The following is a 41,340-nucleotide window of genomic DNA, read 5'->3' on the forward strand; positions in this document are numbered from 1 at the left end:
TAGTCATGGTGAAGCGGATATGCTTACCGCGCTTTTTCTCCTCTTCTCTACCATATTTGACAAGCTGTTTAACCACTTCAAAATTCATAAGCGGCTCACCGCCGAAGAAGTCAAGCTCAAGATTTTTTATATGCAGAGATTTTTCCAGAAGAAAATCTATTGCCTTTTTGCCCACTTCAAGCGACATGAGGGAGCGGTCTCTGCCATAGTCACCTGCCGAAGCAAAGCAATACTCGCAACGCATGTTACAGTCGTGGGATATGTGCAGGCACATGGATTTAATCGGGATTTTTCCATGATACAGGTCTCCCACTTCAATTTTGGGGGCATACAGAAGTCCATTGTTCCAAAGCTCTAAAATATCAGAATAAGCTTCTTCTATTTCCTCTCGGCTGTACGGGAGACCGAAAAGCTCCTCGGGGCAGGCAGACTTCAAAGGCGGGCAAAGCTTGTCTACCATATCATATACCGCATCCCCTACAAGATGGATTCCGTTGGAGTTTGTGTCAATTACAATGTTGTAGCCGTTTAATTTATACTTATGTATCAGCATATTAACCTTTCAAGAAAAAAACGGGGACTCACACAGGAACCCCCGTTAACAAACTGCGTTTTTATTATTTGTTGTCTTTCTTTTCGCACTTCTGGTTTGCAACGGTGCAAGAGGTCTTGCAAGCGGACTGGCAAGAAGCCTGGCATTCGCCGCAGCCGGAGGTCTTAACGTTCTGAGCGTAAGTATTTTTGTTAAGAGTAACGATGTTTTTCATTGTCTATATATCTCCTTTTACAATTATTTTTTACCATTATAGCATAATATGCAAAAAAAATCAATAGAAAAAATAATTTTTGTCAGCATGTTTTTTAAAATACATCAGTTTTTTATTTTGGCGCATAGTATAAGGCAAAAAGGAGAGACGAAAATCGTCTCTCCTTTTTGATAATCAATCATCCGATTTTGTCTTTATTAATCTTTTTCCAGTCGGCAACCAGAATTTTCACGTTCTGTCCGCGAGCGAGCTTTTTATCTTTTTTATGAATGTAGCCGGCGTCTATCATTTCGGACAGTGCCTTTTTAACCTCATCCGGTGAAACATTGTTCTGAACGGAAAGTCTTTCCGCAGTACTCATGAACGTGGGGATTATACGCTTATTTTTTTGTGTACCGATAAATCTGAAATTTTCAACTATCATTTTGTAATACTTGTTTTTTGATTCCGGGAAAGGCAGTTCAACGCTTTTTGAAGCGGCGTCCTTGAGACGTGTGCTGAATGCCCCGCTTACACCGTATACGATTACTTTTTTACGCATTTTATTCTTCAGAAAATTTGCAACCGAAGAAAAATGTCCGTCGCCCGTGAAAATAATATGGGCATCAATATCGCTGTTATCGACGGCATTCTGATAAATGTGGTCCAGCATAATAAAATCGGTGTAGTCCTTTTTGTAATGTCCGTTGTTCTGAGTATCGATTATGGAGTTGGTAATTTTACGGATGTTTGAAATCTCATTTTTTAATTTTACGTTTGAAAAATCGGCAAAAAACACTATACTTCTGACATTGTAATTCTTCATTAAATCATCGTGCCATGCCTTGATGTCGGGACGGCTTTTGTGTATATTTTCCATGGAAATATACCAATGCTCAAAATCCACATAAGCATATGCTTTCGGAAGCGTGGTGCTTTTGTTTCCAAACAGTTTTTTGAGAATACTTATACTTATTCACCCCTTTCTTCGTTTTATATTTTACAATATATTTTTTTATCTGTAAATTCGTATTTGTAAATAAAAAGTAAATTGAGTAAAAAAGCTATTGTAATATGGTGCGTATGGCATTAAAATATGTATGATATACAATACCGTTGCCAAACCCAGAGCCTGTATTTTATATTTTTTGACAAATAAATTATAGATTTATCAACGGTTTTGTTATATAATCATGTTATGGCAAATCAATATATTTTCATTAAAGGAGATTAATCATGGCTGATAACGATATCCTCAACAAATTCAAATCAAACCAAGAAGAAAAGGTTGTTGACACTTCCAAAAAGCTCAAAGTCGGTATAATCGGTACAGGCTGGATTGCGGAAGCTCACATTTCCAGCTACAAAAAATGCCCCGACATTGAAATAGTTGCCGGTGCGGACCTTGTTCCCGGCAAAGCAGAAGCGTTCTTCAAAAAGCACGGTGTTGAAGGCGTACGTTGCTACAACAGTGACGTTGAAATGCTGGATGCCGAAAAGCTTGATGCAGTAAGCATTTGTACCTACAACTGCCAGCATGCTCCCTGTACAATCCACGCGCTGGAAAAGGGCGTTAACGTTCTTCTTGAAAAGCCCATGTGCGTTACACTTGATGAAGCTATCGAAATTATGAAAGCCGAAAAGAAGAGCGGTAAGATTCTCTCTATCGGTTTCCAGCCCCGCCTTGATGCAAACATGAAGAAAATCAAGGAAATTGTTGATTCCGGAGAGCTTGGTCAGATTTACTACATACAGACCGGTGGCGGTCGTCGCAGAGGTATCCCTACTCCTTTCGGTACTACATTTATCGAAAAGAGCACCGGCGGTATCGGTGCGTTGGGTGACATCGGATGCTATTCTCTGGACATGGTACTCAACGCTGTGGGTTATCCCAAGCCTCTCACCGTTTCCGGTTACAAATCTGCATTCTTCGGCACACAGCCCTCTTACTATCCCACTCATCCCGAGTATGCCGAAAAGTTCGGTGTTGACGACTTTGCGGCAGGCTTTGTACGTCTTGAAGGCGGCATAATTCTGGACTTCCGTATTTCCTGGGCGATGAACATGGACACCGCAGGCGACACTCTCATTCTGGGTACCAAGGGCGGTCTGAGAATCCCCTCCACCGAATGCTGGAACGGCTCTGTCGGCGGACCTATGAAGATCTACAAGGAAATTGCAGGCAGCCAGGTTGAAATTACCGTGCCCATCATCAACGATAACACATCTCTCTTTGATAAAAAGATACGTTCTTTCCTTGATGCCGTTAAAGAGGGTTCTCCCGCACCTATTCCTTCCAGCCAAATCGTTATCAACCAGGCAATTCTGGACGGTATCGTTCGTTCTTCCGAGCTGGGCAAGGAAATTGAAATTCAGATTCCCACATTATAATGGTGAAAAATATGAATTACGGTCTTCAGTTGTATTCCATACGTGATATAACTCCCAAAGATTTTGAAGGCGCACTGAAAAAGGTTTCCGAAATCGGATACAAAATGGTAGAGCCCGCGGGATTTTTCGGTCATGATGCAAAGGATGTTGCAGCCTGGCTTACAAAATACGGTCTTACCGTTTGCGGTACTCACACCGGCTGGCAGGCTATTGAAAGCGATTTTGACGCAACTATCGCTTACCACAAAGCCATCGGTGCAAAACGTATAATTGTACCCGGTGCAGACACCTCTACAAAAAAATCTTTGGATGAATTCATCGATTTTGTAAATAAATATCAGCCCCTCGTAACAAAGGAAGGGTTGGAATTATTATACCACAATCACTCCCGTGAATTTCTCCCCAACAACGATGGAATCGTAGCTCATGAAGAACTTGAAAAGCGTACCGAAATTCTTTTTGAGATTGATACATACTGGGCTTTTGTTGCAAAAGCCGACCCCATCGCTCTTCTCGACAGACTCGGTAAGCGTGTCCCCGTTATTCATCTCAAGGACGGACTTGCCGACGGCACCGGAAAGTATCTGGGACAAGGCGAGGCACCTGTTGCAGCGGTACGAAAAAAGGCAATTGAACTCGGCTGTGACATTGTGGTTGAAAGCGAAGGTCTTCTCCCCAACGGTATTGAGGAAGTAACTCAATGCTTTAATTACCTTAAGACACTTGATTAAAAATACTTTGTACCAATACGGGCGCACGCTGTGCGTCCGTTTGGTGCGTTTGGAAAGAAGCTGAAAACATTGGTAAAAAAATACATAAACGATTTAAAAAAGGAATTCAAAGGCTATAATCTTTCAAGCCTTACCAAAGATATAATGGCAGGTCTTACGGTTTGTGCCGTAGCTCTGCCTCTCGCCATAGCATTCGGTGTAGGCTCCGGTGCCGATGCCGCCGCGGGGCTCATTACTGCCATTCTTTCAGGTATAGTAATGAGCCTTTTGTCGGGCGCATCCTTCCAGATATCCGGTCCTACCGGCGCCATGACAGCGGTGCTCATGGTTATAGTTGCAAAGTACGGACTTAACGGTGTATTTGTTGCATCGCTCTTTGCGGGAATCATAATTCTCATTTGCGGAATTTTCAAGCTCGGAAAGCTTGTGGGGCTTATCCCAATGCCGGTCGTTACAGGCTTTACCTCGGGTATCGCAGTTATAATTGCCATGGGGCAGATTGATAACTTTTTCGGAACGACCTCTGTTGGAGAAACTGCACTCGAAAAAATAGGCTCATATTCCGAGTTGGGATTTCCTCCCAACTTACAAGCCGTTATATGCGGTCTTGCGGTAATCGCCATTATGGTGGTTTACCCCAAAAAGTGGAATGCGAAAGTTCCTTCTTCTCTCATTTCCATTATTATTGTGGGAATTCTCAGCTATGTTCTCAAGTTCGACGTTGCAAAGGTTGGCGACATTCCCCGCACACTGCTTCCCGAAAACAGGCTGATACTGGGTTCGCTTGATTTTAGCAGTATTACGGGTCTTATCTCCCCTGCAATCACCATTGCCGCACTGGGAATGATTGAAAGCCTTTTGTGCGGTGCAAGTGCTTCCAGAATGAAAAACGAAGAATTTGATGCCGATCGTGAGCTCATTGCTCAAGGTGTGGGTAATATTATTATTCCTTTCTTCGGAGGTGTCCCCTCCACTGCCGCCATTGCACGTACCAGTGTTGCCATAAAGAGCGGATGTCAGACAAGGCTTTGCGGTGTATTTCATTCCGTAGCATTGCTCGCTTCCATGTTCCTACTCGGTCCCGTTATGGCTCAGCTTCCTCTTTCCGCACTGGCGGGAGTTCTTATGGTAACCGCATGGAGAATGAACGAATGGCACATGATCAAAGAGTTTTTCTCTAAGAAAATGCTGGGTGCTGTTTCAAAATTCCTCATTACCATGATTGCCACTGTTGTTTTCGACCTTACGGTTGCGATTGTTATAGGTATTGTTTATTCTCTTGTTCTCTTTGCGATAAAGGTTTTGAAACACAAAGCAACAAAGCAGTGCAAGCTGGGAACAGACATTCTCGAAGACGGAGAATGTGCAACAATCAAACTTTACGGATGCATGGCATTTGTCAATGTTCCCAAGCTCAAATCGGTTTTTGAGGGTATAAAAGGCAAATACAACCGTATTACGATAGATACTCAGGCGGTTACCGTGTGTGACACATCAGGTGTTTATGCACTTAAGGATATCAAAAATGAACTGGGTGCCGAAATAGTAAACATCAACAAAAGCCAAGAAGCTCTATTTTTGAAATCAGGAGTAACCAAATAATGAAAAATCTGCTCACTACCCGCTTCATAAATCTTGGTTTGGGTCAAAAGTTAAACAGTCTTTTTGTTGAAAAGCTTGCAGACTTCGACATGGACAAGTTGATACCTGCGCAAAAAGCCGAAAATCCCGGGGATTACCTTATGAATCTGGGTGACTGTTTTCTCAATCTGGTATACATCCTTGCGGATATGGACAACGCAATGATAAAATACAAGAAGAAAAACATACCGGACGATATCATACTTGATTCGCTCAACGATGTAGGCGTATGGGTTATGAATCATTACAATTCAACAGGTGAAATAGGTTTTGCAACCATTCCCTGGGAATGTGCGATTCACAATGTAAAAGTCATAAAAATAGGACGGTTGCAATACGCTCATCAGGCTTGTGAAACAGCCTCCCCGGCTCACGGGCTAAAAGTAGGCGACAATGTCATTTACATGCACATTCAGGAGGGTCCCGGACTAACCCCTGAGGCTTGCCGTGAATCGATTGCACGGGCAAAGGAATTTTACAGACAATATTTCCCGGAATTTGAGTACAAGTACATGGTATGCCACAGTTGGATGCTTGACCCGGCATTGCCCGGAATGGTAAAGCCGGATTCAAATCTTGCTATGTTCTACAAAATGTTTGAAGTGGTGGAAACCTCGCCTTCTCAGTCTGCGATGAAGCGCGTATTCGGCCCCGATGCTCAAAAGCCGGTAGAAGAATTACCAGAAAACTCCACACTGCAAAAAAACATGAAAGCCTTTCTTCTGGGCGGCGGAGAGCTTTCCATCGGCTTTGGAGTGCTTAAAGCTTAATTACAGCATATCAAAAAGAGAGATAAATCCTTTTAAGGCTTTGTCTCTCTTTCTTTATGAATTCAATTCTGCTCATTTCCTTTTTTGCTTGTACCGAACAACTTTAAAAGTATTCCGCGCAAAAAACCGGGTGGCTTAAACACCATAATTTTCATGGTAAATATTCCTTTCTATGCTTTAAAAAATATAATGCCTGCTGTAATAATTACAACCGCCTCCAGTACCACAAGCACCGCCTCCGGCAAAAAGAATGCTGTCATTATGCCCACTCCGAAGGTGCACACAGAAATTCCTACGGCCTTTGAAAGATTACACATAAGTTATCCCTCCGTAATTATTACAGGTGTTTTACTGTTATCATATTCAAGCGATACAAATTTGTCACAAAATAATATTGATTTTGTTCTCCGTGTGTGATAGAATGATATATTGAAAGGAACTTTGCCATGTTTGATATAGGAATTTCTACTGCCTGCTTTTATCCTATGTATCTGGAAAAAGCATTAGAACGTATTACAAAATTTGATATATCGGTATGCGAGATATTTTTCAACTGTTTTTCCGAATTGGAAATGTCGTTTGTGAAAGAGTTAAAAAGCATTGCCGACTGTCACGGAGTAAAAGTAGCTTCGGTCCACCCTTTTCTTTCGGGACTGGAATCATTTTTGTTTTTTTCGCCGTACGACAGACGCTTTGGAGACGGATTGGATATTTACAAGAAGATGTTTGAAGCGGCACAGTATCTTGGCACCCGTTATTTTGTGCTCCACGGCGCTTATCCCGCCTCTTTTTGCGGGATGGATGAATATGTCCGGCGTTACAATATGATTTCGGACGCAGCCTTACAGTACGGAATAATCCTTACCCACGAAAACGTTTCACGCACAGTAACCGCCGACGCCGATTTCATAAGCCATATGAACGTTGCCTGCAATAGCAGTATCAACTACACCTTTGATTTAAAGCAGTGTATCCGCGCCGAAAACGACCCTCTACGCATGATTGAAGCGATGGGAAATAAAATCAAAAACGTTCACATAAATGATTTTGATTTTGCAAAAAAAGAATGCCGCCTGCCTTGTGACGGCAACTGCGACATTCTCTCTGTACTGAAAAAACTTAAAGAAACGGGTTACGACGGAAATCTGATAATCGAGGTGTACAGTGATAACTACTCTAGTGACGACGATATTGTCAATTCAATCTCAAAGCTGAGAGAGCTTATAAAATCCTCGCTTTGAGTCCATCGGCAAAGAATTCGTCAGCTTCAAATGCTACACTGCATTTTGCACCATTAAATTCAAAAATATAATACAGTATGTCATCGGACATAAAATTCTGAGTATAGTTATACGAGGTTTTTATATGTCCGATTTCTTTTTTATGCTCTTTCAGCTCGGCTTTATTGTACACCGCCACTGCTGTAGAAAGATCAAGATTGCATAGTATAGTTTCTCGGTTTCCGCTTTTTTGCACAATGCTAAAGTTCTCGTCGGTAATTATGTATCTGTACTCATATATAAAATATCTGGTAACAGTAAGAATGAAAAGAGCAAGGCAAAGAAACATTCCGGCTTGAAACAGCCATTTGAACGGGAAACCATTGATATTAAGCGCCGCAAAAAGAAGCGCTGTCAAAAACAGAAACAAAATATATATTAATGCTTTCCGAGGTTTTCGCTGAGGAGTGTATATCATTTCACGCATGGTAAAGCTTCTTTGTCTGATACTTGGGCTCATATGTTATATTCACACCAAGCTTCTGAAAAACATTCTCATCCACGCGGGAAAGAATAACGGAAGCGTGCGCATCACAGCAACGAAGCTTTGAAAGCTGCTGCATTGCAAGTGCCGCTGCGGGGTCGGTAACAGCACAGATGGACAAGGCAATAAGTATTTCATCGGTGTGCAAACGCGGGTTGTGATTACCCATATGGGTGGTTTTAAGAGCTTGTATAGGCTCTATTATTTCGCGTGCTATAAGCTCCTTTTCGTGGTCAATACCCGCAAGATGCTTAAGTGCATTCAAAAGAACTGCTGCCGATGCACCCAAAAGAGAGGATGTTTTACCGGTCACTATCGTTCCGTCATCAAGTTCAATTGCCACTGCAGGCATTCCCGTGCTTTCAGCAACCGAAACAGCCGCCTCGGCAACCGTACGATCCTTAGTTGTGATGCCCAGCTGGTTCATTATCAAATCAATTTTATAAATCTCGTTTTCATCCGCCGACATACCTTGACGGTGCGAGCAAAGAGCGCTGTAATATCTGCGGAGTATTTCCTGCTTGGAGGCTTCACTAACCGCCTCGTCGTCAAAAATACAGAAGCCCGCCATATTTACGCCCATATCGGTGGGACTGTTGTAAGGAGACTTACCAAGTATTCTTTCAAGCATGGTATTGAGAACGGGGAAGATTTCCACGTCTCTGTTATAATTTACACTTTTTGTGCCGTAAGTATCAAGGTGATATGGGTCTATCATATTCATATCGTTAAGGTCGGCAGTTGCCGCCTCATATGCAAGATTTACCGGATGCTTGAGGGGAAGATTCCATATCGGGAAGGTTTCAAACTTTGCATATCCCGCCTTGATTCCCCTTTTGAACTCATGGTAAAGCTGAGAAAGGCATGTTGCCATCTTACCGCTTCCGGGGCCGGGTGCCGTTATAACAACAAGCTTTCTGGTTGTTTCGATATATTCATTCTTACCAAAACCGTCATCGCTCACGATAAGCTGGATATTAGCGGGATAATCCGGTATGGGGTAATGCTTATAGGACTTCACACCAAGGGCTTCCAGACGGTTGAGAAATGCGGCAGCGGCAGACTGTTCGCGGTAGTGAGTTATTACGACACTTCCTACATAAAGCCCTATTTCTCTGAACGCGTCAATAAGCCGGAGAACATCAGAATCATAGGTAATACCAAGGTCTCCGCGACGTTTATTTTTCTCTATATCATCGGCGCTGATAACAACAACTATTTCGGCATCATCCTTCATTTCGAGAAGCATTCTGACTTTACTGTCGGGTTTGAAGCCGGGAAGCACACGGGAAGCGTGATAGTCATCGAAAAGCTTGCCGCCAAATTCAAGATACAGTTTTCCGCCGAAACGGTCTATCCTTTCTCTGATTTTTTCAGATTGAAGCTTGAGGTACTGGTCGTTATCGAATCCGATTTTATTCATTACTTTTGCAATGCCGCTGCATTGTCCGTCCTTTCAAAAAATACAAAACACCCCGTCACGGGGTGCTTTGCGATGAGCCCTTATAATTATATCATCTATAAGAAAAAATTTCAAGAGCTTTTTTCAAAAAATCAAATAAATTTAAAGTTTGTTTTCTATCGACCAGTCCCGTGCCTGCCTGACGGCGCTTTCAGAAGGTATTGCCGCATTGGTATCGGGGTCGCGTGTGCTGTCATCTGCAAGAGCGTGGGTTTTGTAGGGAGGTTCTCCCTCTTTGAGGTTTCTGTTTTTCTTTTTAAGTTTGGATTCCTTCATTATTCTCTCCTTATCAAAAATAAATGCCCACATATAATGTGAGCATTCAAGAAGAAATTATTCAACGAAATTTTGCTTTTTTGAAGCGATGATACGTCGGGCAAGAATAAGATTTGCAAGTGACATCACTGCAGCTCTTATCGCAACCACCTCGCGCGGAATAGCCTCATCCATCATGCCGTTTGACATATCCTTGCCCGTAAAAGCAACATGAAGTGCATTTTCCAGCTCATCGCAAAACAAATCGTACACCTGCTGTGAATTGTATTTTTTCAGCATTACTTCGATGCTTTCGCATATTTCCGAAATGCTCATAAGTCTTTTTAAAAGACACACCACAAAAAGATACGCAAGCTGAAGTCTGCCGTATCTCTTGTTTACGGGCGGCTTTACAACCTTCTGCTTTACATAGTTGTTTATCATGGTGGAAGTTATTATTTTCTGATCCTTCGATTCCGCAAAAATCTCAAGCTTCTTTTCCAGATAGGATACCACCTGATCCATATAAAGCTCTATTTCAGGAAGCTCATCCCATCTGGGAAGATGAAATTCAAGTATATCATTTTTTTCAATATCCGTGTTTGGCATGAATAACCTCTCGAAAATATAATATTCAAAGTCATATCATAACAATTGAATATAGTATAGCATTATTATGTTCACAAGTCAAGACATTTTTTATAAATTTGTTAAATGATTATGTATGCTATTGACATGATTTCAAAAATCTGATATAATAGTATGCGAAACTAAATGAATGGTTTTTTTAAACCATGGAGGGTTATATGAAAAAGAAAGAGTTTGAGTATCTAAATCCGACAAAATTCAGTTCTATCAAGGAAATGCTTGAAATTGCCGAAAGAGAAGCCGGCGATAAAACCGCCTTTAAATACCGAATAGCAGGCGATGCGATAGAAGCCGTAACTTACCGTGATTTCGTAAGACGCACACGCGCTATCGGCTCACAGTTAAGAAAGATGGGCTTTGGCGACAAGCACATTGCTCTGACCGGTGAAAATTCCTACAAGTGGATAACTGTATTTCTCGCCGTTATCAATTCTCCGGGTGCCTACGTTCCAGTAGACAAAGAGCTTCCTTTTGACGATATAGTGAGAATAGTAAACGACAGTGACAGCCAGATACTGTTTTATTCAAAGAAATTTGAAAAGGAACTGCGTGAAAACACCGACAAGTTTCCCAATATCAAGTATTATATCGCTCTGGACAGCGAACAAGAGGACGGAATGTTCCTTTCCTACGACAAACTGGTTGAACGCGGTGAAGAGCTTCTTGACAGCGGTTACACCGAGTATCTTGATAACGTAAACGACACTTCCGAAATGCGTCTTTTGGTTTATACCTCAGGTACAACAGGCCTTGCGAAGGGCGTTATGCTTTCCGAGGACAACATGGTTTCCTGCATTTATCATGGTCTGCGTGTTGAAACCATATACGAAACCTGCCTTTCCGTGCTTCCTTACCATCACACATACGAAGCCGTAATCGGTCTGCTGGTTTCTCTGCACCATCACTCTACCATATGTATAAATGATTCTTTACGTAATACTCTTAAGAATCTCCAGGAATTCAAGCCGGAGTACATTTTTCTTGTACCTGCGTTCGCCGACAGTTTCTACAACAGAATATGGGCTTCTGCCGAAAAAAGCGGCAAAGATAAGATGCTCAAGGTGCTCATCAAGGTTTCCAACGGCCTTATGAAAGTTGGAATCGACCTGAGAAGAAAGCTGTTCAAGAGTGTTCTTTCTGCGTTCGGTGGCGAGCTCAAACAGATAGTTGCGGGCGGTGCACCCATCCGACCTGAAATAGGCGCTCTGTTCAACTCCATCGGTGTTCCGCTTATAAACGGATATGGTATCACCGAGTGCTCTCCTCTGGTTTCGGTAAACCGTCTTGATGACAACATTCTGGAATCGGTTGGTTACCCGTTGCCATGTGCTCAGGTAAGAATTGATAATCCCGAGGATGGTATCGGTGAAATCTGCGTAAAAAGCCCCACAGTCATGATGGGTTATTACAAGCAGCCCGAAGCCACTGCAGCAGTTATCAAGGATGGTTGGTTCTTCACGGGTGACTACGGCAAAATTGACAGCGAAGGCAGAATTTATATCACTGGACGTAAGAAAAACATTATAGTCCTGACCAACGGAAAGAATATTTATCCCGAGGAAATCGAAGAATATATAATGAACAGTCCTTATGTAAGTGAAGTGGTTGTATTCTCCGAAAAGAACGAAGAAGGCGAAGAAATCGCACTTTGTGCCGAGGTTTTCCCCAACTATGACAAGATAAAAACCGACGGAATAGAAAATGTGCTTGAAACAATTAAGGCAGAGGTTAAAAAAGCATGTGCAGTCCTCCCCTCTTACAAGCATATCAAAAACGTGACAGTGAGAGAAACCGAGTTTGAAAAGACTACTTCCAAAAAGATCAAGAGAAACAGTGTAGGAAAATAATTCATACCAAACCGCAGAGCGTTGGCTCTGCGGTTTTTCTTTTTTTACCACCACAAAATATAGTATGCATCAATACGCACGAACAATTCCCATGCAAAAGCTTCAAAATATGCAAACACCCGTATTTACGTATAATTATTTCTCAAAAACGAATTAACATTTATTATCATTTTGTTAATATTTTCTCCTGTGGTATAACTTTGAAAAAAACTTAAAACCAACTAAAGCAAATCTGTCGTTTTGGTTTTCACCACAAACAAAGACGTTATTTTGCGCCGGTTAATGTGGAAAACTCTGCGGATTGTGTGTATAACTCGATAAATCCACTGCAAAAGTCAAAAGTTTTCCACATTTGCCGTGCGGATTATGTGCAAAACTTTGAAGAAATTAAACCACAATCGTTTTATGTAAATTCTGTGATTATACCGATTTGTTCACATTTTTCACAAAAAACAGGCTTATACTGCGCACTTTACCGCAGGTTGCCTACATATGGTTTTACTTTTCAAAAAAATGCATGTTTGGTAAAACTATGTTTTATACTATATGTTGAAATATTAACTTTTTTATGGTATACTTAATTCAGGTTGAATAAACACTCAAAAATCGGAGTATTTTGTCAGATGAAAAAAACTATATTGCCATTTTTTTGTATATTTACGCTTTTTATTTTAATCGCGTGCACAACCATAGGCCCCGAGCTGATTGAAGGCGATAATGATATACCAAACGAAACAAATGATTTTCATGAGCAGATTACCGGTGATGAACAAAGTTCACCAACCGATGTAATTTATGATTACAACGCAAGAGATTTCACAATAGCAATGTACAATGACAGCTTATTCCTCCCTCAGGCGAATTCTTCGCCAATTTCAAACAAAATTCTGGAGCGCAATGCCAAGGTTGAAAAAGCATACAACATCAATATCAAATCTCTTGAAGGTGTCAACAAAGACAACTTCGTTGCTGAGCTTCACAGCCGATACGCCGCCGGTCTTTTTTGCGGCGACCTTCTGGTTATTCCAAACTATATGTTGCCGTTATTTGTATCGCAAAATCAGCTGATGAGTGTTAAAGCGCTTCCCTACACCGATCTTAGTGCAGATTGCTTTGACAAAGCTGCCATTGACTCTGCCACCATCGGAAATTTCGTGCATGCCGTATATGGTGACCTTACCTATCTGCCCGACAAATCCACCTGCGTGTTTTTCAACAAGGATTTCGTGCAGGAGTACAATCTTCTCAGTCCGTACGAAATGGAGAAAAAAGGCACCTGGACCTGGGACAGTTTTGATGTTCTGGCGAAAGCGGTTATAAAAGATGTTAACAACAACCGTATTGCCGATTTTGATGACATATACGGTTTATGTTCTTCTTATTCCAGATTGGAAATGGTAGACATCATGTGGGCATCATGCGGAGAACCTTTTTTTGAAAACAATCCGCCTTATGCGCCAAAAATGATATTTAATAACGAAAAAACCAAAAATATTATTGACAAAATCCGTCGTTTATTATATAATGAAGTCGACAAAATATATATTTACGGTGTACAAGGACTTTCGGGCTATGAGCTCTTTCTTCAGGGACGCGGTCTTTTCTGCATCGCACCGCTGGACAAAGCAAGCGAAATATCCGCTGCTGGGCTTAATTTTGGCATAATGCCTTTGCCGAGGCTTACAAAAAAAACCGATTTTCGTTCGTACATGGATGATTCCGCAGATGCGGTTTGCGTAATGAACAACATTCCCGATTCGGAGTTCAGTGGCAGAATACTTCAAAAGCTTGCTTCCGAATCCTCCTTCAACAACATAGATTACTACAAAAAGTATTACGTAACCAATTTTCTGACAGACAATTCTTCGGCATTGATGATGGACGAGATATTCAAAAATCCGTATTACGACCTTGCAACCACATTGGGTGCCTGTTATCCCGAGATTGCTGCCGCATCAGACGAAATAATCTTTTCACATCTTGCCACAGGCATTTCCTTCGACACACTTTACGAACAGAATATTCAGCCTTTTGAAAGCTTTGCAAAAACATCATTTACGCATAAAGGAGAGTAATATGAAAAAGTTATCACTAACCGCTACCGTAATCATTATTACAGTATGTGCCGTAGTCGCAGGACTGTTTTCGGCAATGGCAACCGACACCTCGAATGACCCGCTGGTCACCATGAGTTATGTTGAAGAAGTGCTGGCTCCCCGTCTGAAAACTGAGCTCACTACATATATTCAAAATAATTTCAGTTCTTCGGCCGGTGCCTCCTCCGGTACAAACGGCGAAGCTACTGTTATCAATTCGGGATATACCGTTGTTAATATGAAGCTTAATCAGGTGCTGTACCCTCTCTCGCCAACCGAAATAATACTCCGTTCCGGAAAAGCTGTTGTAGTATCTCCTTTCATGGATCAGGGTATAAATGACCTTACAGCCGGTATTGAGCTTTATAACAATGACGAGCTCCCCAGATATCATTATTGCCTCATTCCGAGGGGCGACGACGGACGTATTGTCGTTGCTACAACCGATGAAATATACATTATGGTGAGAGGAGAGTTTGAGATACGTGAACAATAAGAACTTCACAAAAATCATGGCTATTATACTCGCTGCTCTTATGGTGCTTGGCGCCATCGGAATAACTATCGGCAGTATATGGACCGTCGGTGCTCTTGAAATAGATGACACCGCAGAAGCAGCCGACATTGTCACAGTAACCAACGAAGCAGAAGATGTGTCATCTTCTGCTTCGTCATTATCGGACAAAATTGTCCGCGTGGGTCTTTTCTTCCGCAACTCCTCCTATGATCTTCTGCGAATGAATCACTCATTTTCTTCCGAGACAGGGCTTCGTTTTTTCATGACAGATGAAAACGGAAATGAAATCGTTTCATTTTCTTCGCCTGTAAAATCTGTTTCGGTTGTACGTGAGGCTGACGTCGCAAAAAACGAAAAAGGCGTTTACGAATCGGTCAAAAACAAAGATAACGCCGATATACACACTTTTGCATTAAGGGTAACCGACTCTTTTCCCAACGAAATTTCCATCAAAAAAGAAATAGCATATGCAACTTCAAAAAACGGTTTCGACCCATTTTACCCTATATTTGAAAAGGGCAATATGTATGTTGGAATGGGTGACTATTCCACATCAGAAGAAGCGCTCGAAAGATACATTAAGCTTTCCGGTGTGTACAAAAAGGAATTTGCACTCAAATCCGCCTCCGATACATATATTACTGTTATAGATAATGACACAGGGAAAATTATTCTGCGTGCCAACACATCGATGTACGGGCTGAAAATTGAGCCTAACTATAAAAAAGAGCAAAGTAATGACGCCGATGACGGTGCAGATATCATTGATTCTATTGTTCCGTCACTGAGTATTGAAGCCATTGATATAAAAATCGAAGAACCCGTAATAGAGTACGACACACTCCCCTATTTAAAAACCGCCGTAGGGAATATTTACGCAGGCACATTTGAATACAAAGCCACTTCTGACGGACTTACGCTCACAAACATCCTCAAGCTGGACGACTACGTAAAAAGTGTTGTTCCGTTTGAAATATACAACGACTGGCCGAGAGAAGCTATAAAGGCATTTTCCATTGTATCCAGAACGTATGCACTTTCCAGCTTCCACAGCGGTGCAGATTTTGATATGTGCAGTGAAACCCACTGCCAGGCATACCTCGGAAGAGGGCGCTCTACCGAATACTCGGATTCCTGCATTGATGAAACCTCAGGCATGATTCTTACTTATAACGGCGAACCTGCCAAAACTTTTTATCATGCCATTTCAGGCGGTTCAACCGAAAGTGCCGCAAACGTTTGGGGCGGAAGTACAGGAAAATACCCTTATCTCGTTTCTGTTGATACACCCGAAGAAAAGTACGGCTCATATAAAAACGGTCTTTGGAGTACAGCTGTCACCATGAGCCAGCTTTCTGAGTACATACTCGGAAAAGAAGCTTATGCCGACAAATTTACCTCATCCATTACCGATTTAAAAATACTTGAAACCACACCGGCGGGTTATGTTTACAGTGTGCTGCTTACAGATGCCGATGGCAACAAGGTGGAAGTAAAAACAACTGACAAAGTGCGTATTCTGCTTTCAAAATTTGTCAAGAGCGCAAACTTCATCATGACACGCGGTATTCCCATGATTAAAGCTAATTCACTACTTTCTACGCTCCCCACCGACAAAGCATACCCTGTTCTCACAGCAAACGGTGAAGGAACAATATCCGCCTCGGATAGTTTGTATGCCGTTTCCTCCGACCTTACCCCCGGACGCATTGCAAACAATGGTTCATTGCAATTTATCGGAAAGGGTTACGGTCACGGTGTCGGTCTGAGTCAGTACGGAACCCACGATATGGCTGAAATGGGTTATGATTACAAAAAAATACTTTCCATTTATTTTCCGGGTACTGTAATTTCAACTTACGAATAACATAAAAAAACATCTCTTCGTGCAGAAGAGATGTTTTTTACTATTTGCCGTATGTTACCAAACGTTTCAGAATTGCCGCCGTTTCGGCACGTGTCGTTTTTCCCTGAGGGTCCAGTGTATTATCATTTCTGCCGCGTATAATATCCATATCGGCACATATCTGCAGTGCATCAACTGCCCAGCCACTGACATTCACATAATCGGAAAAAGCGGTTATATCAGCCTTTTTTTCGGGAATTGATAACTTTTTATACATCGCATAATTTGCAATTATTTTTGCCGTCTGTTCGCGTGTTATTGGCGATAATGGAGCAAACTCGGCAGAACTTATTCCGCTGACAATACCATTTGCCGCCGCCCAGTTGACTGCCTTTTCATAATATGACCCTCTTTCAACATCGTCAAAAGAAGAAGTCTTTGCCTCGGGTTCGCCTTCCATTCTGTAAAGGACCGTTACAAACATCGCTCTGTTTGTATGAATCAGAGGGCTGAACAAAAGCTCTGGCTCATTTGAGGTACCGGTCATAAGACCTTTTTCATAAACGTACGCCACATCCGAGAAGTACCAGTCAGATTCATTTACATCGGCATATACCTTCTTGGGCTCAAACGGCTTTTCATCCGGTATTTCATCCGGTAAAGTATCAGTCGGCGGCACAAACGTATCACCGGGCACGGTAGGTGTATTATCCGCCTTGCCATCATTCAGATTCAAAACTGCACCCGTGACATCAAAATCTACATTTTTGAGTGCGGAATTCGAAATATTTCCGTTCTTATAGTACAGCGACAGTTCAGTATTTCCCTCTGCGCTGTCATTGATCTTGAATATTACTGTGTATAGTATTCCGTCTGTTTTCACATCCGATGTGCCTATCCAAACCGCGCTGACGGAATCAAGAGCGGATAAGTCCTGCGACAACTGTATGTTGGACGTAATGTTTTTTCCTGAAAACGCTTCACCGGTTTCTATTGCGACCGGTGTAAGCTTTTCTTTATCAAACAGCATATTCAGCGAAAAACCGGCAATGCCGGGGTTATCAAGAAACACAACATGGGCTTTAACGGTTTTTTCAACAATTTCAGCAGAAATTCTGATTTCAGCCGCTTTTGATGCCATAATCAAAACGGAAAGCATTACGGCTGTTGTAATTATCATAACAATTCTTTTCATATGTATCTCTCCTCTGTGAGATTTATTTAATCCACCATTCGGGCGTTATTTCTCCCAGTCTTACTGTTCTGCCCGAAGAATAATCCAGCATTATTTCGACATCATGGTATTTTCCCGCCATAAGCTGTACCATGAATTCACGGCATGCACCACAGGGCGCACCGCTCGATCCGTCCGGCAGTATGCACAGCACCTTATCTATTTCCTGCTCACCATTGGTGATCATATTAAAAATCGCGTTTCTTTCGGCGCACACGCCCAAACCTGAGCACGTATCAATGCACACCCCTGTATATATTTTTCCCGTTTTTGACAGAATTGCGGCAGAAACCTCACCGCAGGTTACATATTCCGAAATCCTGCGCTCGTTCAAAACAGCTTTTGCCGCACAGTACATTTCATTCCAAATCTTTTCCATAAGCATCCCCTTACTGTTACTCTGCAAGATTCATTTTAAGCGGAGAAACACCATACTGCTTTTTGAAAGCTTTGCTGAAGTACAGCGGGTCGGAATAACCCACCGACAGCGCAAGCTGCTTGACAGTCTCCATATAACCTATATCAATGATAACCTTTGCACGCGACATACGCTTTTCAATGACATACTCCTTTGGGCTCATACCGACTTGGGATGTAAATATCCTTCTGAAATATGTATGCGAAAGACCGCACATCCGGTGAAGCTTATCGATTTTCAAATCTGTGTCATACATATGGTTCTTCAGATAAAGCATGGCGGGTTCAATAACCGCCGACTTCTTTTTATCCATATACATCAGGTTCTCATAATTGTAGAGGTAAGAAAGAAGCTCGTAAATCTTTGAAACACACAAATACCTTTCACCCGTATTTCCGAAGTTCCACATATCAGCAAAATTATTGAAGAAGCAATCGTTATGATAAAAATTATCAAGGGAATATATGCGCGGCTCATCTGACTGAAAATCACCTTCGAAGTTTATGATAGTACCGACACAATCCTCCTCCGAAGCAGCCCGGTATCTGTAACTGCAGCCCTTGGGTAAAAATATCATTTCTCCGGGATTCAGAAAAAATGCTGCAGTACCGAAGGTGTACTCCATAGTTCCGCTGATTCTGAAGATAAAGGTATCTGCTTTTCTGGAGTTGACCTCGCCCAGACGCCTGGCCGTTTGTATTATTGCCGATTTTATTTTCAAATTCTTTACTTCACCAAGCATTTTACCCGATATCCTTTCAGAAATATATGCCTTTAATGCACATTGCTTTTATGTTTCAAAAATTCCATAAGGTTTATTTATTCTATTTACAACAATCATTTTTTCCACTATACTTAAAGCAAATTGAAGCAATCGGGAGATTTGTATGATTAAAAATTATTTTAAAGCTTTAAGGTTTGACTATTCGTGGGTAATCATAGGTCTTAGTTTTGTGATAGTGGCGACCAGTCTGGGATTGTGCAGCAGCGGGCGCAACCTGTACCTTACAGCCATAACGGATGCATTGAACATTCCGCGCGGTGCATTTTCACTGACCAACACAATAAGATTTTTCACAACAACGGCAGTTAATTTGTTTTTCGGAAAGCTTGTTTATCGTTTTGGAATTAAAAAGCTTCTTTGTGCAGGGTTTATATCGCTTATCTGCTTTGCGCTTATCAATGCTTTTGCAAGCAATCTGTTTGTTTTCTACATAGGAAGCTTATTTCTTGGAATCGGCATCTCCTGGACCAGCACTACAATGACCAGCACCATTGTAAACAAGTGGTGTAAAACAAACAAGGGTACGGTTACAGGTGCCATTCTTTCGGCGAACGGTATAGGCGGTGCAATAGCCGTGCAGGTTATTACACCCATCATTTTTGAAGAGGGAAAGCCTTTCGGCTACCGAACGTCTTACCTTATGGTTGTCGGTGTTCTGGCGGTTGTATTGCTGTTAGTCATATTGCTATACCGAGAAAATTCCAAAGACACAAACGAAAAAGACATTGTCACAGCCAAAAAGCGCAAAGCGCGCGGAACAGGCTGGGTCGGCATGGATTATGCAACAGCTATCAGAAAACCATACTTTTACCTTGCCGTTCTGAACATGTTTTTCACGGGCATGGCTCTTCAAGGGCTTGGCGGCATCAGCTTTCCACATATATACGATATGGGCATTGATGTCGGCTTTGTAGCAACGATATCCAGTGTAAGTTCAATTCTTTTGACCATATCTAAATTTTCAACAGGTTTTATATACGACAGGATAGGTATGCGGCTTTCCATGAATATCTGCTTCTTTTGCGCGTTCATATCCGTAACGGGACTTGTGCTTGTGAGCAATACGCCGATGGGATATGCAATAGCTTTTATCAGAAGCATATTTTCCTCGTTTGCGCTTCCGCTTGAAACCGTAATGCTTCCTCTTTTTGCAATGGAACTTTTCGGCAACAAGGAATACGAAAAATTCGTCGGTATCTTTGCCGCGGCGAGCACAGCCGGCTTTGCAATCGGCTCACCCTTCGGAAATGTGTGCTATGACCTGCTGGGCAACTACAATCTTGCATTTTATGTCTTCGGAGCCATGTTGATTTTTGCGGCGATATCGATGCAATACGTGCTTTCAGCGGCAAGCCGCGACAGAAAGAACATTGAAAAAGCAGAAAGTATGCAAGTTACTGCTTAGCCATATAAATCCGTACACATAGATTATACCACGAAAACAATGTTATTTCAATACGATAATTCTTGTTTTTTTGTAAAATAATCCTTGGATGCACAAATATAAAGAATGAACGGATGAGTATTTTCATCCGTTCATTTTCATTATGCTTTATTTTTCCTCTGCATCTATGATTTTTGGCGGTTCGTTGGTTCTTGTGAGAGTGAATACGAATTCGCAGTACTTGCCGTACTCAGATGATACTTTTATATCCTCATTGTGCTGATCAATAATTGTTTTTACAATGTAAAGCCCCAAACCCAAACCGCTTTTATCAAGTCCGCGCGAGCGGTCGCTCTTGTAGAACCTGTCGAACACATACGGTAAGTCCTCCGTGGGTATTCCCTTTCCGCTGTTTCTTACAGAGACATTTATTTTCTTATCCTTTTCGGTAATAGAAATTTTCAAGCTACCGCCTTCGTCGGCAAATTTAATGGCATTATCGCACAGATTATACAGCACCTGATGCATGGCATCCACATCCGCCAACGCAAACATTTTATCCTTGGCGCACTCAAACTCAACATCAAGCCTTTTTTGGTCAATTCGTTTTTCCTGAGCTATGAGTATCTGACGTCCCATTTCGCATATATCAAAGGGAATTTTATTAAACTTTCTGTCGCCCGCCTGCATACGAGAAATATCAAGAAGCGAAGCCACAAGACGTGAGAGTCTGCGTACCTCGGACGAAATAATTCCGAGGTAATGCTCGTGCTGCTCCGGCGGAATAGTGCCATCCAGTATGCCGTCTACAAAACCCGAAATAGTAGTCATGGGTGTACGCAAATCGTGTGAAACGTTAGCAAGGAAGCTTTTTCTCAAATCTTCGTTTTTGGCAAGAGAGCTTGCCATATTATTGAACGCCAAAGCCAGTTGGGCAACCTCATCGTGACCGGTAACCTTTACACGCACATCAAATTTACCCTGTGCAAAGGATTTTGCTGCTTTAGACATGCTCTTTAGCGGCTCGGTAATTTTTTCACTTATAAGATATATTGCAATAAGAGCCACAAGGAATATCCACAGCGCAAGTACAACAGTGGTTCTGGTTACATTTTCAACAAGACCCGAAACCTGCATGGAGCTTGTACAGATAAAAATAACACACTCGATGTCATCAGTATTGATTATTTCATTCTGTCCCTCTATACTGCTTTTGTAATCGTCATTGGCGGTCAGAAATGTTATATAATTCATATGGCGACTGCTGAAAACACCACCGAGAGTGCTGTACGAATAATTATCTATTCCCGCTGCCACATTACGTACTATTTCGGGCGGAACATCGCTGAGAACACGGTCGTTAAGCTGATCTCTGCCCTCTGTACTCATAAACAGTATTTCGCCTTCCTTATCGGTAATAAGTATAACGGACTTACTGTTTTTTGCCTGTATGTTGAGATCGCGGGAAATGCGCCCCGAATGTTCCTCAACCAGAGTGTCAAAATCATCCGTGAACTGGAGCATATTATTGACATTTATGATTATATTACGTGCAGTCTGTTCCATAAGGTCGTGCTTGGTGTTTATGGAAAAGTTGGTAACAATCGCGCTGACAATGAGTATAAGTACCGAAAAGCTGACAAAAAGTATTACCATAAATGCTGTGATATATTTTGTAAATACGCTTTTAAACAAAGATTGCTCACCTCTTTTTCAGAAAGAACGGGCGGCAGTTACTGCCGCCCGTCAGTGTGACACATATTGCTAATTAAAGAAGTTCGAACTTATAACCGACGCCCCAAACGGTTTTCAGAGTCCATTTATCGCTGACATTTTCAAGCTTTTCTCTGAGGCGCTTAACGTGAACGTCAACTGTACGGCTGTCGCCCAGATAATCAAATCCCCAAACCTTATCAAGAAGCTGATCACGGGTAAACACACGGTTATAATTGGAAGCAAGGAAGTAAAGAAGCTCCAGCTCCTTAGGAGGAATATCAACCGCTTTTCCATTGAGCTTAAGCTCATACTTCTGCAGGCTGATTTCAATATTTTCGAATTTTATGACTTCATCCTCATCGGAGTTGTCGTGTCCGCTGTAACGGCGGAGAACCGCCTTGGCACGTGCGGAAACCTCCTTCATATCAAAGGGCTTGACAATAAAGTCGTCAGCACCCAACTCAAGACCCAGAACTTTATCAAACACCTCGCCCTTCGCGGTAATCATGATAACAGGCTTGGATGACATTTCACGGATTTCACGGCAAACCTGCCAACCGTCCTTTTTGGGAAGCATAATGTCAAGAAGCACAAGGTCGGGCTCATAAATCTTGAAAGCACTGATAGCCTCAGCACCCTCGTTGGCTATTTTTACCTCATATCCCTCTTTTTCAAAGTAAATTTTCAGCAAGTCGCAAATATTAAGATCGTCATCAACAACAAGTATCTTTGTAGCCATAAATTTTACCTCCGTAAGTAAATGTATAATTTTATTAATAATTTCTTTGTGAACTAAATTTATTTTGTACTCTAATTATAACACACTTTCGATCAGAATTGATGAACTTATTGTTAATTACGAAAACTTTTTCAATGAATTATCTCCGAATTATTGTATTTTTGGTTTTTTTGTGCTATAATTTAATGTAACTAAAATATAACGGATTAAGGTGAACTCAACCAATGGCAGAAAACAGTGCCGCACTTGTAGCCCAGCAAGTAATCATCCTGCTTTTTGTAATGCTGTGCGGAATTTATGCAAGAAAACGCAATTTCATTACAGCCTCTTCTACATCCAACTTTTCCAAAGTCCTTTTAAGCGTTTGCCAGCCATGCCTTATAATCTCATCCTTCCAGGTAGATTACACCGAGGCGCTTTTGTCGACAGGTCTTAAGGTAACGTTGGTTTCTGCAATAATGCACTTTTCGCTTATAGTAGTATGTCTCTTTATTTTCAATTTTATCAAAGACAACTCTCAGCGTAAAATATACCGTTTTTCCACAATATTCGGAAACTGCGGATTTTTGGGTTTTCCCGTGCTCAATGCCATGTATGGCGATGTGGGAATATTTTACGGTGCATTTTTTACGCTTGTTTTCCATGTGGTTGTATGGAGTTACGGCATTTTCATGCTCACTGCGGGAACAGGCAAAAAACGCTTTGATGTGCATCAACTCAAAAATATGATAAACCCCGGAACCGTATCAACACTTGTCGGAGTATTGCTGTTTGCTTTTCAGATAAAAATCCCCTCTCCGCTGATTGATGGCATTGACATGGTGGGTGATGTCACCATTCCGCTTTCCATGTTAGTAGTCGGCGCGCTTATCGCCAACACAAATTTTTCACGCATTTTCAAAAACGTACATATGTACTGCTTCTGTGCAATAAAGCTTTTAATTCTGCCTTTCATTGCCATACTTATTTGCAAGCTTTTCAATGTAGACCCTACGCTTCTCGCACCCATTGCCGTAATCATGACCGGCACACCCGCCGGTACCATTACCGCCTCCCTCGCAGAGCTTTACGGTGAGGATGCCGTACTGGGTTCCGAATCGGTCGGAATATCAACCATTCTTTCCATCGGCTCAATACCTCTTATGATTTATCTGGCAAATCTTATACTTTAACTCTCTGCGGTCAATACTATACCATAGACTCAAACCGGAGGTGTGGTAGGTATGCCGTATGAAATGAGATGCCGTGTCAAAACCATATACAAACACAGCTTCACCCAGCTGTGCGCGTTCTCGTTCATTTTCATCATCTTCACAGTCGGACTGTTGTCCGTGTGCAATGTCGTTGTAGGCAATTCGCAGGGAATGGTCCGTTTACTTCTCGTTTTAACTTCAAGTTTTATTTGTGAAATTGCACTTGCCCCGATAATAACAGGGGCGTACAAGTGGGTACACGGATTACACATGGGTGAAATTCGCCCCATGAAAACAGCTTTTTCCGATTTTTCCGATTTAGTCAGCATTTACGATGCACAAAAAACCGTTCTGAGCCTTCTGTTCTGCTCAAGAATAGCGCTTACACCCATATTGCTGGCGCTTATTGTCGTTCCGTTATCCGACGTTTCGCATACAGATATATTTTTTATAATAGTGGCTGTAACGGTTTCGTTCCGTCTTTTATGCAGTTTATTTCCGTTGCTGCACATTTTACTGAACGCCCCGCATATTCCGCTTTTCAAAGCCGTGAAGCTTTCTTTCAATTGCATGAGAAAAAGAAGCGGTGAATTTTTCAGACTGATGCTTATTTATTTATTTCTCGTAGCGATATCGCTGGCAAGCTTCGGAGTGATTTTCGTTTTCACAATACCATATATATTCTGCTCGATGGCGGTGTACTGTGATGCCGTCTTTGAAGAGCATCAACTTTACAAGCATAATTTATTCTATTAAAGGAGATACAAAAATGGAAAAGGAAAAGTTCTATATAACGACGGCTATTGCTTACACTTCAGGCAAGCCGCATATAGGAAATACGTATGAAATAGTATTTACGGACGCCATCGCACGTTTTATGCGTCTTATCGGAAAGGATGTTTTCTTTCTGACAGGCACAGATGAGCACGGTCTTAAAATTCAGGAGCGTGCGGAAGCGGCAGGAATCACCCCTAAGGAATATGTTGATAACGTTTCTGCACAGGTAAGAGGAATCTGGGATCTTATGAACACCTCTTACGACAAGTTTATACGCACCACCGACGAAGAACACGAAAAGACGGTTTCGGATATTTTTACAAAGCTCTACGAGCAGGGTGACATCTACAAGAGCGAGTATTCCGGATGGTACTGCACCCCCTGCGAAACCTTCTACACCGAAACACAGCTCAAGGACGGCAAATGCCCCGATTGTGGCGCCGAAGTAAAGAAAACCAAAGAAGAAACATATTTCTTTAAAATTTCCAAATATCAAAAACAGCTTGAGGAATACATCGAACAGAATCCTGACTTCATAACTCCCGAAAGCCGTAAAAAAGAGATGATAAACAACTTCATCAAGCCGGGACTTCAGGATCTTTGTGTTTCCAGAACAACATTTAACTGGGGTATACCCGTAAAATTTGATCCAAAGCATGTTATATATGTATGGATAGATGCACTTTCCAACTACATTACCGCACTGGGATACAATGTAAATTCCGAAAGCGGCGAGCTTTACAACAAATACTGGCCATGTGATGTGCACATAATCGGTAAGGATATTCTTCGTTTCCATACCATCTACTGGCCTATTATACTTATGGCTCTCGGTCAGCCTCTTCCCAAGCAGGTATTCGGTCATCCGTGGTTTTTAGCGGGCGAAGACCAAAAAATGTCTAAATCCAAGGGCAATACAATTTATGCAGACGATCTGGTAAATTACTTTGGTGTCGATGCAGTAAGATTCTACCTGCTCAGTGAAATGCCATATGCTAACGATGGTATTATCACCTACTCCAACGTAATGGCGCGTTACAACAGCGAGCTTGCAAACACCCTCGGTAATCTTGTTTCCCGTACTGCAGCAATGTGCAAAAAATATTTTGATGGCGTAATACCCGTTCCGGGTGAACAGCAGGAATTTGACGCCGAGTTGAAAGAATGTGCTGCGCAGGCTGTAAAAGGCGTAGAAAACAAGATGAAAGAATACCGTGTCAGTGAAGCACTGGATGAGTTGTTCTCACTGCTCAGAAGAAGTAATAAGTACATTGACGAAACCATGCCATGGGCTTTGGCAAAGTCCGATGAGGGTAAAGAGCGACTCAAAACAGTTATTTACAATCTGCTTGAGGCGATACGCATTTCCGCAGTTCTGCTTCAGCCGTTCATGACTGAAACTTCCGACAAAATCCTCAATATGCTTTGCACAAAGAACAAGGATTGGCAAAGTGTTCAGCAGTTCGGTATGCTTGAAAGCGGAATCGGTCTCGGTGAAGCGGAAATGCTGTTTGCGCGTATAGACGAAGATAAGATGGCTCAGCGCATTGCGGACGATATTGCCGCAAAAGCCCCTGCGAAGCCCGAGCCTCCAAAGGATATAAAAGAGCAGATAACCATTGACGATTTTGACAAGGTGGAATTAAGGGTTGCGCAGGTACTGGAATGTGAGCCTGTCCCAAAATCCGACAAATTACTCAAGTTACAGCTTGATCTTGGTTATGAAACCCGCCAGGTAGTTTCCGGAATTGCGAAATTTTACAAACCTCAGGAGCTTATCGGCAAAAAGGTGGTAATGATAGCCAACCTTGCTCCCGCAAAGCTCCGCGGCGTGGAAAGCAACGGTATGATACTTGCTTCCGGCGAAGAAGATGTAAGAGTTCTGTTTGTTGATGACAGCGTCCCCAACGGAAGCGGAATAAGATAAAACACAAAGGAGAGGCTCAATGAAATCAAAGATATTAGTTATCGCTTTGATGTCGCTGCTGTTTATAACCGCCGTATTCGCGCAAGAATATGACGGATATATATTCAAGACCACCGAGGAAATACCGATACTTTTCGGAATTTCTTCCTCCGTTGAGCCTCTTGAAGCAATACCTAATGTATACTGTGCAAAATCTATCGAGGATATTTACAAATTTGCAGATGCGCAGTACATTGAATACATTGAGCCAAATTACACCGCCCGGTTGTTCGGAAAGCCAAACGATACATATTACAGTTATCAATGGATGCCTGCACTGTTGGGTCTTGAGTCAGTATGGGACACGTACACCGACCTTAATGAGGTACGCATAGGTGTTATTGACAGTGGTGTGGATTCAGACCATGAAGACCTTGATTATGTAAACACCATCCTTAGAGGATACAACACCATTGCCAACAATACAAACACAGAGGACGATGTCGGCCACGGTACATTTCTTACAGGGCTGATATCAGCTTCACGAAATAACGGGAAGGGTCTTGCGGGGATTGCTTCCAACGTTAAAATAATTCCTTTGAAAGCATTCAACTCCGACAGCGGTACTGCACAAGATATTTGCGAAGCGATCCGACTTGCCGTTGATGAATATGATTGCGATATAATCAACATGAGTTTTGGCTTCACACATTCATTTAAACTGTTGGATGACACCATCGAATATGCACGTCAGAATGGTGTAATCATGTTTGCCGCAGTGGGAAACGACGGTGTTTCGTCTGTTCAGTATCCTGCAGGCTACGATTGTGTGATAGGCGTGGGCTCAACCACCGAGCAAGATGAAGTTGCATATTATTCGCAGTTCAACAACAGTGTTTTTGTGACTTCTCCGGGATATATCCTCAGCGGTCTGGGAATACAGCCGTGCGATAATGAAAACTGGTACCCATACTACGGTACTTACTACACATATAACGCAGGCACCTCATTCTCTACCCCGATAGTTGCCGCTATTGCAGCCATCGCAATGGGAATTGACCCAACACTTAATACCGAGCGTTTCAAAAAACTTATAGCAGAGACCTCCGTCGACAAAGGCGATCCCGGATATGACGTTTACTACGGTCACGGTCGCATTGACCCACCAATGCTGCTGCACCGCCTTACCAATCCGTATATAAGCTTTCCTCGTGAAATAACAGTAAATTCTTCGTGCGGCACTCCGGTTACACAGGGTGAGATTCCCGCCGGCACAAAACTCGTGATAACATGGCAAGCCGAAGATATTACCGTATATGTAAACGGCGTTCAGATTGCCGACGGACACGAACTGACTGTTGGATACGAGGATATAAATATTACCTTGCTTCACAAACCGCTTGCCTTGCAGAAAAACGATGAAGGACCTGTTTTAAGCGGCTATTCCCACATTGCAGCCAACGATCAAAGCATTACAATTATCATTGCTGTTTATGATGCAGAAAACCAAATGACTTCAATCACCTGCCAAACGGCAAAAAGCAACTCTTTGGGTTATGTTTATCTTCCAAGCACCGTTTTACCGAGCGGTTACAGTTGTAATGTATTTTTCTTTTCTGACCTCAAAAACGGTATTACAACAAATGAATTGACTGTAAAAAGCTTTAACTTAAGTTAAAGCTTTTTGTGTTTACGCATTCTTGACTGAAAATTTATAAATAATTAATTATTTATATGGTTTAACCGTAACAACATTTGTTATATAATTTATATGTAACTTAATTAAGGAGCATATATATGTTTAAAGTCACCTCTGAAAAGCGAGTTAAAGCAAATATGAAAACGGCATTGTTTGTGGTTTTGTTTTTATTGCCGTTCATTGTACTTTCGCGTGTAATAATAAATATTAAATATATTGAAGAAGCCACAGGATATTCCACTTCGGCTGTTCCAGTTGTTCACTTCGCCGCAGTGGTGGTGTTAAGTCTGGTCGTCCTTCTGTTGGCAAAGGCTTTTGAGATATTTTATCTTTCTAAATCATTCGACCCTACAAGCGGTGATTATACCCCCAACAATATTTCCCCTTATTCCGAGCTTATTTTCAACAAAACTTCCGTCATAGTGGTATTTATGTCCGCATTTCTGGGCTTTGCCATGATTACATCGTTCTTTTTAATGCTGTTCAATCTGTACAAACCGAGTATTGAAACAGTGCCCAACAAGCTCGTTTTCATAATTATGACGCTATTCATGGCATTAGCGGGTGTGTTCTTTATAATTTCAGCGACCAAGAATCCTTCGCCGTACCGCAAATACTACGCATCACTCTCCTTCGCTCCCGTGCTTTGGAGCGCGTTGCGTATAATGATGTGCTTTATGGACACATCACGATACATCAACACCACTTCAAGACATCTTGAGTTATTCACATCAATAGCTGTCACTCTATTCTTCATGTATCAATCAAGATTTACCCTTCAGAATTACAAGTATCACAAAATGGGGACATATTTTTCCTTCGGATTGATTGCCACCATATTTATTTCATCATCTTCAGTACCTTCTATAATATCCGTGGCGTTCTTCCCCTACACCGTACAGATGGCAAACGAAAACGATGCAATATTTTGGCTTCTTGATATAATAACTCTTTTCTATATTATAGTGAGGCTGATAAGGATCTCCTCTCAAATCAACACAGTGACTCAGGAAGACTTGACCGATTACGCAAGAGGATACACAAAAAGCATTTTGAAGCAATAACTAAACCGCCCTTTTTTGAGGGCGGTTTTTCATTATCTCGCATCGTTATACAACACATATGACACGATTCACTTAAATTAAACAAATTTCTCCGTTTATCTCCCACCTTCTCATCTGACAAAGATAGTTTTTAATATAAAAATCAAAAAAACTATTGACAAATCATAAAGTTTATGATATAATAATCAAGCAGTGGAAATCAGACATGCCGGAGTGGCGGAACTGGCAGACGCCCGGGACTTAAAATCCCGTGGGACTAACATCCCGTACCGGTTCGATCCCGGTTTCCGGCATATATATATCGCGGAGTGGAGCAGCTCGGTAGCTCGTCGGGCTCATAACCCGAAGGTCGTAGGTTCAAATCCTGCCTCCGCAATCTAAACAAAAACCACCTATACGGTGGTTTTTTGTTTTGTTTATGAAGATAGCGCTTTCAAGCTGTGAGCTTCGGAGAAGGTCGTAGATACGAGGCACAACGCGGCTCGTATATTTCAACCATCCTGCTTTGCAATTCAAATATTACAAAAACAGGTTGAGTCAAGAACTCAACCTGTTTTTTACTATTAATCAACAGTTACAAATACACCGTCGCCCTGTTCAAGCTTCACTTCGTATTCGCCGTTTACAGGTGTAAGTACCTGAGGCTCACCGTCATAGTACATGGTAAGCTTGCCGTTTGCCTTGAATTTTACAGTGCAGGTCTTGGGAGTTGCAAAGTCTTGCTGATTTACAAGAGTGAAGGCATGGCCGTTTCCTTCTTTCTTTTCAAAGCATCCCACAAGAAGAGGTGTATCGCACTCAACCTCGGAGATTGCACTGAAGTCCTTATATGGATTATACATTTCAAGATACGGTGTTTTTTCGGGGTCGGAGTTTACGTTAAATGCACCGATGTTTTTATAGCCTACGTACAAATCAGAGATTTTGTGCAAGCCGTTTGCCATTCTTTGAATAGCAAAATAAGTTTTTGTCTTATCACCTCTCACATCAAACGCACCGCCTGTGTGACAGCTTACGGTCGCAAGTATGTAGTAAAGAATGGTCTTTGCGCCAAAGGAAAGCATTGTATATGCTTGCCATCTTATTTCCGCTTCACCCGGATCGCGCATTTCCCTGCTCCAGCTGCAGGTCTGGATATATACCCAGAAATCACGACCGCTGTTACGGCAGGCATCTGCAACAAGCTCGATGTTCTTTACATAATCCTTATAAGAATATGGGATATATTCCGAAGGGAATCTTTCAGGGCGCTGCGGGTCTTCCTTGCGTTTACATGGATAGATATCAACGCAGATATAGGATGTATCTATCTTTTTAACGTACTGATCAAGATAATCTTTGTACGAGGTTTTTGCGGTTTCAAAATATTCGATAGGCGCCATCCATGCACCGCCTGAAAGCTGACGGTCATTGGCATACATGGGGAGCAGATTGATATAAGGCACAATGTCGGGAAAGTGTTTTCTGAAAGCATCCATGCTCTTTCTCAATTCATCATAATGCACGGTACCCGGCTCGTCAACAAACAAGAAATGAGTAAATGCAGGCTCCTCCTTATACCATAATTCATCACGCTTTTCTTCGTCATACATCTGTGCGCCCATATAGCGCTTAACGGCAGCTTCATTATAAGCTATGGCTTCTATGCCGTATTTTGCCATAAGAGCAAAAAACTCCTTGCAGGATGAAATACTATCGGTGCACATTGTGATTATATCCACACCCATATCTGCAAGCGCCTTTACGTGTTCTTCGTCATAAAAAGCAGTAGCAGCCATTGCACCCGTGCGTATGCGGTCCTTTTTTAAAGTTTCAACAAGTGTTTTTTCTGACATTTTACTTTTTCTCCCTCATATTTATTTTATCATCAAAAACTATTATACCGATTTCATCTCACAAGGCTTAAGATTAACTTTAAATTCCTCGCCGTTTCTTATCACAGTGGCAACTATCTCACTGTCAAAATCGGTGTTGAGCAAATACACCTTATCGCCCTCATAAACTGAGAAACGGAGTCTGTCACTGCCGTATACCTTTATCGGGCAGTTTCTGTGACTCGCGGTAACAAGCTCTCTTACAACTGTTCTGTAAACAGAGTAGATGCTTCCGGCGCCCGGATAATCCAAGCTTGTAATAAGTATGGCATATCCGTTTCCAACCTTATTTTCGACCACAACAGGTTGTGGATTGGGGTTTTCTTCTTCGTAATAATACTGAGTTGCATAACAGGCTGTCTTTCCGTTTTCAAGGCATGCGGGCGCATATTTAACATAACCGTTTGAAAGCAACGGGTCAGTACTTGCCGGACAAATCGGATACAGCACATCATCCATTATACTATTGTTAAACTTAAAGCCCGCATTTGACAAATATGCATTTTGGGCATCGAGAGTGCATCCGAAAAGATCTCTCACATCGCCGCCGTGTATCAGTTCAACTTCGCCGTTCCTGGAAGCTGTGGTATTAAGGTGAGCCGCTGTTATAAGAAGTCTGCCGCCTCTTGATACATATTCCTTAAGATTAGCGTATATTTCCTCTGTCATAGTATTCCAGCCTGTAAATATAAGATAATCATAATCGCAAAGAGCCTCAGCAGGACTGCACACGTTAATTACATCATACTGACCGTACGCAGGTGCACCGCTTAAATCGATGTCCCCATAATTGTGAACATCATGCCAGTTTCTGCGCACATTAATCTCGTCCATTATTCTCCAGCTGAATTCAGGTGCACTGTAACCCCATTCCTTTTCGCTGAACCGGTTCCAGAGTGATGAGCCTGCCCTCCAGCTACTCCAGCCGTCACAATTTCCCTGAAGAAAGGCAAGCTTTACCTTGGGTCCGCCGTCAGGTCTTATATCCTTTGTCGTATAATCTGCAAACTCGCGCAATACATCTCTGTAATGCTGGGAAATGGGATTGTTAAACGGAGCGCTCACTCCCTTGGCAAAAAGACAAAGGTCGCCGCTCTCCAGAATGAACACATCGGAGCCGCACATATAACCATAATCATAAATCATTCTCAAGCGCTTGCTTTTAAGAACATCCGCGGGTCTGTTTCCGGCATAACACTCATGAGCTATGTATGTTATCCACTTGGGACATTTATGCGCTTTCGCCGTGGCACGTACCATCGGAATCATTATCTCCGGATTTCCACACATTGCCTCCACCATCGGGAAAGCAAGCTTTGACTCCATGGTATATGGCAAAAGTGATGTAGCTTCAATTATGCTGAGCTTGTTTTTTACATCTTCGGGAAGATTCACGCTGTCAAAGAATTCATTTACATAGCTGATAAACTTATCCTTTGCCTCTTTCATATCCTTGTATGGCTGTTCCTTGTTTCCGTAAACGTCCGGGAATCCCGAACCTTTACATCCGAACATACTGCCAAGCTCGGGAAGGAAGCATCCCACAAAATAATCTCCGCCGATTTCTTGCATTTTAGAAATAAGCTCACCGCTTAAACCAAAATCACCGTCATGTGTTCCCGTGAACGAAAAGTATATCTTGTTTGCTCGCATAAATTCGGCAATTTCCAGAAACTTTTTTTCCCTTGCCTTCTCTTCTTCAGTACCAACGCAACCATAGTCTACATCACCGGCTGCAGAAAATGCAGCATAATTAATTTTGCTTGCAATACAGCGCCACTTAATCTGCTCAATCACAGTATCTATGTTGAACTCAAATTGACCTATTCTTATTCCGTTTATTATTCCCACGACGGTCTCCTCATTAATGTAATTAATCTATATCATTCTAAATATTTAATTATAAATTCCTGTCAAAAAAATCCATAAATACATTCCAATCTTCTCTTGAAATAAAATGCCGTCCCTTGCGAATGTAAAAACCAATTTCACCTTCAATCAAAGGCTCTCCGTGGTTCGGCATTTTTTCATCTGAAACAAGTCCCTCTCCGCCAAGCATCCGGTAAGCACGGCTTACCTCAAACAGAGACAAGTATTCAGACAGCGGATCCATTCCCGCATCATCCGTAGCACCTGTTACAAAAACATACCCGGGTGCCTGACATGCCATCAAAAAGTGCATATCATAGGGCAGATCGGTATGCGGTGTCTCATTGAAGCTCTTAAATTTCTCACAAAAGAAATTATAGCTTCCAATTCTCATAAAGTCCGGAACATCTTCTCCTACGTGGCCACGGATAACACCACACCCTCCATAATTGGTGTTATTTCCGTATGCTATATAAAATCTCGGGTCTTGTGCCCTGCACCAGAGCGCCGTCTTTCCCAGTCTTGAATGTCCCGCAATGGCTATCCTTTCTGTGTTTATATCATCTCTTGTCACAAGATAGTCCATAATGCGGCTTGCACCATACGCCCAAATTCCAACAAGACCCCATTCACTTAATTTTCTTTTTCTGTTGCCGATAAACATTCCTGCAAGTCCGCCCGTAAAATCACCGAATACGGTATCGGGAGTAATATCACCGTAATTGACCGTAACCAAGCCAAAGCCTCTGTCAATTATTTCTTCCTCAGGAACAGGAAAGTTCGGACCAAAGCTCAGATACAGAATAACCGGCGGTTTTTCCGCACTAACGGGAATTGTTATTTCTATCGGGAAGCTATAATCCCCTTTTGGCGTATCGAACACTATTGTACGCATTTCCGTCTTTGTCTTTCCGCCGAACACCTTGTGTCTGTTTGCTTTTCCTTCAATACTATCAACCTTTTTGGGTTTCGCGGGAGTGTATCCGAATAAATTTTCAGACAAAATATCAAGTAATTCTTTTTTTCTTTGTATCCAGTTTTTCTCTGTAACAGCATCACCATTATTCATCAAAAGAATATCCGGCAAATTTCTTTTTTTCAGTTCAGACCTAATGTTCATAGTTTAAATATTCTCCCCGGCAACAGATTTCAGCAGCACATCCGATTTAAAAGTAGTTTTACACTTTGTCTTCGGTACCAATTTAAAGCATTATAGAATTCGTGAACGATTTAGATGCCAAATTTTTGGCGATATACTCACCTCGTTTGTGCGATATATTTTCACTCTGTTCAAATGCGATATAACCTCATTTCATTCGGTTGCGATATGATATAAATTCCAATTCTCGTCCTGAAGGGACATATCGCACCGCATGGTATATCGCATCCATTAGGACATATCGCAAATTCCGACAGGAATTTATATCGCCGAATTCAACTTCGTTGAATGCATTATAGCATACATTATAATCAATTTCAATATATAAACGGAAATTTCCCCTAGATTTATGTACAAAACGAAAAGCCAACCCAAAACGGCAGGGGGAAACATGAATATGAGCCGTAAATGTGAAATGTAACGCGGCTCGTATATTTCAACCATCCTGCCTCCGCAATCTAAAAAAGCATTGAAATCAACCGATTTTCAATGCTTTTTTGCTATTATTTTGCCACTTTTTCTCCCCTATTCCGATTTTCGCCAAAAACTTTGACCCCAATTTGACCCCTACGATTTTTGTTGCATATTGACAAAGCTGTTTCTACATACTTGTGCTATTTATACAGTTGACGTGCGAGAAGCAATTTTACATTTTCTAATCATACAGATTTATTAAGTCTTTGCCAGTTCATTAATCCATTCCTTGCAACTTAAAGGTATTATCTTTTTTAAATCATAAAACCATAAACCTATTCCACTATAACACTTCACCATAAAATACACATTTTTAGCTTTGTTTTCGTTCCCATGCTCAAGAAAAATATAAAATGTATATAGATTGGAGTGGTAGAGGTCGCAAGTTCAAGTCTTGTCACTCAGACCATATCGAGTGTTCATAACAGATTCAAATTATGGACACTCGATATTTTTTGCTTATGCTTACTTTTCGGTTAATATTGAGTTGTTTTGAGCAGGTTCGCCTGCTCTTTTTGTTTTTAGGGGTTATACCGCATTAGATAAGTATTCGATGGCTACGCCCTTGCGCGAGTCAAGGATATATGGCGGTCTGTGTATGATGCCGGGGATGTCAAGCGTGCCAACAAAGCGGTAATGGATGATAACTCTTTGCGTTCTATCCTTGCCCGTTCCCTCAACGGGAAACACCTCAATCTTTTCGATCAGCTCTCGAAGAATAACGGGTGTTAAGGTTCGCATCTCCATAAACTTGCGGATAGTTCTGAGAAAGTCATCCTTTGCCGTCTGCATTCTGTCGATGCTATCGAGCTTTTCTTTCAGTTCAAGTGTCTGCCGCTTCAATTCCTCTTGCTCATTCTCGTACTTCTGAGATAGCCGCATAAACCATTCATCCGTCACCTTGCCCTCCACGTTATCCTCATAAAGCTTTTCAAAGAGTCCGAGAAGCTTTTGACTTCGTGCTCTCGCCGTTGCTAAAGCCCCTTCCGCAGCCGTTCTCTCTCGATGCATATCCTTGTTGGTCTTTTTCTCAAAAAGCTCTGCCAAGGCTTCCTCTGCGCTTTCAAGAAAGTCTGCAAGCATTCGCAGCTCCATCAGTACGATCTGCTCCAAAGCATCCTCACGGATATAATGGGTATTCTCGCAAGTGCCTCTCATTCCCTTGTAGTTTGAGCAACTAAAGAAACGAATGCTTGGGTTCTTCTGATTGAAGTTGAACCAAAGCTTATGCCCGCAATCTCCGCAGTAAAGAAAGCTCGTGAAAATGCTTTTCTTTTGGTTCTTATCCTTGGGAGGTCTGCACTTGGTCTTTTCCACAAGCTTCTGTACCTGCACCCACGTGTCACGGTCAATGATCGGCTCGTGAACGTCCTTGAAGATCGCCCAATTTTCTTTTGGGTTCTCAACTCTTGTTTTGTTTCTGAAAGACTTTGACGTGCTCTTGAAGTTGATGATGTCATCACAGTATTCTTGTTGTGAGAGCATCTTGGCAATCGTAGTCTTACACCACTTATACGGATCGGCTTGTGTTTTCTTACCGCCTCTCGGAAGTCCTTTGCTTTGCCAATACGCCATTGGCACTAACACCTTGTCCTCTTGAAGGGTTCTCGCAATGGTTTCGTTGCCCTTGCCCTCGATACACAATCGGTACACGCGTCTAACTACCTCTGCTGCCTCCGTGTCTATGATCCATCTCTTTTTGTTGTTGGGAGCTTTCATATACCCGTATGGCGGTTGAGATAACGGCTCGCCTGCGTTGCCGCGAATTTTGTGTGCGGAACGAACCTTTCTTGAAATATCCCTTGCCTTCATCTCGTTCATTACGTTACGGAAGGGTGCTAACTCGTCCTCTCCGTTCTCACTGTCGATACAGTCGTTGATAGCAATGAAACGGATGTTGTTTTCGGGGAAGTAATAGTCGGTGTACTGACCTACTTCAAGGTAGTTTCGTCCGAAGCGGGATGAGTCCTTGACGATGACGGTTGAGATATATCCCATATCCGCAAGCATCCTTTGGAAGTCGGGACGGTTGAAGTTTGTGCCCGTGTATCCGTCGTCCACATGGAACCTTGTGTTAGTAAAGCCGTGCTCCTTTGCGTACTTCGCGATGAGCTTTTTCTGATTGGCAATGGAGTTGCTGTCCCCCTCTGTGCCATCATCACGGGAGAGTCGGCAATAGAGTGCCGTGATCCCCATTTTCTCAGTTGGTTTCGCTGTCGTTTTTCCCTGCATTCTTCTCCTTTCTATCCGAGGATTTCTCAATCGGATCGGCAGCCGAAACATATTCCGCCTTTATTGTATCACCGTCCGCATCATCCGTCAAATGTGTGAGATTATTTTTGATTATTCTTTCAAAGCGAGTTTTCACGTTTTGCTCGCCATCGTCAAGATACTTGGGCGTGACGATATAGGTAATACCGTTCACTTGGTATGTGCGCTCTCGTATTCTTTTCACTATCTCCAATTTCTTCGTCATTGTGTTAGCGGGAATCTCTGTTCCTCCTTGCCTTGTAGCGGCTCTCGAGCATTTTCATTATGTCGGCGGCTATGTCCTTGGGTGTTGCGCTTCTTGGATAATACTTTTTGAGGTCGTCCATAAAGAGCGTGACCTTCTCCTTTTGGTTGGCTTTTTCCTCGCTCATAATCTCGGCAAGATCGTGCCACGTTAGCTCTCGTACCTCGTTGATCTTTCTCATACGAACCGTCTGTGAATAAGACGGTGTGCAATCGCAAAGCTCACACTCTCGGTGGAGCATCTTCTGCGTTTCAATTGGTAGCCGTGAGATCTCCACGGCGGGAGTCAAAGCCATCTTGCCCTCGTCCACCATTTGCAGAAATTCGGGAATGAGATTTGTGAGTGCGATATACCTCTGCACTTGCGACTTGCTCTCGTCGCTTTCAAGGGCAATTCGCTCCACCGATGTGAGCGACTTTTGACCACGATGGTCAGAAGTTAGATCGGTGCGTTCGCCTTGTCTTTTGATGGCATCGAGCTTCATCTTGTAGGCGAAAGCTTTCTCGCTCGGCAGCAGACCGTCACGGTGAAGATTTGAGTCAGCCATCACGACGATTGCTTCTTCTCTTGTAAGCTCTCTCACTACGGCAGGCACTTCAAAAATTCCGAGCTTGTTGCAAGCAAAAACTCGGCGGTGTCCTGACACGATTTCGTACTCGCCGTTCTCCATCGGTCGCACGACGATTGGTGTGAGGACTCCTTGTGCCTTGATACTCTCAACGAGGCTTGCTTTTGCAAATAAAGCTTAACAAATTGCATAGATTTAGGGCGATGACCACTGAGGTCACCGCCCTAAACTTATCGTCGCTATACTATTTCCGATTATTTATCAGAGATTTTTCTGATAATAAGCGCTCCATCATCTTCTAAATACGGCGCGGAAATCTCATAATCCTCAGATATAAACGAATTATAAAAATTCCAGAAAAACAGATCTATCGTTCCGCTTGAAAGAGCGAGGAATCTGGATTCAGGATCAATATTAACGAATTCAACATTCTTTCCGAGGAGCTTCGAGATTTCACCAATGAGTGCTACGTTGAATCCACCGGGCTTGCCGTCCGCAGTTGCATAGTCCATAGGAGCAAGAACGCCGCTGATACCAACCTTAATGGTTTCCGCACCGGGAATAGTTTCAATCGTTGCAGGCTGAGGATCCGATTTCATAGCTTCATCGGAGAGCCAAGTCTCTTTGAGATTATCAATCACACCGTTTTCTTTCAGCGTTGCGATTGCCTGATCGATCTCTGCCTTCAAACCGCTACCGTTGCTAAATACCATCGAGGCTGCCATAGGACCGCCAACGATATAATCAAGATCATCGTTGCGCGAACAAATATACTTAGCGTTGTAAACGTGCGTTACACCTGCATCTGCCTGACCGTTTTGAATTAAAAGAGCCATTTCCGCAGGTGTGGGAACGATAACCGCTCCCTCTAATTTAATATCGAGAGCATTGTTCATCATAGTTGCAAATTCATTTTCCGAAATAGCGAAGCCGAAACCGGCAAGCTTCTTACCTTCAAGATCTGTCCACTCCGTAATTGGATCATTGTTGTTTTTACCACACGCCGAAAGAAGCAACGAGAGTACGAGTAACATTGAAAGAACGATAGATAATTTTTTCATTTTATTTTTCTCCTGTCTGTAAATTTAATTTTAAGTAATTACCATTTTCATCATTTGTATAGTCGATTTTACTGCTCTTTGCTCTCAAGAGTATCAATCCGAGATCGTCTTCACAGTCAAATGGATTTCCGGGCGGACCGTCGTAATCCAAGGAAAGTGTCACGGTACCGTTCTTATCGCTATACTCAAGCGACAATTCAATACGGGATGCCAAGTCATTGTTTAACAGATAAAACACGGCTTCCTCCGTACAGAGTTGCATAGAATGGCTTGACTTCGGTGTGATACGGTATTTCTGGCAAAATAGAGAAATCTGAGTATATAACTGAAGAAAATCGAAGTTTTTGGAAGCAATTTCGTAGCGCAAGGTTTTTAGCTTACCGATAAATGCTTTCGTTTTGGGCTTTTGAGGATTATCAAAGATTTGTTCAGGTGTTCCGTCCTCATAAATGCCGTTTTCATCCATATAGAGAACGCGACTTGCCACTTCACGTGCGAATTCCATTTCGTGAGTCACAATAAGCATCGTAACGCCCTTATCCGCGAAGGTACGTATAGCGGCAAGCACCTCGCTCGGGTTCTCTACTCATCAAAACGATTCGTCATAGTATTTTCTTTCTAATGTCTGATATACCATTGATAGAAACATATCAAGTGTCATTACTTCATAGATTTGAGTTTTCGGCTTCTTGAACTTCAAGTAAACAGCTTTGCGAGAGCATTACGAATATCTTTATCTCTTGTAATCCGACCGTATGGCACCATTGAACTCAAGTGATATTTAGCCATTTCGGACAAATACATTCCCGGCGCCGCAGGTCTATATTCCACAACACATTTACGCTGTTCGTTTTCCATATAGCCCTCTTTCATACAATACAGAAAGTCGCATAAAGCGGAACGGATTTGATGTTGTTCTCAAACCCAAAGTTCTTTTGAGAAACACGAATAGAATACGCGGGTTTGTATCGGTCAACATACACGCCGAAACTTCTTGAACGTGTTTTTATTTTGGTTGTTGGCTATCAATCGGCTGCCTTTTTGATTATGAGTGCGCCGTTATCTTCCAAATACGGCTCGGAAACTTCGTAATCCTCGGTGATGAACGAATTATAGAAATTCCAGAAAAACAGATCGATCGTTCCACTGGAGAGAGCGAGGAATTTGGAATCGGGATCAATATTAACGAACTCAATATTCTTTCCGATCAGCTTTGAAATTTCACCGATAAGAGCTACGTTGAAGCCACCGGGCTTGCCGTCCGCAGTTGCATAGTCCATAGGAGCAAGAACGCCGCTGATACCAACCTTAATGGTCTCCGCACCGGGAATAGTTTCAATCGTTGCAGGCTGAGGATCCGATTTCATAGCCTCATCGGAGAGCCAAGTCTCTTTGAGATTGTCAATCACACCGTTTTCTTTCAGCGTTGCGATTGCCTGATCGATCTCTGCCTTCAAACCGCTACCGTTGTTAAATACCATCGAAGCTGCCATAGGACCGCCAACGATATAGTCAAGATCATCGTTGCGCGAACAAATATACTTAGCGTTGTAAACGTGCGTTACGCCCGCATCTGCCTGACCGTTTTGAATCAAAAGAGCCATTTCCGCAGGAGTCGGAACGATAACCGCACTCTCAAGCGTGATGTCGAGAGCACTGTTCATCATATCAGCAAACTCAGTTTCAGAGATTGCAAAACCAAATCCCGCAAGTGTTTTTTCGTCGAGATCTTCCCATTTTGTAATGGGATCCGTGTTGTTTTTTCCGCATGCCGAAAGAAGCAACGAGAGCACGAGTAACATTGAAAGAACGATAGATAATTTTTTCATTTCATTTTTCTCCTGTCTGTAGATTTAATTTTAAGTGATTGCCTTTTTCATCATTTGTATATTCGATTTGACTGCTCTTTGCACGTAACAGTATCAATCCGAGATCTTCTTCACCATCAAATGGATTTCCGGGCGGACCGTCATAATCCAAGGAAAGCGTCACGGTACCGTTCTTATCACTATACTCAAGCGACAATTCAATACGGGATGCCAAGTCGTTGTTTAACAGATAAAATACGGCTTCCTCCGTACAGAGTTGCATAGAATGGCTTGACTTCGGTGTGATACGGTATTTCTGGCAAAATAGAGAAATCTGAGTATATAACTGAAGAAAATCGAAGTTTTTGGAAGCAATTTCGTAGC

36 protein-coding genes, 2 tRNA genes and 1 pseudogene (1 of these 39 cut by a window edge) are annotated in these 41,340 nt (G+C 42.2%); 17 read left to right on the forward strand and 22 right to left on the reverse strand.

Annotated features, from left to right (window positions below):
- The 3 genes from scfB to E7588_07630 form a co-directional block, all read right to left on the reverse strand.
- Positions 1–550, reverse strand: partial view of a thioether cross-link-forming SCIFF peptide maturase gene (gene scfB / locus E7588_07620; GenBank protein MBE6689125.1) — the 5' end (the start) only. 800 nt of this gene lie to the left of the window's left edge; 550 of the gene's 1,350 nt are visible here — the first part of the coding sequence; its start codon is at positions 548–550; its stop codon lies beyond the left edge, outside the window.
- A 67-nt stretch (positions 551–617) separates the two neighbouring features.
- Positions 618–767 (reverse strand): six-cysteine peptide SCIFF, encoded by a 150-nt coding sequence (scfA, locus tag E7588_07625; protein ID MBE6689126.1) that lies wholly within the window; start codon positions 765–767, stop codon positions 618–620.
- Positions 768–945: 178 nt separating this feature from the next.
- Positions 946–1,653 carry an NYN domain-containing protein gene (locus tag E7588_07630; protein MBE6689127.1) on the reverse strand — a complete coding sequence of 236 codons (708 nt, stop codon included), beginning with the start codon at positions 1,651–1,653 and terminating at the stop codon, positions 946–948.
- Between the two features lie 329 nt (positions 1,654–1,982).
- On the opposite strand from E7588_07630, the gene E7588_07635 reads away from it, so the two are divergent.
- From E7588_07635 to E7588_07655, 5 genes are all read left to right on the forward strand, one after another.
- Complete coding sequence (locus E7588_07635; protein ID MBE6689128.1) at positions 1,983–3,137, forward strand: Gfo/Idh/MocA family oxidoreductase; 1,155 nt, start codon at positions 1,983–1,985, stop codon at positions 3,135–3,137.
- The gene (locus tag E7588_07640) at positions 3,137–3,868 is read left to right on the forward strand and encodes a sugar phosphate isomerase/epimerase (GenBank protein ID MBE6689129.1); all 732 of its coding nucleotides are present in this window, start codon (positions 3,137–3,139) and stop codon (positions 3,866–3,868) included. The genes E7588_07635 and E7588_07640 overlap by 1 nt, the downstream gene beginning before the upstream one ends.
- A 69-nt stretch (positions 3,869–3,937) precedes the next feature.
- Positions 3,938–5,470, forward strand: a complete 1,533-nt coding sequence (locus E7588_07645; GenBank protein ID MBE6689130.1) for a SulP family inorganic anion transporter — start codon at positions 3,938–3,940, stop codon at positions 5,468–5,470.
- On the forward strand, positions 5,470–6,279 hold the full coding sequence (locus tag E7588_07650; protein ID MBE6689131.1) for a hypothetical protein: 810 nt from the start codon (positions 5,470–5,472) through the stop codon (positions 6,277–6,279). The genes E7588_07645 and E7588_07650 overlap by 1 nt, the downstream gene beginning before the upstream one ends.
- 446 nt (positions 6,280–6,725) lie before the next feature.
- Positions 6,726–7,520, forward strand: a complete 795-nt coding sequence (locus E7588_07655) for a sugar phosphate isomerase/epimerase (protein MBE6689132.1) — start codon at positions 6,726–6,728, stop codon at positions 7,518–7,520.
- Here the strand turns inward: E7588_07655 and E7588_07660 are convergent.
- The 3 genes from E7588_07660 to E7588_07670 all read right to left on the reverse strand — a co-directional run bounded on the left by E7588_07660 (position 7,501) and on the right by E7588_07670 (position 10,369).
- Positions 7,501–7,986 (reverse strand): hypothetical protein, encoded by a 486-nt coding sequence (locus E7588_07660; protein ID MBE6689133.1) that lies wholly within the window; start codon positions 7,984–7,986, stop codon positions 7,501–7,503. The two genes, E7588_07655 and E7588_07660, sit on opposite strands and share 20 nt — an antisense overlap.
- The gene (locus tag E7588_07665) at positions 7,979–9,466 is read right to left on the reverse strand and encodes a DUF1846 domain-containing protein (GenBank protein ID MBE6689134.1); all 1,488 of its coding nucleotides are present in this window, start codon (positions 9,464–9,466) and stop codon (positions 7,979–7,981) included. The genes E7588_07660 and E7588_07665 overlap by 8 nt, the downstream gene beginning before the upstream one ends.
- A gap of 372 nt (positions 9,467–9,838) precedes the next feature.
- Positions 9,839–10,369 (reverse strand): DUF1836 domain-containing protein, encoded by a 531-nt coding sequence (locus E7588_07670; protein MBE6689135.1) that lies wholly within the window; start codon positions 10,367–10,369, stop codon positions 9,839–9,841.
- Positions 10,370–10,566: 197 nt separating this feature from the next.
- On the opposite strand from E7588_07670, the gene E7588_07675 reads away from it, so the two are divergent.
- The 4 genes from E7588_07675 (at position 10,567) to E7588_07690 (ending at position 16,735) form a co-directional block, all read left to right on the forward strand.
- The gene (locus E7588_07675) at positions 10,567–12,255 is read left to right on the forward strand and encodes an AMP-dependent synthetase (protein ID MBE6689136.1); all 1,689 of its coding nucleotides are present in this window, start codon (positions 10,567–10,569) and stop codon (positions 12,253–12,255) included.
- 623 nt (positions 12,256–12,878) lie between these two features.
- Positions 12,879–14,330 (forward strand): hypothetical protein, encoded by a 1,452-nt coding sequence (locus E7588_07680; protein MBE6689137.1) that lies wholly within the window; start codon positions 12,879–12,881, stop codon positions 14,328–14,330.
- 1 nt (position 14,331) lies between these two features.
- The gene (locus tag E7588_07685) at positions 14,332–14,847 is read left to right on the forward strand and encodes a hypothetical protein (GenBank protein ID MBE6689138.1); all 516 of its coding nucleotides are present in this window, start codon (positions 14,332–14,334) and stop codon (positions 14,845–14,847) included.
- A complete protein-coding gene (locus E7588_07690; GenBank protein ID MBE6689139.1) occupies positions 14,828–16,735 on the forward strand; it encodes a SpoIID/LytB domain-containing protein in 1,908 nt (635 codons plus the stop codon). Before E7588_07685 ends, E7588_07690 begins: the two co-directional genes overlap by 20 nt.
- A gap of 40 nt (positions 16,736–16,775) precedes the next feature.
- Here the strand turns inward: E7588_07690 and E7588_07695 are convergent, their stop codons facing one another.
- From E7588_07695 to E7588_07705, 3 genes are read right to left on the reverse strand one after another with little or no spacing between them, the layout of a single operon-like run.
- Positions 16,776–17,909: a hypothetical protein gene (locus tag E7588_07695; GenBank protein MBE6689140.1), complete on the reverse strand. Its 1,134-nt coding sequence runs from the start codon at positions 17,907–17,909 to the stop codon at positions 16,776–16,778.
- A gap of 22 nt (positions 17,910–17,931) precedes the next feature.
- Positions 17,932–18,327: a cytidine deaminase gene (locus E7588_07700; protein ID MBE6689141.1), complete on the reverse strand. Its 396-nt coding sequence runs from the start codon at positions 18,325–18,327 to the stop codon at positions 17,932–17,934.
- Positions 18,328–18,343: 16 nt separating this feature from the next.
- A complete protein-coding gene (locus E7588_07705; protein ID MBE6689142.1) occupies positions 18,344–19,108 on the reverse strand; it encodes an AraC family transcriptional regulator in 765 nt (254 codons plus the stop codon).
- 145 nt (positions 19,109–19,253) lie between these two features.
- On the opposite strand from E7588_07705, the gene E7588_07710 reads away from it, so the two are divergent.
- Complete coding sequence (locus E7588_07710; GenBank protein ID MBE6689143.1) at positions 19,254–20,555, forward strand: MFS transporter; 1,302 nt, start codon at positions 19,254–19,256, stop codon at positions 20,553–20,555.
- Positions 20,556–20,702: 147 nt separating this feature from the next.
- Here E7588_07710 and E7588_07715 read toward each other — a convergent pair whose 3' ends face one another.
- The gene (locus E7588_07715; GenBank protein ID MBE6689144.1) at positions 20,703–22,229 is read right to left on the reverse strand and encodes a HAMP domain-containing histidine kinase; all 1,527 of its coding nucleotides are present in this window, start codon (positions 22,227–22,229) and stop codon (positions 20,703–20,705) included.
- A 73-nt stretch (positions 22,230–22,302) separates the two neighbouring features.
- Positions 22,303–22,989 carry a response regulator transcription factor gene (locus E7588_07720; GenBank protein MBE6689145.1) on the reverse strand — a complete coding sequence of 229 codons (687 nt, stop codon included), beginning with the start codon at positions 22,987–22,989 and terminating at the stop codon, positions 22,303–22,305.
- Positions 22,990–23,213: 224 nt separating this feature from the next.
- Between E7588_07720 and E7588_07725 the strand changes: the two genes are divergently transcribed.
- The 7 genes from E7588_07725 (at position 23,214) to E7588_07755 (ending at position 30,004) form a co-directional block, all read left to right on the forward strand.
- Positions 23,214–24,161 carry an AEC family transporter gene (locus E7588_07725; protein MBE6689146.1) on the forward strand — a complete coding sequence of 316 codons (948 nt, stop codon included), beginning with the start codon at positions 23,214–23,216 and terminating at the stop codon, positions 24,159–24,161.
- Positions 24,162–24,212: 51 nt separating this feature from the next.
- Positions 24,213–24,938: a hypothetical protein gene (locus tag E7588_07730; protein ID MBE6689147.1), complete on the forward strand. Its 726-nt coding sequence runs from the start codon at positions 24,213–24,215 to the stop codon at positions 24,936–24,938.
- Entirely contained in the window at positions 24,889–26,886 is a 1,998-nt protein-coding gene (gene metG, locus E7588_07735) for a methionine--tRNA ligase (protein ID MBE6689148.1), read from the forward strand. Before E7588_07730 ends, metG begins: the two co-directional genes overlap by 50 nt.
- A gap of 19 nt (positions 26,887–26,905) precedes the next feature.
- Positions 26,906–28,543: a hypothetical protein gene (locus tag E7588_07740; protein ID MBE6689149.1), complete on the forward strand. Its 1,638-nt coding sequence runs from the start codon at positions 26,906–26,908 to the stop codon at positions 28,541–28,543.
- Positions 28,544–28,662: 119 nt separating this feature from the next.
- Positions 28,663–29,628 (forward strand): hypothetical protein, encoded by a 966-nt coding sequence (locus tag E7588_07745; GenBank protein ID MBE6689150.1) that lies wholly within the window; start codon positions 28,663–28,665, stop codon positions 29,626–29,628.
- Between the two features lie 207 nt (positions 29,629–29,835).
- Positions 29,836–29,921, forward strand: a tRNA-Leu gene (locus tag E7588_07750).
- Positions 29,922–29,930: 9 nt separating this feature from the next.
- Positions 29,931–30,004: transfer RNA gene (locus E7588_07755), tRNA-Met, on the forward strand.
- Between the two features lie 187 nt (positions 30,005–30,191).
- On the opposite strand, the gene E7588_07760 is transcribed toward E7588_07755, so the two are convergent.
- From E7588_07760 to E7588_07810, 11 genes and pseudogenes are all read right to left on the reverse strand, one after another.
- Complete coding sequence (locus E7588_07760) at positions 30,192–31,463, reverse strand: hypothetical protein (protein ID MBE6689151.1); 1,272 nt, start codon at positions 31,461–31,463, stop codon at positions 30,192–30,194.
- A gap of 42 nt (positions 31,464–31,505) precedes the next feature.
- The gene (locus E7588_07765; protein ID MBE6689152.1) at positions 31,506–33,353 is read right to left on the reverse strand and encodes a hypothetical protein; all 1,848 of its coding nucleotides are present in this window, start codon (positions 33,351–33,353) and stop codon (positions 31,506–31,508) included.
- Positions 33,354–33,402: 49 nt separating this feature from the next.
- On the reverse strand, positions 33,403–34,491 hold the full coding sequence (locus E7588_07770; GenBank protein MBE6689153.1) for a hypothetical protein: 1,089 nt from the start codon (positions 34,489–34,491) through the stop codon (positions 33,403–33,405).
- A 1,041-nt stretch (positions 34,492–35,532) separates the two neighbouring features.
- Positions 35,533–37,287 (reverse strand): DUF4368 domain-containing protein, encoded by a 1,755-nt coding sequence (locus E7588_07775; protein MBE6689154.1) that lies wholly within the window; start codon positions 37,285–37,287, stop codon positions 35,533–35,535.
- A complete protein-coding gene (locus tag E7588_07780; protein MBE6689155.1) occupies positions 37,205–37,480 on the reverse strand; it encodes a hypothetical protein in 276 nt (91 codons plus the stop codon). The genes E7588_07775 and E7588_07780 overlap by 83 nt, the downstream gene beginning before the upstream one ends.
- Before the next feature lie 4 nt (positions 37,481–37,484).
- The gene (locus E7588_07785; protein ID MBE6689156.1) at positions 37,485–38,231 is read right to left on the reverse strand and encodes a ParB/RepB/Spo0J family partition protein; all 747 of its coding nucleotides are present in this window, start codon (positions 38,229–38,231) and stop codon (positions 37,485–37,487) included.
- Between the two features lie 110 nt (positions 38,232–38,341).
- Positions 38,342–39,148, reverse strand: a complete 807-nt coding sequence (locus E7588_07790; protein ID MBE6689157.1) for a transporter substrate-binding domain-containing protein — start codon at positions 39,146–39,148, stop codon at positions 38,342–38,344.
- Between the two features lies 1 nt (position 39,149).
- Positions 39,150–39,674, reverse strand: a complete 525-nt coding sequence (locus tag E7588_07795) for a hypothetical protein (GenBank protein ID MBE6689158.1) — start codon at positions 39,672–39,674, stop codon at positions 39,150–39,152.
- Positions 39,675–40,017: 343 nt separating this feature from the next.
- Positions 40,018–40,152, reverse strand: a pseudogene (locus E7588_07800) (ATPase).
- Between the two features lie 21 nt (positions 40,153–40,173).
- Entirely contained in the window at positions 40,174–40,977 is an 804-nt protein-coding gene (locus E7588_07805) for a transporter substrate-binding domain-containing protein (GenBank protein ID MBE6689159.1), read from the reverse strand.
- Between the two features lies 1 nt (position 40,978).
- Positions 40,979–41,239 (reverse strand): ATP-binding protein, encoded by a 261-nt coding sequence (locus E7588_07810; GenBank protein ID MBE6689160.1) that lies wholly within the window; start codon positions 41,237–41,239, stop codon positions 40,979–40,981.
- Between the last annotated feature and the right edge of the window lie 101 nt (positions 41,240–41,340).

It is taken from the genome of Oscillospiraceae bacterium, assembly GCA_015065085.1.
In the GTDB taxonomy this organism is placed as follows: Bacteria; Bacillota; Clostridia; order Oscillospirales; family SIG627; genus SIG627.

Excerpts from the sequence above, each read along its gene's own strand:
- E7588_07745 (MBE6689150.1), top strand. The coding sequence starts at position 28,663 with ATGTTTAAAGTCACCTCTGAAAAGCGAGTTAAAGCAAATATGAAAACG.
- E7588_07680 (MBE6689137.1), top strand. The coding sequence starts at position 12,879 with ATGAAAAAAACTATATTGCCATTTTTTTGTATATTTACGCTTTTTATT.
- E7588_07730 (MBE6689147.1), top strand. The coding sequence starts at position 24,213 with ATGCCGTATGAAATGAGATGCCGTGTCAAAACCATATACAAACACAGC.
- E7588_07710 (MBE6689143.1), top strand. The coding sequence starts at position 19,254 with ATGATTAAAAATTATTTTAAAGCTTTAAGGTTTGACTATTCGTGGGTA.
- E7588_07790 (MBE6689157.1), bottom strand. The coding sequence starts at position 39,148 with ATGAAAAAATTATCTATCGTTCTTTCAATGTTACTCGTACTCTCGTTG.
- E7588_07705 (MBE6689142.1), bottom strand. The coding sequence starts at position 19,108 with ATGCTTGGTGAAGTAAAGAATTTGAAAATAAAATCGGCAATAATACAA.
- E7588_07720 (MBE6689145.1), bottom strand. The coding sequence starts at position 22,989 with ATGGCTACAAAGATACTTGTTGTTGATGACGATCTTAATATTTGCGAC.
- E7588_07695 (MBE6689140.1), bottom strand. The coding sequence starts at position 17,909 with ATGAAAAGAATTGTTATGATAATTACAACAGCCGTAATGCTTTCCGTT.
- E7588_07795 (MBE6689158.1), bottom strand. The coding sequence starts at position 39,674 with ATGCTTATTGTGACTCACGAAATGGAATTCGCACGTGAAGTGGCAAGT.
- E7588_07725 (MBE6689146.1), top strand. The coding sequence starts at position 23,214 with ATGGCAGAAAACAGTGCCGCACTTGTAGCCCAGCAAGTAATCATCCTG.
- E7588_07740 (MBE6689149.1), top strand. The coding sequence starts at position 26,906 with ATGAAATCAAAGATATTAGTTATCGCTTTGATGTCGCTGCTGTTTATA.
- E7588_07700 (MBE6689141.1), bottom strand. The coding sequence starts at position 18,327 with ATGGAAAAGATTTGGAATGAAATGTACTGTGCGGCAAAAGCTGTTTTG.
- E7588_07650 (MBE6689131.1), top strand. The coding sequence starts at position 5,470 with ATGAAAAATCTGCTCACTACCCGCTTCATAAATCTTGGTTTGGGTCAA.
- E7588_07685 (MBE6689138.1), top strand. The coding sequence starts at position 14,332 with ATGAAAAAGTTATCACTAACCGCTACCGTAATCATTATTACAGTATGT.
- E7588_07780 (MBE6689155.1), bottom strand. The coding sequence starts at position 37,480 with ATGACGAAGAAATTGGAGATAGTGAAAAGAATACGAGAGCGCACATAC.
- metG (MBE6689148.1), top strand. The coding sequence starts at position 24,889 with ATGCCGTCTTTGAAGAGCATCAACTTTACAAGCATAATTTATTCTATT.
- E7588_07805 (MBE6689159.1), bottom strand. The coding sequence starts at position 40,977 with ATGAAAAAATTATCTATCGTTCTTTCAATGTTACTCGTGCTCTCGTTG.
- E7588_07775 (MBE6689154.1), bottom strand. The coding sequence starts at position 37,287 with ATGTTTCGGCTGCCGATCCGATTGAGAAATCCTCGGATAGAAAGGAGA.
- scfA (MBE6689126.1), bottom strand. The coding sequence starts at position 767 with ATGAAAAACATCGTTACTCTTAACAAAAATACTTACGCTCAGAACGTT.
- E7588_07670 (MBE6689135.1), bottom strand. The coding sequence starts at position 10,369 with ATGCCAAACACGGATATTGAAAAAAATGATATACTTGAATTTCATCTT.
- E7588_07660 (MBE6689133.1), bottom strand. The coding sequence starts at position 7,986 with ATGCGTGAAATGATATACACTCCTCAGCGAAAACCTCGGAAAGCATTA.
- E7588_07675 (MBE6689136.1), top strand. The coding sequence starts at position 10,567 with ATGAAAAAGAAAGAGTTTGAGTATCTAAATCCGACAAAATTCAGTTCT.
- E7588_07640 (MBE6689129.1), top strand. The coding sequence starts at position 3,137 with ATGGTGAAAAATATGAATTACGGTCTTCAGTTGTATTCCATACGTGAT.
- E7588_07810 (MBE6689160.1), bottom strand. The coding sequence starts at position 41,239 with ATGCAACTCTGTACGGAGGAAGCCGTATTTTATCTGTTAAACAACGAC.
- E7588_07655 (MBE6689132.1), top strand. The coding sequence starts at position 6,726 with ATGTTTGATATAGGAATTTCTACTGCCTGCTTTTATCCTATGTATCTG.
- E7588_07665 (MBE6689134.1), bottom strand. The coding sequence starts at position 9,466 with ATGAATAAAATCGGATTCGATAACGACCAGTACCTCAAGCTTCAATCT.
- E7588_07760 (MBE6689151.1), bottom strand. The coding sequence starts at position 31,463 with ATGTCAGAAAAAACACTTGTTGAAACTTTAAAAAAGGACCGCATACGC.
- E7588_07635 (MBE6689128.1), top strand. The coding sequence starts at position 1,983 with ATGGCTGATAACGATATCCTCAACAAATTCAAATCAAACCAAGAAGAA.
- E7588_07770 (MBE6689153.1), bottom strand. The coding sequence starts at position 34,491 with ATGAACATTAGGTCTGAACTGAAAAAAAGAAATTTGCCGGATATTCTT.